Source organism: Streptomyces sp. NPDC002886, assembly GCF_042888445.1.
Classification (GTDB): Bacteria; Actinomycetota; Actinomycetes; order Streptomycetales; family Streptomycetaceae; genus Streptomyces.
In genome coordinates this window covers 1184944-1240881 of the sequence record NZ_JBIAPV010000001.1, presented here as the reverse complement: position 1 = coordinate 1240881, position 55938 = coordinate 1184944, and the positions used below count along the sequence as shown (strand labels likewise).

At 71.4% G+C, this 55938-nt stretch carries 55 protein-coding genes and 1 tRNA gene (2 of these 56 cut by a window edge); 40 read left to right on the top strand and 16 right to left on the bottom strand.

Features of this window, described 5'->3' with window-relative positions; all coding sequences use genetic code 11:
• Nucleotides 1-497: the 5' portion of a TIM barrel protein gene (locus ACFYYB_RS05625; protein WP_389433336.1), read on the bottom strand. The gene continues 337 nt to the left of window position 1, outside the view; only the first 497 of its 834 coding nucleotides appear in the window; it begins with the start codon at nt 495-497; its stop codon lies off the left edge, out of view.
• 126 nt (nt 498-623) lie between these two features.
• Here ACFYYB_RS05625 and ACFYYB_RS05620 point away from each other — a divergent pair, with 126 nt between their 5' ends.
• The 7 genes from ACFYYB_RS05620 (at nt 624) to ACFYYB_RS05590 (ending at nt 6691) form a co-directional block, all read left to right on the top strand.
• Nucleotides 624-881: a hypothetical protein gene (locus tag ACFYYB_RS05620; RefSeq protein WP_327303536.1), complete on the top strand. Its 258-nt coding sequence runs from the start codon at nt 624-626 to the stop codon at nt 879-881.
• Nucleotides 878-1297 carry a helix-turn-helix domain-containing protein gene (locus ACFYYB_RS05615; protein WP_389433335.1) on the top strand — a complete coding sequence of 140 codons (420 nt, stop codon included), beginning with the start codon at nt 878-880 and terminating at the stop codon, nt 1295-1297. Before ACFYYB_RS05620 ends, ACFYYB_RS05615 begins: the two co-directional genes overlap by 4 nt.
• Nucleotides 1298-1451: 154 nt before the next feature.
• A complete protein-coding gene (gene uraD / locus ACFYYB_RS05610; RefSeq protein ID WP_327303534.1) occupies nt 1452-1967 on the top strand; it encodes a 2-oxo-4-hydroxy-4-carboxy-5-ureidoimidazoline decarboxylase in 516 nt (171 codons plus the stop codon).
• A gap of 8 nt (nt 1968-1975) precedes the next feature.
• A complete protein-coding gene (gene uraH / locus ACFYYB_RS05605; protein ID WP_250740538.1) occupies nt 1976-2368 on the top strand; it encodes a hydroxyisourate hydrolase in 393 nt (130 codons plus the stop codon).
• 1 nt (nt 2369) lies between these two features.
• On the top strand, nt 2370-3293 hold the full coding sequence (gene pucL, locus ACFYYB_RS05600) for a factor-independent urate hydroxylase (protein WP_327303532.1): 924 nt from the start codon (nt 2370-2372) through the stop codon (nt 3291-3293).
• Nucleotides 3294-3511: 218 nt separating this feature from the next.
• Entirely contained in the window at nt 3512-4915 is a 1404-nt protein-coding gene (locus ACFYYB_RS05595) for an 8-oxoguanine deaminase (RefSeq protein ID WP_243339131.1), read from the top strand.
• 369 nt (nt 4916-5284) lie between these two features.
• A complete protein-coding gene (locus tag ACFYYB_RS05590) occupies nt 5285-6691 on the top strand; it encodes a nucleobase:cation symporter-2 family protein (RefSeq protein ID WP_389433474.1) in 1407 nt (468 codons plus the stop codon).
• Between the two features lie 222 nt (nt 6692-6913).
• On the opposite strand, the gene ACFYYB_RS05585 is transcribed toward ACFYYB_RS05590, so the two are convergent.
• Nucleotides 6914-7972 (bottom strand): Lrp/AsnC family transcriptional regulator, encoded by a 1059-nt coding sequence (locus ACFYYB_RS05585; RefSeq protein WP_389433334.1) that lies wholly within the window; start codon nt 7970-7972, stop codon nt 6914-6916.
• Nucleotides 7973-8075: 103 nt separating this feature from the next.
• Between ACFYYB_RS05585 and ACFYYB_RS05580 the strand changes: the two genes are divergently transcribed.
• A complete protein-coding gene (locus ACFYYB_RS05580; RefSeq protein ID WP_389433333.1) occupies nt 8076-10211 on the top strand; it encodes an ATP-binding protein in 2136 nt (711 codons plus the stop codon).
• Here ACFYYB_RS05580 and ACFYYB_RS05575 read toward each other — a convergent pair.
• Entirely contained in the window at nt 10154-10810 is a 657-nt protein-coding gene (locus tag ACFYYB_RS05575; RefSeq protein WP_389433332.1) for a 3'-5' exoribonuclease domain-containing protein, read from the bottom strand. The genes ACFYYB_RS05580 and ACFYYB_RS05575 overlap by 58 nt on opposite strands.
• Before the next feature lie 116 nt (nt 10811-10926).
• On the opposite strand from ACFYYB_RS05575, the gene ACFYYB_RS05570 reads away from it, so the two are divergent.
• A complete protein-coding gene (locus tag ACFYYB_RS05570) occupies nt 10927-11316 on the top strand; it encodes a VOC family protein (RefSeq protein ID WP_389433331.1) in 390 nt (129 codons plus the stop codon).
• Between the two features lie 92 nt (nt 11317-11408).
• On the opposite strand, the gene ACFYYB_RS05565 is transcribed toward ACFYYB_RS05570, so the two are convergent.
• From ACFYYB_RS05565 to ACFYYB_RS05550, 4 genes are all read right to left on the bottom strand, one after another.
• Complete coding sequence (locus ACFYYB_RS05565) at nt 11409-12596, bottom strand: hypothetical protein (RefSeq protein WP_389433330.1); 1188 nt, start codon at nt 12594-12596, stop codon at nt 11409-11411.
• A gap of 332 nt (nt 12597-12928) precedes the next feature.
• A complete protein-coding gene (gene aceB, locus ACFYYB_RS05560; RefSeq protein WP_389433329.1) occupies nt 12929-14548 on the bottom strand; it encodes a malate synthase A in 1620 nt (539 codons plus the stop codon).
• A 251-nt stretch (nt 14549-14799) separates the two neighbouring features.
• Nucleotides 14800-15381, bottom strand: a complete 582-nt coding sequence (locus ACFYYB_RS05555) for an NTP transferase domain-containing protein (protein ID WP_389433328.1) — start codon at nt 15379-15381, stop codon at nt 14800-14802.
• Nucleotides 15378-15629 carry a hypothetical protein gene (locus tag ACFYYB_RS05550; protein WP_389433327.1) on the bottom strand — a complete coding sequence of 84 codons (252 nt, stop codon included), beginning with the start codon at nt 15627-15629 and terminating at the stop codon, nt 15378-15380. Before ACFYYB_RS05550 ends, ACFYYB_RS05555 begins: the two co-directional genes overlap by 4 nt.
• Nucleotides 15630-15715: 86 nt before the next feature.
• Here ACFYYB_RS05550 and ACFYYB_RS05545 point away from each other — a divergent pair, with 86 nt between their 5' ends.
• Nucleotides 15716-17203 (top strand): PLP-dependent aminotransferase family protein, encoded by a 1488-nt coding sequence (locus tag ACFYYB_RS05545; RefSeq protein ID WP_389433326.1) that lies wholly within the window; start codon nt 15716-15718, stop codon nt 17201-17203.
• 247 nt (nt 17204-17450) lie between these two features.
• Here ACFYYB_RS05545 and ACFYYB_RS05540 read toward each other — a convergent pair whose 3' ends face one another.
• Nucleotides 17451-18086, bottom strand: coding sequence for a response regulator transcription factor (locus tag ACFYYB_RS05540; protein ID WP_327303522.1), 636 nt, complete (start codon nt 18084-18086; stop codon nt 17451-17453).
• Nucleotides 18083-19258, bottom strand: a complete 1176-nt coding sequence (locus ACFYYB_RS05535) for a sensor histidine kinase (RefSeq protein ID WP_389433473.1) — start codon at nt 19256-19258, stop codon at nt 18083-18085. Before ACFYYB_RS05535 ends, ACFYYB_RS05540 begins: the two co-directional genes overlap by 4 nt.
• A gap of 170 nt (nt 19259-19428) precedes the next feature.
• Here ACFYYB_RS05535 and ACFYYB_RS05530 point away from each other — a divergent pair, with 170 nt between their 5' ends.
• Nucleotides 19429-20529, top strand: a complete 1101-nt coding sequence (locus ACFYYB_RS05530) for an ABC transporter permease (protein ID WP_389433325.1) — start codon at nt 19429-19431, stop codon at nt 20527-20529.
• Entirely contained in the window at nt 20526-21209 is a 684-nt protein-coding gene (locus ACFYYB_RS05525; RefSeq protein WP_389433324.1) for an ABC transporter ATP-binding protein, read from the top strand. Before ACFYYB_RS05530 ends, ACFYYB_RS05525 begins: the two co-directional genes overlap by 4 nt.
• A gap of 67 nt (nt 21210-21276) precedes the next feature.
• Here ACFYYB_RS05525 and ACFYYB_RS05520 read toward each other — a convergent pair whose 3' ends face one another.
• Nucleotides 21277-22080, bottom strand: coding sequence for an IclR family transcriptional regulator (locus ACFYYB_RS05520; RefSeq protein WP_250740510.1), 804 nt, complete (start codon nt 22078-22080; stop codon nt 21277-21279).
• Nucleotides 22081-22417: 337 nt separating this feature from the next.
• Here ACFYYB_RS05520 and allB point away from each other — a divergent pair, with 337 nt between their 5' ends.
• The 3 genes from allB (at nt 22418) to ACFYYB_RS05505 (ending at nt 25565) form a co-directional block, all read left to right on the top strand.
• Nucleotides 22418-23752, top strand: a complete 1335-nt coding sequence (gene allB / locus ACFYYB_RS05515; RefSeq protein WP_389433472.1) for an allantoinase AllB — start codon at nt 22418-22420, stop codon at nt 23750-23752.
• A gap of 2 nt (nt 23753-23754) precedes the next feature.
• Complete coding sequence (gene alc, locus ACFYYB_RS05510; RefSeq protein ID WP_389433323.1) at nt 23755-24873, top strand: allantoicase; 1119 nt, start codon at nt 23755-23757, stop codon at nt 24871-24873.
• Nucleotides 24874-25097: 224 nt separating this feature from the next.
• Nucleotides 25098-25565 (top strand): pyridoxamine 5'-phosphate oxidase family protein, encoded by a 468-nt coding sequence (locus ACFYYB_RS05505; RefSeq protein WP_389433322.1) that lies wholly within the window; start codon nt 25098-25100, stop codon nt 25563-25565.
• Nucleotides 25566-25669: 104 nt separating this feature from the next.
• On the opposite strand, the gene ACFYYB_RS05500 is transcribed toward ACFYYB_RS05505, so the two are convergent.
• Nucleotides 25670-26422 (bottom strand): SDR family oxidoreductase, encoded by a 753-nt coding sequence (locus ACFYYB_RS05500; protein WP_389433321.1) that lies wholly within the window; start codon nt 26420-26422, stop codon nt 25670-25672.
• A gap of 170 nt (nt 26423-26592) precedes the next feature.
• On the opposite strand from ACFYYB_RS05500, the gene ACFYYB_RS05495 reads away from it, so the two are divergent.
• From ACFYYB_RS05495 to ACFYYB_RS05485, 3 genes are all read left to right on the top strand, one after another.
• Nucleotides 26593-27207, top strand: coding sequence for a dihydrofolate reductase family protein (locus ACFYYB_RS05495; protein ID WP_327303513.1), 615 nt, complete (start codon nt 26593-26595; stop codon nt 27205-27207).
• Nucleotides 27208-27386: 179 nt separating this feature from the next.
• Nucleotides 27387-28301: a DMT family transporter gene (locus tag ACFYYB_RS05490; RefSeq protein ID WP_327303512.1), complete on the top strand. Its 915-nt coding sequence runs from the start codon at nt 27387-27389 to the stop codon at nt 28299-28301.
• 54 nt (nt 28302-28355) lie between these two features.
• On the top strand, nt 28356-29540 hold the full coding sequence (locus ACFYYB_RS05485; protein WP_389433320.1) for a cytochrome P450: 1185 nt from the start codon (nt 28356-28358) through the stop codon (nt 29538-29540).
• A 20-nt stretch (nt 29541-29560) separates the two neighbouring features.
• Here the strand turns inward: ACFYYB_RS05485 and ACFYYB_RS05480 are convergent, their stop codons facing one another.
• Nucleotides 29561-30565: a Gfo/Idh/MocA family oxidoreductase gene (locus tag ACFYYB_RS05480; protein WP_389433319.1), complete on the bottom strand. Its 1005-nt coding sequence runs from the start codon at nt 30563-30565 to the stop codon at nt 29561-29563.
• A gap of 248 nt (nt 30566-30813) precedes the next feature.
• Between ACFYYB_RS05480 and ACFYYB_RS05475 the strand changes: the two genes are divergently transcribed.
• From ACFYYB_RS05475 to ACFYYB_RS05415, 13 genes are all read left to right on the top strand, one after another.
• Nucleotides 30814-31803 (top strand): sugar ABC transporter substrate-binding protein, encoded by a 990-nt coding sequence (locus ACFYYB_RS05475; protein WP_389433318.1) that lies wholly within the window; start codon nt 30814-30816, stop codon nt 31801-31803.
• Nucleotides 31800-32849: an ABC transporter permease gene (locus tag ACFYYB_RS05470; RefSeq protein WP_389433317.1), complete on the top strand. Its 1050-nt coding sequence runs from the start codon at nt 31800-31802 to the stop codon at nt 32847-32849. Before ACFYYB_RS05475 ends, ACFYYB_RS05470 begins: the two co-directional genes overlap by 4 nt.
• A gap of 2 nt (nt 32850-32851) precedes the next feature.
• Nucleotides 32852-33736 carry an ATP-binding cassette domain-containing protein gene (locus ACFYYB_RS05465; RefSeq protein WP_389433316.1) on the top strand — a complete coding sequence of 295 codons (885 nt, stop codon included), beginning with the start codon at nt 32852-32854 and terminating at the stop codon, nt 33734-33736.
• Nucleotides 33737-33752: 16 nt separating this feature from the next.
• A complete protein-coding gene (locus ACFYYB_RS05460) occupies nt 33753-34916 on the top strand; it encodes an ROK family glucokinase (protein ID WP_389433315.1) in 1164 nt (387 codons plus the stop codon).
• Nucleotides 34913-35503 (top strand): hypothetical protein, encoded by a 591-nt coding sequence (locus ACFYYB_RS05455; protein ID WP_389433314.1) that lies wholly within the window; start codon nt 34913-34915, stop codon nt 35501-35503. Before ACFYYB_RS05460 ends, ACFYYB_RS05455 begins: the two co-directional genes overlap by 4 nt.
• Nucleotides 35504-35565: 62 nt before the next feature.
• Nucleotides 35566-35640 (top strand) — tRNA-Trp (locus ACFYYB_RS05450).
• A 43-nt stretch (nt 35641-35683) separates the two neighbouring features.
• On the top strand, nt 35684-36316 hold the full coding sequence (locus ACFYYB_RS05445) for an MBL fold metallo-hydrolase (RefSeq protein ID WP_389433313.1): 633 nt from the start codon (nt 35684-35686) through the stop codon (nt 36314-36316).
• A gap of 30 nt (nt 36317-36346) precedes the next feature.
• Nucleotides 36347-37126 (top strand): exodeoxyribonuclease III, encoded by a 780-nt coding sequence (locus tag ACFYYB_RS05440; RefSeq protein WP_389433312.1) that lies wholly within the window; start codon nt 36347-36349, stop codon nt 37124-37126.
• 128 nt (nt 37127-37254) lie between these two features.
• Nucleotides 37255-37695: a DUF6278 family protein gene (locus tag ACFYYB_RS05435; protein WP_327303502.1), complete on the top strand. Its 441-nt coding sequence runs from the start codon at nt 37255-37257 to the stop codon at nt 37693-37695.
• 215 nt (nt 37696-37910) lie between these two features.
• Nucleotides 37911-38654, top strand: coding sequence for an amino acid ABC transporter ATP-binding protein (locus ACFYYB_RS05430; RefSeq protein ID WP_327303501.1), 744 nt, complete (start codon nt 37911-37913; stop codon nt 38652-38654).
• 26 nt (nt 38655-38680) lie between these two features.
• Nucleotides 38681-39610: a glutamate ABC transporter substrate-binding protein gene (locus ACFYYB_RS05425; RefSeq protein ID WP_389433311.1), complete on the top strand. Its 930-nt coding sequence runs from the start codon at nt 38681-38683 to the stop codon at nt 39608-39610.
• A gap of 17 nt (nt 39611-39627) precedes the next feature.
• Nucleotides 39628-40272 (top strand): amino acid ABC transporter permease, encoded by a 645-nt coding sequence (locus tag ACFYYB_RS05420; protein WP_389433310.1) that lies wholly within the window; start codon nt 39628-39630, stop codon nt 40270-40272.
• The gene (locus ACFYYB_RS05415) at nt 40269-41156 is read left to right on the top strand and encodes an amino acid ABC transporter permease (protein WP_389433309.1); all 888 of its coding nucleotides are present in this window, start codon (nt 40269-40271) and stop codon (nt 41154-41156) included. The genes ACFYYB_RS05420 and ACFYYB_RS05415 overlap by 4 nt, the downstream gene beginning before the upstream one ends.
• 50 nt (nt 41157-41206) lie before the next feature.
• Here ACFYYB_RS05415 and ACFYYB_RS05410 read toward each other — a convergent pair whose 3' ends face one another.
• Nucleotides 41207-42814 carry a CocE/NonD family hydrolase gene (locus ACFYYB_RS05410; protein WP_389433308.1) on the bottom strand — a complete coding sequence of 536 codons (1608 nt, stop codon included), beginning with the start codon at nt 42812-42814 and terminating at the stop codon, nt 41207-41209.
• Between the two features lie 123 nt (nt 42815-42937).
• The gene (locus ACFYYB_RS05405) at nt 42938-44152 is read right to left on the bottom strand and encodes an Ig-like domain-containing protein (protein WP_389433307.1); all 1215 of its coding nucleotides are present in this window, start codon (nt 44150-44152) and stop codon (nt 42938-42940) included.
• Between the two features lie 235 nt (nt 44153-44387).
• Between ACFYYB_RS05405 and ACFYYB_RS05400 the strand changes: the two genes are divergently transcribed.
• The 6 genes from ACFYYB_RS05400 (at nt 44388) to ACFYYB_RS05375 (ending at nt 51421) form a co-directional block, all read left to right on the top strand.
• The gene (locus tag ACFYYB_RS05400; RefSeq protein WP_389433306.1) at nt 44388-45563 is read left to right on the top strand and encodes a lipid II:glycine glycyltransferase FemX; all 1176 of its coding nucleotides are present in this window, start codon (nt 44388-44390) and stop codon (nt 45561-45563) included.
• Nucleotides 45560-47272, top strand: coding sequence for a murein biosynthesis integral membrane protein MurJ (murJ, locus tag ACFYYB_RS05395; RefSeq protein WP_389433305.1), 1713 nt, complete (start codon nt 45560-45562; stop codon nt 47270-47272). The genes ACFYYB_RS05400 and murJ overlap by 4 nt, the downstream gene beginning before the upstream one ends.
• 75 nt (nt 47273-47347) lie before the next feature.
• Nucleotides 47348-48031 (top strand): response regulator, encoded by a 684-nt coding sequence (locus tag ACFYYB_RS05390; protein ID WP_389433304.1) that lies wholly within the window; start codon nt 47348-47350, stop codon nt 48029-48031.
• A gap of 9 nt (nt 48032-48040) precedes the next feature.
• Nucleotides 48041-49489, top strand: coding sequence for an ATP-binding protein (locus tag ACFYYB_RS05385; protein WP_389433303.1), 1449 nt, complete (start codon nt 48041-48043; stop codon nt 49487-49489).
• Nucleotides 49486-50043: a hypothetical protein gene (locus ACFYYB_RS05380; RefSeq protein ID WP_389433302.1), complete on the top strand. Its 558-nt coding sequence runs from the start codon at nt 49486-49488 to the stop codon at nt 50041-50043. The genes ACFYYB_RS05385 and ACFYYB_RS05380 overlap by 4 nt, the downstream gene beginning before the upstream one ends.
• Before the next feature lie 121 nt (nt 50044-50164).
• On the top strand, nt 50165-51421 hold the full coding sequence (locus ACFYYB_RS05375; protein WP_389433301.1) for a cytochrome P450: 1257 nt from the start codon (nt 50165-50167) through the stop codon (nt 51419-51421).
• On the opposite strand, the gene ACFYYB_RS05370 is transcribed toward ACFYYB_RS05375, so the two are convergent.
• Nucleotides 51381-52106: a hypothetical protein gene (locus tag ACFYYB_RS05370; protein ID WP_389433300.1), complete on the bottom strand. Its 726-nt coding sequence runs from the start codon at nt 52104-52106 to the stop codon at nt 51381-51383. The two genes, ACFYYB_RS05375 and ACFYYB_RS05370, sit on opposite strands and share 41 nt — an antisense overlap.
• A 101-nt stretch (nt 52107-52207) precedes the next feature.
• Between ACFYYB_RS05370 and ggt the strand changes: the two genes are divergently transcribed.
• Complete coding sequence (ggt, locus tag ACFYYB_RS05365) at nt 52208-54007, top strand: gamma-glutamyltransferase (RefSeq protein WP_389433299.1); 1800 nt, start codon at nt 52208-52210, stop codon at nt 54005-54007.
• Nucleotides 54008-54044: 37 nt separating this feature from the next.
• On the opposite strand, the gene map is transcribed toward ggt, so the two are convergent.
• On the bottom strand, nt 54045-54812 hold the full coding sequence (gene map, locus ACFYYB_RS05360) for a type I methionyl aminopeptidase (protein WP_389433298.1): 768 nt from the start codon (nt 54810-54812) through the stop codon (nt 54045-54047).
• Nucleotides 54813-54876: 64 nt separating this feature from the next.
• Here map and ACFYYB_RS05355 point away from each other — a divergent pair, with 64 nt between their 5' ends.
• Both ACFYYB_RS05355 and ACFYYB_RS05350 read left to right on the top strand, forming a co-directional pair.
• Nucleotides 54877-55128, top strand: a complete 252-nt coding sequence (locus ACFYYB_RS05355; RefSeq protein ID WP_266885146.1) for a helix-turn-helix domain-containing protein — start codon at nt 54877-54879, stop codon at nt 55126-55128.
• 161 nt (nt 55129-55289) lie between these two features.
• Nucleotides 55290-55938, top strand: the 5' portion of a protein-coding gene (locus tag ACFYYB_RS05350; RefSeq protein ID WP_389433297.1) for an alginate lyase family protein. It continues 566 nt past the right edge of the window; only the first 649 of its 1215 coding nucleotides appear in the window; its start codon is at nt 55290-55292; its stop codon lies beyond the right edge, outside the window.

Below are 55938 nucleotides of genomic sequence, written 5' to 3'. Positions count from 1 at the left end.
GGGTAGAGCGGCGACTCGGGCTTGTTCAGGGTCTCGATCAGGAGGATCGCGCCGACGCGGTCCGCGGCCTGAGCCGCCACGACCAGGTTCTTCAGCGCGAGCTCGTCCTGAACGGCCGGGTCCACGCCTTCGACGCGGTTGCCGTAGAGGGCGTTCAGCGCCTTGCAGCCGACCGAGGCGGCGAAGTCCGCAGCCACGTTGATGTTGGCGTTGAAGCGCTCCGACTCCTCACCGGGGACCGAAACCGCACCGCGGTCGGGACCCGGCAGCTGGCCGGCGTAGAAGTTCAGGCCCACCAGCTGGGTGCCGGCGTCCTCAAGAGCGGTCTTGAGGGCGTCGAGCTCCTCCTGAGCGGGGGTGGGGGTCTCGATCCAGGGCCACCACAGCTCGACCGCCGTGAAGCCCGCTGCGGCGGCAGCCGCGGGACGCTCCAGGAGCGGGAGTTCCGTGAAGAGGATCGAAAGATTTACATCGAAGCGCTGGTCCGTGTATCCCATGAGGGGTGTGCGCTCCTTCCGTATTGCGGAAGTTAGTTTCTGCCTGATGGAAGACTGCAAGCAGGGCGGCCCGGTTGTCAAGTGCCGCCTCCCGAAAAGTCCGGACTGCCAGGTAGCTTGAGCGGCGTGCGATTGAGAGTGGAGTTCACGACCGAGCCCTTCGATCTAGAAGAGGCCCCTGCCCATGCCGTAGCCGCTCGCGAGGTCATCCAGACGGCCCAGCTGGACGCGGTGGATGTCGGCCCGTTCGGCAACACGGCCGAGGGGGAGTCGGAAGCGGTGCTGACCGCGGTCGCCGCTCTCCTGCGGCACTCCCTGGAGGCCGGAGCCACGCGTGTCTCGCTCCAGGTCAATGTGATCGGGACCGGGGAGGACACGCCATGACCGAGCCCAGGGACCATCCGTTCGTCGCGGCGATCAAGCCGCTGGTGGACGCGATGGGCGGCGAGCTGATGGATCCGTCACTGGCCCAGCCCGACGACGTCGTGCTCGCCTGGGAGGGTGAGGACCTGCTGGCCGTACGGCTTCCGCAGCTCTCCGACTCGCTGGACCACATCCTGGCGGCGCTGGAGCGCCGGCACGGCGTACCGTTGTCCCAGCTCGACCGGAAGTCCAAGCAGGACGTCGTACGGATACTGGAGGCGCGCGGCGCCTTCTCGGTCCGGCACGGCGTGGAAACGGTCGCTGGGGCCCTGGGCGTAAGCCGCTTCACGGTCTACAACTACCTGAACAGGGACTCAAGCACTCCGAAGGGCTCCGGTGAGGCCCCCAAAGGGGCCGCCGGAACCAACCAAGAGTGAATCCTGATTGACCCACCGTGACGAGCCGCCGCCCAATTCACCCGGGCGGCGGCTTTTGTGTACGGGAAGTTTCAACAAAGTGTTGACGCCGTGTTGTCGAGGGCGTTAGCTATGCGCAGCCCGTCAAAGCAACAACAGGCCACGGAGGCCTACCGTGACTTCGAGTCCGACCCCGGGTCTTACCCGGTTCAACGCCTTGGACGACAGCGAGGCCACGGCCGAGCTGCACGAGGTGTGCGCCAGCTCGGCATGGGGCAGCAAGCTGCTCGCCCAGCGCCCCTTCACCACCGTCGACACCCTGTTCTCCGCGAACGAGGCCGCCATGGCCGAGCTCACCGCGGAGGACCTGGGCGAGGCGATGGGCGGCCACGCGCCGATCGGCCGGCCGAAGCCGGGAGACCCGACCTCCGCCCGCGAGCAGCGCGGCATGGCCGGTGCCTCGGAGGAGCTCAAGACCGAGCTCCTCGAACTGAACCTGGCGTACCAGGAGAAGTTCGGCCACGTCTTCCTCATCTGCGCCACCGGTGCGACCGGTGAGTTCATGCGGGACGCGGTCAAGGTCCGGATCGAGAACTCGCCGGAACAGGAGCGGGAAATCGCTCGTGGCGAGCTCGTCAAGATCAACCGGATTCGCCTGACCCGTCTCGTGGAAACCGTAGAAGGAGCGTAAGACCGAGCATGAGCACTGAGACCACCGCGTCGGTGTCCACGCACATCCTGGACACCAGCATCGGAAAGCCCGCCGAAGGCGTCGCGATCTCCCTGTCGGCCCGTACGGGTCTCGACGGCGAGTGGGCGGCCCTGGGCGGATCCGCCACCGATGCCGACGGGCGCTGCAAGGACCTGCCGGCGCTGCCGGAGGGCACCACCCACGTGCGCCTCGACTTCGAGACCGAGACGTACTTCTCCAAGAAGCAAGCCGCCGAGGCACAGCAGGACGCCCCCCGCGTAAGGGACAGCGGTGCGTTCTTCCCCGAGGTCACCATCACCTTCGCGGTGAACCCGGGCGAGCACTATCACGTACCGCTGCTGCTCAACCCGTTCGGCTACTCCGTTTACCGAGGGAGCTAGCATGGCCACCATTCTGGGCCAGAACCAGTACGGCAAAGCAGAGAACCGCGTAGTCAAGATCACGCGGGACGGCGACACCCACCACATCAAGGACCTGAACGTCTCGGTCGCCCTTTCCGGCGACATGGACGACGTCCACTACTCCGGCTCGAACGCCAACGTCCTGCCGACGGACACCACCAAGAACACGGTGTACGCGTTCGCCAAGGAGTACGGCATCGAGTCCGCCGAGCAGTTCGGCATCCACCTGGCGCGTTGGTTCGTCAACAGCCAGGAGCCGATCCAGAAGGCCCGCATCCGGATCGAGGAGTACTCCTGGTCCCGGATCGCGACCTCGGACGCGAACTCCAAGTTCATCGGCTCCGACGAGGTGAACCACTCCTTCGTCCGCGAGGGCATGGAGACCCGCGTCACCCAGATCACGTACGACGGCAAGAACTGGGAGGTCATCTCCGGCCTCAAGGACCTGGTCGTCATGAACTCCACGAACTCCGAGTTCTGGGGTTACGTGAAGGACAAGTACACGACGCTGAAGGAGGCCTACGACCGCATCCTGGCTACCCAGGTTTCGGCTCGCTGGCGCTTCAACTGGTCGGATGACGAGCAGCGGATGCCCAACTGGGAGAAGTCCTACGCCGAGACCCGGAAGCACATGCTCCAGGCCTTCGCGGAGACCTACTCCCTGTCGCTGCAGCAGACCCTGTACCAGATGGGTTCGCGCATCATCAACCACCGTTCGGAGATCGACGAGGTTCGCTTCTCGCTCCCGAACAAGCACCACTTCCTCGTCGACCTCGAGCCCTTCGGTCTCAAGAACGACAACGAGGTGTACTTCGCCGCGGACCGTCCCTACGGTCTGATCGAGGCGACGGTCCTCCGCGACGGCGTCGACGCCCAGATCCCCGTGGACATGACCAACCTCTGATGCGGCACGCGCGTCCCGGGGCTCCGCAGTGGCCCCGGGGCGGCGCGACACCTGTCAGCACTTTCACCACTCTCAACACTTTTGAACTTCCTGAATCGGCACCCGGACGCACCACACGGGGCGGCAGTACTGTCAGCTGTCAAGGCCCCCGGCTCCGGCACTCAAATCCCCTGGGTTTTGCCGTGCCCGCACCGCCACTGAAAGCACGAGGAAGTCCCATGGCAGCATCGGCAGCCAATGACAGCGCCGTAGAGCGCATCGTCATCGAAAACTGTGCGATTGCGACCGTCGACGCCAACGACACCGAGTACGCCTCGGGTCACGTGGTGCTCGCCGGTAACAAGATCGAGTTCGTCGGTGCGGGCAAGGCCCCCGAGAACCTCGAGAACGTCGTCCGCCGCATCGACGGCACCGGGCACCTCGTGACCCCCGGTCTGGTCAACACGCACCACCACTTCTACCAGTGGATCACGCGTGGTCTGGCCACCGACCACAACCTCTTCAACTGGCTGGTCGCGCTGTACCCGACGTGGGCGCGCATCGACGAGCAGATGACGTACACGGCCGCGCAGGGCTCCCTCGCCGCGATGGCCAAGGGTGGCGTCACCACCGCGATGGACCACCACTACGTCTTCCCCAAGGGCTCGGGCGACCTCTCCGGGTCGATCATCCGCGCCGCGTCCGAGATGGGCGTCCGCTTCACCCTCGCCCGTGGCTCCATGGACCGCAGCGAGAAGGACGGCGGCCTGCCGCCGGACCACGCGGTCGAGACCCTCGAAGGTGCCCTCGCGGACACCGAGGCGACCGTGAAGAAGTACCACGACGCCTCCTTCGACGCGATGACCCAGGTCGCCGTCGCCCCCTGCTCCCCCTTCTCGGTCTCCACCGAGCTGCTGAAGCAGGGCGCCGAGATGGCCCGCCGCCTGGGTGTGCGCATGCACACGCACGGCTCGGAGACCGTCGAGGAAGAGCAGTTCTGCAAGGAACTGTTCGGCATGGGCCCGACCGACTACTTCGAGTCGACCGGCTGGCTCGGCGAGGACGTGTGGATGGCGCACAGCGTCCACATGAACGACTCCGACATCGCCGCGTTCGCCCGTACCAAGACCGGTGTCGCGCACTGCCCGTCCTCCAACGCCCGTCTGGCCGCCGGCATCGCCCGCGTCCCGGACATGCTCGCCGCCGGTGTCCCGGTCGGCCTCGGCGTGGACGGCACCGCCTCCAACGAGTCCGGTGAGCTGCACACCGAGCTGCGCAACGCGCTGCTGATCAACCGCCTGAACCCGGTCCACCGCGAGCGTGCGCTCAACGCCCGCCAGGCTCTGCGCCTCGGTACCTTCGGTGGCGCCCAGGTCCTCGGCCGCGCCTCGAACATCGGTTCGCTGGAGGTCGGCAAGTGCGCCGACCTGGTGCTCTGGAACCTGAACACCCTCCTGCACTCCTCGATCGCCGACCCGGTCACGGCGCTGGTCTTCGGTGCGGCGGCCCCGGTCACCGCGTCGTTCGTCAACGGCAAGCAGATCGTCGAGAACAACCGTCTGCTCTTCGCCGACGAGGACGCCATCGCGGTGTCCACGCGCGAAGAGGCCCAGCGCCTGGCGCGGATCTCCGCGCAGGCCTGATCCCACGGAGTCCGGCCGGGGGGGACGGCCCCCGGCCGGCGGCCGCGGACCCGAGCGGGGTCCGTGGCAGCTGTTCCCGGGTAGCGCCCGAGGTTTTTCCGAGGGCGCCCCGGGAGCGGTGACTCGTGCCACTGGCCCCGCAGCTCGTGTACCGCGCCACTGCTACGGCACCTCCAGACCTCTTTGACTTCCTTACCGGCGGCCCTCTGCCGCCCGTGCGTGGAACGACTCGGGCGAATCGTTTCCGCACCCCTTGGGACAAGCATTCGCAGCACCACAACTCCATACAGGCTCGACTCGCACAGCTTTCGCACCACCTCCCAGACACATCACGTCCCTGCCGGCGTGTTTAACAGTTCGGAGGAAGCCGTGGCCCAGGCGCCCAGGTTTCGCAAAGACGCAGTCGCAGTACCGCAGGTCTCGCAGGACCCGGGGGAAAAGCACCCGGTCGACGAGACCTTGCCACCGCTGAAAATGTTCACCAGCGGTCTCCAGCACGTGGCCGCCATGTACGCGGGTGTAGTGGCCCCGCCCATGATCGTCGGCCCGGCCGTAGGCCTCTCCGCCACCGAGACCGCCTTCCTGATGGGGGCCTCCCTCTTCACCGCGGGCCTCGCCACCCTCCTCCAGACCCTCGGGTTCTGGAAGATCGGCGCCAAACTCCCCTTCGTCAACGGCGTTTCCTTCGCCGGTGTGACCCCGATGATCGCCATCGGCAAGGGCGAGGGCGACAACGCCATCCCGATCATCTTCGGCGCGATCATCGTCGCCGGAGTCCTCGGCTTCTTCGCCGCCCCGTACTTCGGAAAACTGGTGCGGTTCTTCCCGCCGGTCGTCACCGGTACGGTCATCACCCTCATCGGCGTCTCGCTGCTCCCCGTGGCCTTCAACTGGTCGCAGGGCGGGAACAGTCACGCCACCGACTACGGCTCGATGAAGAACATCGCCATGGCCGCCGTCACCCTCGCGATCGTCCTGCTGATGCGCAAGTTCCTGCGCGGCTTCCTCCAGCAGATCTCCATCCTGCTCGGCCTGGTCGTCGGCACGCTCATAGCGCTGCCGATGGGCATGACGAACTTCGACGCCGTCAGGAACGCCGATTTCGTGGGCTTCCCGACGCCGTTCCACTTCGGGGCGCCGCAGTTCCAGGTCGCCGCGATCATCTCCATGTGCATCGTGATGCTGGTGTGCATGACCGAGTCCACCGCCGACATCCTCGCGCTGGGCAAGATCGTCGGCCGCCCGGCGGACGCGAAGACCATCGAGGGCGGCCTGCGCGCCGACACCCTGGGCAGTGCGCTCAGCCCGCTGTTCAACGGGTTCATGTGCAGCGCCTTCGCGCAGAACATCGGCCTGGTCGCCATGACCAAGGTCCGCAGCCGGTTCGTCGTCGCGGCCGGCGGCGGCATCCTGATCCTGCTGGGCCTGTGTCCCATCGCCGCCTCCGTCATCGGAGTCGTACCGCTGCCGGTCCTCGGCGGCGCGGGCATCGTCCTCTTCGGCTCGGTGGCCGCCAGCGGCATCCAGACCCTGGCCGGCGCGGCCATGGAGACGGGCGAGAACGCCCTGATCGTCGCCGCCTCGCTCGGCATCGGCCTGATCCCGATCGCGGCCCCCGGCTTCTACCACGCCTTCCCGGAGGACCTGTTGGTCGTCCTGGACTCCGGCATCAGCACCGGCTGCGTCGTGGCCATCGTGCTGAACCTTGCCTTCAACCACCTCGGTGCCAAGAAGGGCGCGGCCTCGGCCGCCCCGGATCCGGTACTGGTGCACTGACCGGGCTGGTCCCGGCCCCGGTCGGCGTGCGGTGAGCGGGCTCTGCCCGGCCCGTGCGCGGGATACGGCGGTGTGTACGTCACCCACTGCGGGGTTGGCGTCCGCACCGCCGTACGCGCGTTGTGGGGGCGGGGACTTGACCCCGATTGCGGTCGGGCCCCCGCCGATTCCCGTTGGACCTCCGGCCGATTCCCGTCGGCCCCCTGAGCCCCGTCGAGCGGCTTAGGCGGTGTCGGTGGAAAGCGGGGTCGACCAGATGTCCGGGGTGACCGTGCGCACGCGGTGGCCGCGGCGGTCCAGTTCCTGGGCCTCCGTCTTGCGGACCTGGAGGGCCACCGCCGAGTCGGTGATGCGCAGGCCCGGCAGCCGTCGGGTGAGCTCCGCCGTGTAGCGGGACAGGTCCTCCACCGTGCGCAGCCGGGCGCTGATCATGAAGTTCCAGGGGCCGCTGACGGACATGCAGATACGGGTCTCGCGCAGCCCCGCGGCCACCGCCGCGCAGTCGGCGAGCTCGAATTCGGAGGCCTCCGCCCACAGCGTCGCCGAGACCGGCCATCCCGACAGCCCGGAGGCCAGCGCGCAGCTGTAGCGCAGGCTCTGCCCGCCCTCCAGCCGCGCGAGGCGGCGCCGTACGGTCGACTCGCTCATCGTGAACTCCCGGGCCAGCGAGGCCACGGTGCGCCGCGCGTCCGAGGCCAGGGCCAGGACCAGCGGCCGGTCCTCCACCTGGAGCGGCGCCACCGCCGGCCGGTCCTGGGCGGCGGAGGCCGGCCGCCGGGTCCGCCGGGTCAGCAGGCCTATCTGGCCCGGGGTCAGCTGGTCCAGGCGCCAGCGGTCCGGGGCATAGTGCACCGCCGTCACCATCGAGGTGCGGGTGCCGACCACGCCCGGGATCCGCTGCACCCGGGAGGACAGGTAGGAGTACAGCGTCGGCAGGTCGGGTACGGCCACGAAGACGAGCAGGTCCCGGCCCCCGGTGGTGTGTTCGACCCCCAGGGCGTACGGATCCGCGACGAGCGCGTCCCCCACCGAGCGCGAGGTGCCCGCGGTGCACGTGACCTCCACCCACGCCATGCAGGGCTTCGTGACGCCGGTGCGCAGGCCGAGTCCGCTCAGCCACGCCTCGCCGGACCCGGTGAGCCGCTCCCAGCGGCGCGCCAGAGTGTCCGGGCGCGCGCCGAGCACCGGACCCAGCAGCTCCCAGCTCGCGCGGGGTGCGAGCTGGAGCGCGTGGACGAGTGCCCGGTCCGTGTCGTCGATGGCGGAAATGGCCGAGTTCATACCCTCCCCTTGGTGGTTCTCCCGGTCGGTGGCGGCACAACGGGATGATGAGCCGATCATCTCTCTTTGTGCGTTCAACTGTTGACCACATGACGGTGCGCACGTGTCGGACATCGCAGGAGGACGTGTGGGGGAGGCCGGCTCGGGCGTGCGGCAGGCGGTGCCCGCCGAATTGTCGAGCTTCATCGGGCGGGAGCGGGAGCTCACGACCCTCGCCTCCCTGCTCGCCACGGAACGCCTGGTCATGCTCACCGGACCGGCCGGCATCGGCAAGACCCGGCTCGCGGTGCGCACGGTCCGCACCCTGGGCGACGGCGAGGGCCTGGACGTCGTCTGGGCGGACCTCGCGGCCCTGCCCGAACGGTGCTGGGACGCTCTCGCGGCGGAGCTCGCCGAACGGCTCGCCGGGCGTGCGGCGCTGCTCGTGCTCGACGGCTGCGAACAGCTGGGGGAGGCCGGAGCGGGGCTCGTGGCCGAGCTGCTGCGGCTGCCGGGGCTACGGATTCTGGCCACCTCGCAGCGGCGGCTGCGGATCGCCGGGGAGGCGGTGCTCGCCGTACCTCCCTTGTCGGTGCCGACCGCGCCCTCCGTGCAGCCGCTGGCCCCGGCGCCGTCGGTTCCGCCGGGACACGGTCAGCCCGAGCCCGCGCGGCGGTTCCCGGTCGCGGACGTCGCCGGCTACGCGGCCGTACGGCTCTTCGAGGAGCGGGCGCGCGGCGCGGACCCCTTCTTCGAGCTGACCGACCGCAACGCGGCCGCCGTGGCCGCGCTGTGCCGGGCGCTCGACGGGATCCCCGGCGCACTGGAGCTCGCGGCGGGGCGCTCACACCAGTACGCGCCCGCGCAGGCGCTCCGCAGACTCGGCTCCGACCCGCTGGGCTTCCTCGCGGGCGGCGCCGGCCGCAGCACCCGGGTCGACGCGGAGCGCTCGCTGCGGCTGGCCTCGCCCGCCGAACGCCTGCTCTGGGAGCGGCTCTCCGTCTTCGCCGGATCCTTCGACAGGGCGGCCGTCGCCGAGGTCTGCGGCTTCGGGGCACTGACCCCGGACACCGCCGTCGAGGCACTGCTCCGGCTGGCCCCGGGCCTGCTCGCGGACGCCGGTCAGGGCCGCTACCGGCTGCCGCTGTCCGTACGGGCGTACGCGGCCCGGCGGCTCGCGCACGGACCCGCCGGGGACGGCGCGACGACGGCCCGGCGCCACCGCGAACGCTCCCGGGTGGTGGCGGAGCGGGCCGCGCGGCTGTGGCGCGCCGGAGCACAGCGGGAGGCGCGCGCCCTCGCCCTGCGGGAACTTCCCGAGCTGCGCGCGGCGATGAACCCGCTCTCCGCGGGAGGGCCGGGGGCAGCCCTGGAGATCGCGGTGTCCCTGTGGTTCCTGTGGACCGCCTGCGGGATGGCCGCGGAGGGGCGCCGGCACGTGGAACGGGCCCTGGCCGTGCACCCCGCGCCCCGGCCGGCCCGCGCGCTGTGGCTCGCGGCGTGGCTGGTCGCCGCGTTCGGGGAGTCGGACGGGGCGGATCCGCTGCTGGTGGAGGCGTGGACCGCGGCCGTGTACGAGGGGGAGGACACCTGCCTGGCGTACCTCGCGCACCTGCGCGGGACGATCGCGCTGTGGGAGGGCCGGTACGAGGCCGCCGCGGAGGAATACCGCGAGGGCCTGGAACTCCTCCCGGCCGATCCAGGGTTCGGCCCGGGCCGGCACGCCCTGCGGGCCGCGCACACCCTGGCGGTCGCCCGTACGGACCCGGCCGCGGTCCCGGTCGAGGAGGACCCGCGGGACGGCCGGCCGGACGGCTCGCAGGGCGGCTCACCGGAAGACCCGCAGGGCGGCTCACCGGAAGACTCACAGCGCGGCTCGCAGGACTCCCCGGCCCCGGCCGACCTGTGGGCCCGCTCCTGGCTGAGCTACGCCCACGCCTTGGTGCAGCGCCACGCCGGCCGCCCGGCGCGGGCCCGGGACGAGCTGTTGAGCGCGCTGCGGACCCAGTTCGCCCTGGACGACACGCTCGGACAGGCCTTCTCGGTGGAACTCCTCGCCGAACTGGAGGCGGACCAGGGCCGCTACGCCGAAGCCGCCCGCCTCCTCGGCGCGGTCTCCCGCACCCGCCCGCGCGCGGCCCCGGCCCCCCGCGTCCAGCACACGGTCCGCACCCGCCTCACCCCGCAGGCCTTCCGCGCCGCCTACACCTCCGGCGCCCGCACCCCGCTGCGCGAACTCCTGCCGGAACTGGCGGGCTGAGCGGGCTGAGCGGGCGGCACCCACGCCATCAGGTTGCTCATCAGCTCGGCCTGCTCGACCGCGTCGTCGAGCGCGTGATGGGTGTGCGGCCGCCGGGACAGCAGCTCGCTCGGCATGCGTCCCTTGACGGCGGCGCGGAGCGGGACCCGGGCCTTGGCCGCGTAGAGGGTCTTCATGTCCAGGCAGCCCGAGTGACCGAAGGGGCTGTCGCCGCCGAAGTTCATCAAGTACCAGTACAGGAAGGTCCAGTCGAAGGAGGCCGGGTACGCGCACATCACCGGCTGGGCCCCCGCCGAGACCTCCCGCACCCACGCGCGGAACTCCGCCATGGCGGCGTCCGGTTCGGCGCCCTCGCGCAGCAGCCGGTCCCGGTCCAGGCCGCTGACCGCGAGCGCCTCCGGTACGAACGCCTCACTGATCGGACGCAACTCCCGGTAGAAGGTGTCCCGTTCCGGATCGACGGCGGTATACGAAGCCCCGTCCTGCCGCCCTGCCACGGCGGCCCCGAAGCTGATCATCGAGTACGGCCCGGGGATGGGTCCGTCGGCCTCGATGTCGACGGAGATGTAGAGACTGGGACGTGCGCCGCGGACTGTCATGGTCGCGAGCATGCCACTTCACGGCCGGGACGATCACCCGATTTCCCGGTCGACGACCGCCGGACCGAGGAGGAACATGGGAGCGGGGGCGCGCGCGACGGATCGAGGGAGTGATCATGTTTGCGGAGAGCGAGGCCTACAGCGGCTTCTCGGTCGACGACCTCGGGAAGGCGAAGGAGTTCTACGGCGGCACGCTCGGGCTTCGGGTCACCGAGGTGGAGGAGATGCCGATCCTGCGGCTGCACCTCGCGGGCGGCACGAAGGTACTGGTCTATCCGAAGGACGACCACGAGCCCGCGACCTTCACGATTCTCAATTTCACCGTCGACGACATCGACAAGGCGGTCGACGAACTCGCCGCGCGAGGCGTCGCCCTCGAGCGCTACGAAGGCTTCGACGCCGACGACAGGGGCATCGTCCGCCCCACGGAACGCGGCATGCCGTCCATCGCCTGGTTCAAGGACCCGGCAGGCAACATCCTGTCCGTCCTCAACGAGTCCACGTAGTACCGCACCCCGCCGCGGCGAGGCGCAAGGGCCAGGCCGCGACGGATCAGCGCTACGGACCTACGGATCTACGGATCTACGGATCTACGGACCTACGGCGCCGGGGTCAGGTACATCCCGCTCTGGTCGGCCCCCGCGGTGTTCTTGCAGCCGAACCCGCTGGTCGCCGGCTGCGCCACGGCCAGCGCCAGGCAGCGCCCGGCCGCGAGCTGCCCGAAGTAGTTCGGGTGCATCGACTCCTGGACCAGCCCCTGCGTCTCGCTGCTGTCGATCCAGCGCGCCCACTCGCTCGTCTTCGCCGAGGCCGGCGCCGCGGTGGTCACCTGCTTGCTCGCCTTCGCGCAGACCTCGCGCCCCTGCATCATGTCCTTCAGGTCCAGGAACTGGACGCCCTTCGCCGCGGCGACCGCCTTCAGCCGACCGGCGATCTGCGGCACGAGCGAGTCCCGCGCCCAGTCGGAGTCCCTGTTCCAGAAGGGACACCCGCCGGTGTTGAGCCGGCTCCAGTCGCTCTGGGTGTACCGGTTCTCCGCGCCGCGCGGGATCGGCGACGGGTAGGACTGCAGCACGATCCGGTACGAGGAGTCGGCGTAGCCGGCGCCGCGCATGACCGCCCGCACCTCGTCCAGGGACTTGGCGACATCGGCCATCACCCCGTCGATCTTCGCGTTCACCCCTTCCTGCTGGTCGTCGTAGCAGTAGGAGCCCCACAGCACGAAGTCGTACGCGCACTCCTTGATGATGTCGGCGAAGCCGAGGTCGTTGCCGCCGATGGACAGCGCGATGACCTTGACGTTGTTGCTCGCGGCCACGGCGGCGAGCTGATCGGCCTGCGGGGCCTCGCCCTTGAAGGCGACGCCGCCGCTGGAGGCGCGGAACACGTTCTGCGAGACCGCCCCGGAGCAGGCCAGGTTGATCGCGACATCGGCGATCGCCCCGGCGCTCTTCACCTCGGCGGAGTCCGACCGGTGGCAGCCGCCCGCGGTGGCCCCGTAGACCTTGGCGGGGTCGTAGCTGCTGCCGCTGACCCAGGCCCGGTCGGTGCCGGTCCGGTTCCCGCTGTTGGTCAGGCTGTTGCCCTTCCAGCGGCCCGCCTCACCGGAGATGTAGCTGTCGCCGAGGGACACCACGGCCGTGGGTCCGCTCCCCGGCCCGGCCACGGCCGTCCCGGCCCCTCCGGCGACCAGTGCCCCGGCGCCGAGCGCCGCCGCCATCCCGATCCCGGCCAGTCGTCGCACCCGACGGGCCCGGTCCATGCTGTCGTTGCGGAATCCGATCACTGCGGAACTCCTGCGGTCGGCCATGCGGAATTCCGGAACAACTCCGGCGCATGGCGGGGTAAGTGGGGGTTACCTCCGGCCGGTGGCAATCGGAAAGGTGTCACCCCGTGCGTTGTTACCGCTAGGTACAGGTAAGTTACGAACAAGTAACAACCGATCGGTCGTTCGGTGAGGGCCGACCGCCGACCGCCGACCGCCGACCGCCGACCTCCGGATGTCGACCGCCGACCGCCCGGACGCACGACAGCGCCCCCGGAGCCGGAAGGGCTTCGGGGGCGCTGTCGTACCGCTGGGGTTTTCGGCTGCTGTGCGATTCAGCCGAAGACGGGGTGTCAGCCGATGAGCTGGTCGTACGCGGGGAGGGTGAGGAAGTCCGCGTAGTCGGCGTCGAGGGAGACCTGGAGCAGGAGGTCGTGGGCCTGCTGCCACTTGCCGGAGGTGAAGGCCTCCTCGCCGACCTCGGCGCGGATCGCGGCGAGTTCGGCGGCCGCGACCTCGCGGGCGAGGTCGGCGGTGGCGAGCTTGCCGTTCTCGAAGACCACGCCGGCGTTGATCCACTGCCAGATCTGCGAGCGCGAGATCTCGGCGGTGGCGGCGTCCTCCATCAGGCCGAAGATGCCGACGGCGCCGAGGCCGCGCAGCCAAGCCTCGATGTAGCGGATGCCGACCTGGACGGCGTTGCGCAGACCGTCGTACGTGGGCTTCGCGTCCAGGGAGTCGATCGCGATGAGCTCGCCGGCGGCGACGTGGACGTCCTCGCGGAGGCGGTCCTTCTGGTTGGGCTTCTCGCCCAGGACGGCGTCGAAGGAGGCCATCGCGATCGGGACCAGGTCGGGGTGGGCGACCCAGGAGCCGTCGAAGCCGTCGCCGGCCTCGCGGTCCTTGTCGGCCTTGACCTTCTCGAAGGCGACCTTGTTGATCTCGGCGTCCTTGCGGGACGGGATGAAGGCCGCCATGCCGCCGATGGCGTGCGCGCCGCGCTTGTGGCAGGTCTTGACGAGGAGTTCGGTGTACGCCCGCATGAAGGGGGCGGTCATCGTCACCGCGTTGCGGTCCGGCAGGACGAACTTCTCGCCGCCGTCACGGAAGTTCTTGACGATGGAGAAGAGGTAGTCCCAGCGGCCGGCGTTCAGGCCCGCCGCGTGGTCGCGCAGCTCGAAGAGGATCTCGTCCATCTCGTACGCGGCCGTGATCGTCTCGATCAGGACGGTCGCGCGGACGGTGCCCTGGGGGATGCCGACGTAGTCCTGGGCGAAGACGAAGATCTCGTTCCAGAGGCGCGCCTCCAGGTGGGACTCGGTCTTCGGCAGGTAGAAGTACGGGCCCTTGCCGAGCTCGATCAGGCGCTTGGCGTTGTGGAAGAAGTACAGGCCGAAGTCGACCAGGGAGCCGGAGGCCGGGCCGCCCTCGAACTGCAGGTGGCGCTCCTCGAGGTGCCAGCCGCGGGGGCGCATCACGACGGTGGCGAGCTCCTCGGCGGGCTTGAGGGCGTAGGCCTTGCCGGTGCGGGCGTCGGTGAAGTCGATGCGGCGCTCGTAGGCGTCGATCAGGTTGAGCTGGCCGAGGACCACGTTCTCCCAGGTGGGAGCCGAGGCGTCCTCGAAGTCTGCGAGCCAGACCTTGGCGCCCGAGTTCAGGGCGTTGATGGTCATCTTGCGGTCCGTCGGACCGGTGATCTCCACACGGCGGTCGTTCAGCGCGGCCGGGGCCGGCGCCACCTTCCAGTCGCCCTCGCGGACCTGTGCGGTGTCCGGGAGGAAGTCGAGCGTGGAAGTGCGGGCGATCTCGGCGCGGCGCACGGCGCGGCGGGCGAGGAGCTCGGCGCGGCGGGGGGCGAACCGCCGGTGGAGCTCCGCGACGAAGGCGAGAGCCGCGTCGGTGAGGACCTCGTCCTGCCGGGGCAGGGGCTCGGCGTCGACGATGGCCAGCGATGACGGCGCTGGTGCGGACATATCTGTCACTCCTTCAGCGGCGGTGCCTGGCGGCCGCGGGGAATGCTCGCGCTGGACGGCACGCAGTGCCGTCGGGTGTGGAGAGTTCCGGGATACGGTCGCGGGCGCCGTCTGGGGGTTCAGGGCGCTTCTGACCAGTGGATAGTAATTTCCTCATGGTGGAAGTTCAATGGTTTGTTGATATCGAGATTCTCAGAGTCGACAGATTCCGCTTCACCGTGGCCCTCAGTGCCATCGTGGTCACAGCCCGCTCAGGCGAGTCGTGCCAGGTCGGGAGGGGTGTCGATGTCGAAGGCCTCCGCGACGTCCCCGCACTCGACCAGGGTGAGCTCCGCCGCGTACTTCGTCAGGTGCACCCGCGCGCCCTTGTCGCCCGTGGCCGTCGCCGCGATGTCCGGCCAGCGGTCCGCCCCGAACAGCACCGGGTGCCCGCGCTCGCCGTCGTAGGCCGCCGCGACCAGGCTCGCCGGGGAGCGGTAGGCGGCCCGGACCCGGGCCACCGCCTCCGGGCCGATGCCCGGCTGGTCCACCAGGGACACCAGGGCCGCGCGGGCGCCCGTACCGGCCAGCGAGGCGAGGCCGACCCGCAGGGAGGAGCCCATGCCCTCGGCCCAGTCCGGGTTGTCGGTCACCACGCAGCCGCTCAGGTCGGCCCGCTCGCGCACCTCGGCCGCGGAGGCGCCGAGCACCACGTGCAGCGGGCCGCAGCCGGCCTCGCGCAGGACCCGTACGGCGTTCTCCACCAGCGGGCGGCCCCGGTAGGTCAGCAGGGCCTTCGGGCGGCCGCCGAGGCGCCGGCCGCCGCCGGCCGCGAGGAGGAGACCGGCGATCACCGGGGGAGCGGAGCCGCCGGCTGCCGCCGCTTGGTGCTGGTGCTCGTGCCCGTGCTGGTGCCCGTGCCCGTGTCGGTGCTGATCCGGTGTGCTGCTGCTGTGGGGTGACATGTCACCGATTCTCGCTCGCGCCGCAGGAGGCGCCGTACGGCGGCCAGCGCGGGCCCCAGGCGCAGGGGCTCGGCGATCCGGTTCTCGGCGGCGGCGAGCAGGGCCCGTTCGTCACGGTCGGTGAGCCTCGTCAACATTGCGTACTCCTTGCCAATCGGCGGCCAATACAGCGAGTCTGGACCTGGATTGGCCTGGCAGGCAGAGCCAATCAGGGGAGGTTGGCATGGCAAACGGGCGAGTGGTCCAGACGGCGGACAGAACGATCGGCAGCCGCCAGCTCGCGGCCCTGCTCCCGGCGGAGGTACGGGCCCGCCCCGGGTACCGGGCCCTGGCCGACGCCGTCCGCACCCTGATCCTCGACGGCCGGATCGCCCTGCACGTGCGGCTGCCCGCCGAACGCGAATTCGCCGAGGCGGTCGGCGCCAGCCGGGCCACCGTCACCGGCGCCTACGACCTCCTGCGCGAGAGCGGCTACGTCCGCAGCCGCCGCGGTTCCGGCACCTGGACCGAGCTCCCCGAAGGCCACCGCCCGGTCGGCGCGCACGCCATCGTCGGCGCCGGCGGCTACCACGCCGACGGCGACCCCGGCATCGACCTCGCCATCGCCGCCATGGGCGCCGCCGAGGACACCCTCACCGACGCCGTGGCCTGGGCCGCGCCCAGGCTCCCGGCCTTCGCCCGCAGCCCCGGCTACCACCCCTTCGGGCTGCCCGACCTGCGGACCGCCATCGCGGAGCGGTTCACCCGCCGGGGACTGGCGACCCGCCCGGAGCAGATCCTCGTCACCGCGGGCGCGCAGCAGGCGTTCGCGCTGGTGGTGAGCCTGCTGTGCCGGCCCGGCGACCGGGTGATGACCGAGAACCCGACCTACGCCAACGCCCTGGACGCCCTGCGCCACGCGCGGCTGCGCACCGGGTCGATCGCGGTCTCCGACGCGGGCTGGGACCTGGAGATCGCCGAGTCCGCGCTGCGCCAGACCGTGCCGAGGCTGGCGTACGTGATCCCCGACTTCCACAACCCGACGGGCGCGCTGATGCCGGAGGAGCAGCGGCTGCGGCTGCTGGAGGCGACCCGGCGGACCGGGACCTGGCTGGTGGTCGACGAGACCATCGCCGACATCGCGCTCGACGTGCCCCCGCCCGCGCCGACGGCCTCGCTCGCGCCGCGCGGCGGGGCCGATCACGTGGTGACCATAGGCTCCCTGAGCAAGACGCACTGGGGCGGGCTGCGGGTCGGGTGGATCCGGGCCACCGCCAAGATGATCACGGAGCTGACGGCGGTACGGGTGGCCGTCGACATGACCGGCTCGGTCCTGGACCAGCTGGTGGCGCTCCCGCTGCTGGAGGGCCTGGAGCGGACCCTGCCCGCGCGGCTGGAGCAGGTGCGCGGGCAGCGGGCGGCGCTGATCGCCTCGCTGGAGCGGCACACCCCGGAATGGTCCTGGCAGGTACCGCCGGGCGGACTCTCGCTCTGGGTCGACCTGGGCGAGCCCGTCAGCTCCGCACTGGCGGACCGGGCCGCGGCGGCCGGCGTCAACATCGGCCGGGGCGCGCGCTTCGGAGTGGACCCCGGAACCTTCGAGCACCGGCTGCGCATCCCGTACACGCTGGGCGCGGAGCGGCTGGACGAGGGCGTACGCAGGCTCGCGGAGGCCTTCCACGGGGGCGTACCGCTGCCTTCGGCGGTGGAGCGGCCGTACTGGGTGGCGTAGCGGGGGATGCCCCGGGCCGCCCGGCCCCCGTGCGGGTGGGTGGGCCCTGCGGGGCGGAGTCCCCTACCCGCCCTTCCACCGTTCCCCGGGCCCTGCCCGGACCCCCCCCTGGGGCTCCGCCCCAGACCCCGGTCCTCAAGCGCCGGACGGCTGAGACGGGGCTGCGCCCGGACCCCCTGGGGCTCCGCCCCAGACCCCGGTCCTCAAGCGCCGGACGGCTGAAAGGACCAAACTCCGGCGGCAGCCCTCACGGTGTCCTGATCAGGCGGCGGGTCGCGGCCGCGGCTACTGCCGAGGTGCGGGAGTCGACGCCCAGTTTCGCGTAGATGTGGACCAGGTGGGATTTCACCGTGGCCTGGCTCAGGAAGAGCTGTTTGGAGATCTGCTGGTTCGACAGGCCGTCCGCGACCAGTTGGAGGACCTCCAGCTCGCGCTTGGTCAGGGCCTCGGCCGGGGTCCGCATGCGGTCCATCAGGCGCAGTGCCACCGCCGGGGCCAGCGCCGACTGGCCGGCCGCCGCGGTGCGGACCGCCGCCGCCAGTTCCTCCGGCGGGGCGTCCTTGAGGAGGTAGCCCGAAGCACCCGCCTCCACCGCCGCCAGGATGTCCGCGTCGGTGTCGTACGTGGTCAGGACCAGGACCCGGGGCGACGGGGACCCGGCCGTGATCAGGGCCGTGGCCGCCGAGCCGTGCATGCCGCCGCCGGGGCCGAACTGGAGGTCCATCAGGACCACGTCGACCCCGGCGGAGGCGGCCAGCTCTACCGCGCGTTCCGCCGTCGCCGCCTCCGCCACCACCTCGAAGTCCGGCTCGGTGTCCAGCACCGCGCGCAGCCCGGCCCGGACCACCGGGTGGTCGTCGGCGAGGAGCAGCCGGATGGTCATGACAGGGCCTCCGCGGGCAGGGGAAGGGTGACGGCCACGGCGGTGCCCTGGCCGGGGGCGGATTCGACCGTGAACAGGCCGCTGAGCGTCTCGGCGCGCGAGCGCATCGCGGGCAGTCCGAAGCCGCCCTCGCCGGAGGGCGCGGACGTGGGGTCGAAGCCCTTGCCGTCGTCGACGATGTCCAGGGTCACCGAGGAGTCCATGAAGGTCAGGGTGATCTCGGCGCGCCCGGCCCCCGCGTGCCGCACCACATTGGCCAGCGCGGACTGCGCGATCCGCAGCAGCGCGACCTCGTAGGGCGTGGGGAGGGGGCGCGGGGTGCCGCTCAGGGAGAAGCGGACCCGGGGGCCCGGCGCCCCCGAGCACAGTCGTTCCAGCGCGGCCGGCAGGGACCCGTGCTCCAGGTCCGGAGGCGTGAGGGCCCGTACGAAGCGACGCGCCTCGGCGAGGTTCTCCTGCGCGGCCTCCCGGGCCCGGCCGATGTGCGGAAGGGCCGCCGAGTCCTCGGGCAGACTGCGCTCCGCGGCCCGCAGGAGCAGCTGGATGGAGGACAGGCCCTGGGCGAGGGTGTCGTGGATCTCCCGGGCCAGGCGCTCCCGCTCCGCCAGGATCCCGGCGTCCCGTTCGGCCGCGGCCAGCTCGGCCCGGGTCGTGATGAGCTCCTCGATCAGCTCGCGGCGCCGCTCGCTCTCCCGGTACAGCGCCTGGTAGCCCAGTACGGTCGCCACCGCCACGGCGCCGCCCAGCAGCGGCCCGAGGAAGGCCCCCGGGGTCACGGCGCTGCTGTGCGCCAGGAAGCCCCCGATCGCCGCGGCCGCCGTCGCCGCGACGGCCGCCACGCCCCAGCGCAGCCGGAGCAGGTGCAGCTCCAGGAAGTACAGCGGGAAGGCGATCCACAGCCCGTCGGGGGAGACCACCAGCAGCGCGACCCAGGCGGCGCACAGTCCGGCCAGCCACACCGCCCCGGCGCGCGCCGAGCTGTGCACCACGGGGGTCCGTACGCCCGCGAGGTACACGGCGGCCAGGAGCGCGCAGGCCGCGACCACCCAGCCCGCGCGCGGCGCGGAGTCGGCGACGGCCCGCCCGGCGGCGAGGGCGAGCAGGCCGAACAGCAGGGCGTGCAGGCACAGCCGCAGGACGCGGGAGACCGGGGTGAGGGTGCGGGCGCCCACGGGTGCGGGCGCGGCGGGCGGGAGGGGAGCAGTCATGGCCTGACCAGCGTAAGTCCGGGTCCGGGCGCCCCGGTCAACCAAAGGATTGATGTCTGGGTGCGCCCTTCGATACGAGGATCTCTACTGTGGCGCGATGCCTTGTGTCCACGCGGAAGACCAAGGTGGGGAACATGTTCGTCGCATGGAGAGATCTACGGTTCGCGAAGGGCCGCTTCGCCCTGATGGGCTCGGTTGTCCTGCTGATCACGCTGCTGGTCGGCCTGTTGTCCGGGCTCACCGCGGGACTGGCCCGGGAGAACATCTCGGCCATCACCGGCCTGCCCGCCACCACGCGCCTCGCGTTCGCCGCGCCCACCGGGGACCAGAAGGTCTCCTTCACCAACTCCCAGGTGCCCGAGAAGGCCTGGCTGGCCTGGCGGGAGCAGCCCGGGGTGACCTCGGCGCAGCCGCTGGGCATCCGCACCACCAACGTGGTCTCGGGTGAGCGCACGGCGGGCGTGTCCGTCTTCGGCGTGGACCCGGCGGGCTCCCTCGCACCGCGGGGGAGCGGGCTCACCCAGGGGCAGGTGGTCCTCACCGAGAAGGCCGCCAAGGAGCTCGGCGGCCTGACCGCCGGATCCAAGCTCAGGATCGGCCAGGTCGAGATGACCGTGGCCGCCGTCTCCGGCACCGCCGCCTACAGCCACACCCCGGTCGTCTGGATGGACCTCAACGACTGGCAGCGCGTCGGGAACCCCGGCACCTCCATCGACACCCTGGCCACCGTGGTGGCCCTGGACGGCAAGTACGGCAAGGGAGGGGTCGACTGGGCGGCCGGCGGCAAGGCCACCGCCACCAAGGCGCAGACCGTCGACGAGGCCCTGAGCGCGATCGGCTCCTACACCTCCGAGAACGGCTCGCTCCAGCTGATGCGCGGGTTCCTCTTCGCCATCTCGGCCCTCGTCATAGGAGCCTTCTTCACGGTGTGGACCATCCAGCGCAGCGGGGACATCGCCGTACTGAAGGCGCTGGGCGCCTCCACCCCGTACCTGCTCAAGGACGCCCTCGGGCAGGCCGTGGTGATGCTGGCGCTCGGCACCGGTGCGGGCACCGCGCTCGCGGCCGGCTTCGGAGCCCTGATCAGCGGCGGTGACGTGCCCTTCGTGCTCGACGCCGCCACCGTGCTGGTCCCGGCCGCCGTCATGATCGCGCTCGGCGCGCTGGGCGCCGCCCTGTCCATCCGGCGGATCACCGCCGTAGACCCCCTGACCGCTCTCGGGAGCGCCCGATGACCCTGCTCGTGCACGACGTGACCCTCACCTACCCGGACGGCGACGGCCGCCTCACGGCGCTGGACGCGGTCGGTCTGGAGGTGCCCGCCGGCACCCTGACGGCGGTGGTCGGCCCGTCCGGTTCCGGGAAGTCCAGCCTGCTGGCGGTCGCCGCCACCCTGGTCACGCCCGACAGTGGCCGGGTGGTCGTGGCGGGGCAGGACATCTCGGAGCTCGGCCCGGGGGAGAAGGCGACGCTGCGCCGGGAGAAGATCGGCATCGTCTTCCAGCAGCCGAACCTGCTGGCCTCGCTCACCGCCGCCGAACAGCTCCAGGTCATGGCCCACCTCTCGGGCCGTCCCGCGCGGGCCGTACGGGGGAGGGCCCTGGAGCTGCTGGACGCGGTGGGGCTGGCCGACAAGGCCGACAAGCGGCCGCACGAGCTCTCCGGGGGGCAGCGCCAGCGGATCAACATCGCCCGCGCCCTGATGAACGAGCCGGCCGTGCTCCTGGTCGACGAGCCCACCAGCGCTCTCGACCACGAGCGCGGCGCCGCGATCCTGGACCTGCTGGTCACCCTCACCCGGGAGCGCTCCACCGCCACCGTGCTGGTCACCCACGACCACGCCCACCTGGAGCGCATGGACCGCACCACGACGATGACCGACGGCCGCCTCACCGAGGTGGTCCCGGCCGCGTAGGGCGTACGGGAAAGGCCCCGGACCCCCCTCGAAGGGGGCCGGGGCCTTTCCCGTACGGGCGGCTCGTCTACGCCGGGTTCTGGCTCTGCAGGGCCACCGACAGCTCGGCCGCGACACCCTGGAGGATCGGCACGAAGGACTCGGCCACCGCCTCGGTCACCCGGCCGGCCGGGCCGGAGATGGAGATCGCGGCGGCGGTCGGCGAGTTCGGCACGGAGACCGCCAGGCAGCGAACTCCTATCTCCTGCTCGTTGTCGTCGACCGCGTAGCCCACCCGCCGGACGACCTCCAGGGCGTCCAGGAAGCCCTCGGGGGTGGTGATGGTCTTCTCGGTCGCGGCCGGCATCCCGGTGCGCGAGAGCAGGGCCCGTACCTCGTCCGCGGGGGTGTAGGCGAGCAGCGCCTTGCCCACGCCGGTGGAGTGCGGCAGCACCCGGCGGCCGACCTCGGTGAACATGCGCATCGAGTGCTTGGACGGCACCTGGGCGACGTAGACGATCTCGTCCCCGTCGAGCAGGGCCATGTTCGCGGTCTCGCCGGTCTCCTCCACGAGGCGCGCCAGGTAGGGGCGGGCCCAGGTGCCCAGCAGTCGCGACGCGGACTCGCCGAGGCGGATCAGCCGGGGTCCGAGGGAGTACCGTCGGTTGGGCTGCTGCCGGACGTAGCCGCACGCCACGAGGGTGCGCATGAGGCGATGGATGGTGGGCAGCGGCAGACCGCTGGCGGCGGAGAGCTCACTGAGGCCGACCTCGCCGCCGGCATCGGCCATGCGTTCGAGAAGATCGAAGGCGCGCTCGAGGGACTGGACGCCACCGCTGGCGGCGGTGGGCTTGGTGGAGGCGTCGGTGGTGCTGGCGCTGGACGTCGGCACGGGCGCGGTCCTTTCGGTGCTGGCAGGCAAGCAAGCAGCCTACCGGTCGGTCTGCGTCGGCCCTAGAGCCGGGGCAATGCCGTCCTCGCCGGTCAGAGGTGGTTTGTCCTGGTGGCGGAGGTCCCCGGGAAGTTACCGGTCCGGTTCCTGGTGGTGGTAGCTACATTCTGCATAGCGAAATCTTAATTCCATCCTGTGGAAACCTCCAATTGCGGTACGCCGACGTCAGTGGTCCGTCCGGGCGCTCTTGACTGGTTCCGCATCGACGTGAAGACTCCTTCAACAGAACGTTGAATTTCGCTCTGTGGAAGTAGATGGGGAGGTTCCGGTGTCCGATCTGGCTGTGGAACTGGTACTGCGCTCGACGCGCGTCATCACCCCCGAGGGGACGCGTGCCGCTTCGGTGGCCGTCGCCGGCGGGAAGATCGCGGCCGTGCTGCCGTACGAGGCCGACGTACCGGCCGGTGCCCGGCTGGAGGACCTCGGCGACGACGTGCTCCTCCCCGGCCTGGTCGACACCCACGTCCACGTGAACGACCCCGGTCGTACCGAGTGGGAAGGCTTCTGGACGGCCACCCGCGCCGCCGCGGCCGGTGGCATCACCACCATCCTCGACATGCCGCTCAACTCGCTGCCGCCGACCACGACGACCGCCAACCTGGTGGTCAAGCAGGACGTGGCCCGGGCCAAGGCGCACGTGGACGTCGGCTTCTGGGGCGGTGCGCTGCCGGACAACGTCAAGGACCTGCGCCCGCTGCACGACGCCGGAGTCTTCGGCTTCAAGTGCTTCCTGTCGCCCTCCGGCGTCGACGAGTTCCCGCTCCTCGACCAAGAGCAGCTGGCCGCCTCGCTCGCCGAGATCACCGGCTTCGGCGGTCTGCTGATCGTGCACGCCGAGGACCCGCACCACCTGGAGTCCGCGCCGCAGAACGCGGGCCCCAAGTACGCCGACTTCCTGGCCTCCCGCCCCCAGGACGCCGAGAACACCGCGATCCAGAACCTGATCGACCAGGCGAAGCGACTGAACGCGCGCGTCCACGTCCTGCACCTGTCCTCCGCCTCCGCGCTGCCGCTGATCGCCGCGGCCAAGGCCGAGGGCGTGCGGATCACCGTCGAGTCCTGCCCGCACTTCCTCACCCTGACGGCCGAGGAAGTCCCGGACGGCGCCACCGAGTTCAAGTGCTGCCCGCCCATCCGCGAGTCCGCGAACCAGGACGTCCTGTGGGACGCGCTCGCCGACGGCACGATCGACTGCATCGTCTCCGACCACTCGCCCTCCACCGCGGACCTCAAGACCGCCGACTTCGCCACCGCGTGGGGCGGCATCTCCTCCCTCCAGCTGGGCCTTCCGGCCATCTGGACCGAGGCGAAGAAGCGCGGCCGCACCCTCGAGGACGTCGTCCGCTGGATGTCCGCCGCCCCGGCCGCACTCGCCGGTCTGGCGAGCAAGGGCGCGATCGAGGCCGGCCGCGACGCCGACTTCGCCGTCCTGGCCCCCGAAGAGACCTTCACCGTGGACCCGGCCCACCTGCACCACCGCAACCAGGTCACGGCGTACGCGGGCAAGACCCTGCACGGCGTCGTGAAGTCCACCTGGCTGCGCGGAGCGCAGATCGCCGACCACGGCACCCCGTCCGAGCCCACCGGCCGACTCCTTGAAAGGCAGAACTGACAGTGGCGATTGAATCCTTCACCGGCAACGCGAACCCGTACGGAGGCGGCGACCCGTACGCGGACTACCGCAGCGCGGACTTCCCGTTCACCCAGTACGCGAACCTCGCCGCCCGTGAGCTCGGCGCCGGTGTCATCGAGGCCAACGACGAGTTCTTCGCCCAGCGCGAGAACCTGCTGATCTCCGAGGCCGCGCACTTCGACCCCGAGGACTTCGGCCACAAGGGCAAGGTCATGGACGGCTGGGAGACCCGCCGCCGCCGCGGCATCTCCGCCACCCAGCCCTGGCCGACCCCCGAGGACCACGACTGGGCGCTCGTCCGCCTGGGCGCCCCCGGCGTCATCCGCGGCATCGTCGTGGACACCGCCCACTTCCGCGGCAACATGCCGCAGGCCGTCTCCGTAGAGGCCACCAACTGGGAGGGCGCCCTCGCGCCGACCCCGGCGGAGCTCCAGGGCGACGACATCAAGTGGACGACCATCGTCGCCCGCACCCCGGTCGGCGGCCACGCGGCCAACGGCTTCGAGATCGACGTGGAGCAGCGCTTCACGCACCTGCGCGTCAACCAGCACCCCGACGGCGGCATCGCCCGCCTGCGCGTCTACGGCGAGGTCGTCCCCGACCCCAAGTGGCTCGCGGCGCTCGGCTCCTTCGACGTGGTGGCCCTGGAGAACGGCGGCTCCGTCCAGGACGCCTCCAACCGCTTCTACTCCCCGCCGACCAACACCATCAACCCGGGCCGCTCCCGCAAGATGGACGACGGCTGGGAGACCGCCCGTCGCCGTGACAACGGCAACGACTGGATCCGCTACCAGCTCGTCGCCGAGTCCGAGATCCGCGCCGTCGAGATCGACACCGCGTACCTCAAGGGCAACTCGGCCGGCTGGGCCTCGCTGTCGATCAAGACGGGCGAGGAGGGCGAGTGGGCCGAGTTCCTGCCGCGCACCCGCCTGCAGCCCGACACCAACCACCGCTTCGTGCTCGACGCCCCGGCGGTCGGCACGCACGTGCGCATCGACATCTTCCCGGACGGCGGCTTCTCCCGCCTGCGCCTCTTCGGCGCGCTGACGGAGGCCGGCACCGCCGCGCACACCGCCCGTCACCAGGAGCTGGGCGGCTGACGCCACCCTCGTGACCGCCCCGGGGGCCGACACCCCCGGGGCATGCGCGAACACCCCGCAGGGGCGCGCCGTTTCGACGGCGCGCCCCTGCGGCGTTCGTGTGCGCGCGGAGTTCGCGCCCCCAAGAACCTTGTGCACACGCGCTGTTGCCCCCGCGGGGCGTACGGACCGCCGGGCCCGCTAGCCTGCCGCTACAGCCGACGGCGGACACCCGGGGGGCCACGATGACGCAGAGCACGCCGCAGAGCACGCCACGTACGACGGAGCAGCGGCGCAAGGACGCGCTGGCCCGGTTCGAGAGCGACATCGACGTCTGGGTCGCCACCGCCGACGCCGCGGGCGTCGCCTGCCTCGTGCCCCTCTCCTTCCGGTGGGACGGCGAGAGCTTCCTGATGTCGACCGGGCGCACCCTGCCCACCGGACGCAACCTCGCGGCGAGCGGCCGCGTACGGCTGGCCTTCGGCGCGACCCGCGACGTGGTCCTCGTGGAGGGCGCCGTGACCCGGCTGGAGGCGGCGGAGCTGGCGCCCGGCGAGATCGAGGCCTTCGCGGCGCACTCCGGCTTCGACCCGAGCAGCCTGAAGACGCCCTACCCGTACTTCCGGGTCACGCCCGTGTGGATCCAGGCCTGGCGCGAGGTGGACGAGATCGCCGGACGCGACCTGATGAAGGACGGCCGCTGGCTGCCCTGACGGCCCTGGCTGCCTTGGCGGCCCTGTCCGGTTTACGACCGGCCGGCGGGGACGGCTTGCAACCGGCCGGCGGCGACGGCCCACGACCGGCCGGCGGCGACGGCCTACGCCGCGTGGCCGCCGTCCACCGAGAACTCGGCGCCTGTGACGTACGCGGAGTCCGGGCCCGCCAGGAAGGACACCATGGCGGCCACCTCCTCCGGCGTGGCGAAGCGGCCCAGGGCCGTCATGGCCGACTGTGAGGCGGCGTAGGGGCCGTCCGCCGGGTTCATGTCGGTGTCCACCGGGCCCGGGTGGACCAGGTTGGCGGTGATCCCGCGCTCGCCGAGCTCCCGCGAGAGGGCCTTGGTGAGCCCGGTCAGCGCCGCCTTGCTCATCGCGTACAGGGTGCCGCCGGGCCCCGGCACGCGCTGGGTCATGCAGCTGCCGATGGTGATGATCCGCCCGCCGCGGTCCAGGCGCCCGGCCGCCGCCTGGGAGGCCAGGAAGGCACCCCGTACGTTGACCGAGAGGACCCGGTCCACGTCCGCGAGGGTGAGCCCCTCCAGCGGTCCGAGCACGCCCGCGCCGGCGTTGTTCACCAGGACGTCGAGCCGGCCCAGGCCCCGTACCGTCTCCTCGACCACTCCGGCGGCCCGCTCCGCGTCCCCCGAGTCGGCGCGCAGCGCCAGGCCGCGCCGCCCGAGCGCCTCGATCTTGCCGACCACCTCGGCCGCCGCGACCCTGTCGTTGACGTAGGTGATCGCGACGTCGGCCCCGTCCCGCGCCAGCCGCAGCGCGGTCGCCGCGCCGATTCCCCTGCTGCCACCGGTCACCAGGGCCACTGCGTTGCCGTTGTCGCCGCCATTGCCGTTCATGGGGTTCCTCCCGTGTCGATTGGTTGCGAGTTCAATGAAATCGCCCGGGGATCAAAGGCGCTGGCGGGAAACGGACATCGCGTTCGCGCGCGCCGGAGCGGTGAGTTCCGGGCGGCCCGGGAGTCTGAACCCGTGACAGTGGACGTACCGGAGCCAAGGAGCGCAGTGCCATGGGAAAGCTGACCCTCACCACCTTCCTGACCCTCGACGGCGTGATGCAGGCCCCGGGGGGCCCGGAGGAGGACCCCAGCGGCGGGTTCGCGTACGGCGGGTGGCTCGTGCCCTTCGCCGACGAGGGCATGGGGGAGTTCATCACCGAGGTCTTCGACCGGGCCGGGGCCTTCCTCCTCGGGCGCCGGACCTACGAGATCTTCGCCGCGTACTGGCCGCAGCACGACGACCCCGCCGACCCGGTCGCGAGCAGGCTGAACGGGCTGCCCAAGTACGTGGCTTCGACCACGCTCAAGGAGCCCGCCTGGGGCCCCGCCACCGCGATCGACGGGGAGCAGCTGCAGAGCGAGGTCGTACGGATCAAGGACGCGACCGAGGGGGAGGTGCAGGTGCACGGCAGCGGCGCGCTCGCGCGGTGGCTGCTGGCGCGGGACCTGGTGGACGAGCTGAACCTGCTGGTCTTCCCCGTCTTCCTGGGCGGCGGACGCCGGCTGTTCCCGACGGGCGGGCTGCCGACGGCCTTCGAGCTGACGGGCTCCCGCACCACCTCGGCCGGCACGGCCATCCACAGCTACCGGCCGAAGGGGCGCGCCGCGTTCGGCACCTTCGAGTGACGCCGGGGCTCAGGCCGGGGTTCCGGCCGGGGTTCAAGCCGAGGTTCAGGCCGGTGTTGAAGTCAGGGGCCAAACCGGGGATCAAAGGGCTCGACCGGCCGATCATGCTCGGGTAGCTTGGGCGCTTCCCCCGTGCGAGCCGCCGTAGTCTCCACCTGCCTTCTGCCGTTGGAGAACCGGTGTCCACTCTCGCCGCCCCCGCTCCCGTCGCCGCCCCCCGCCGGGCCTGGCTCGCCGATCTGCCGGTCCTGCTGGTCGCCGTCGTCTGGGGCGGCAGCTACCTCGCCGCCAAGGGCGTCACCACCACGCACACCGTGATCGCGGTGCTCGTCCTGCGCTTCGCGCTGGTCCTGCCCGTCCTCGCCCTCGCCGGCCGGCGCAAGCTGCGCGCGCTGACCCCCGCCCAGCTGCGCGGCGCCGGCGTACTGGGACTCGTACTCGGCGGGATCTTCCTGCTGGAGACCTACGGGGTCGTCCACACCTCGGCCACCAACGCCGGGCTCATCATCAGCCTGACCATGATCTTCACCCCGCTCGCCGAGTCGGCCGTCCGGCGCGAAGCCCCCTCGCCCGCCTTCCTCGGCGCCGCGGCCGTCTCCGTCTGCGGAGTCGTGCTCCTCACCCAGGGGGCGGGCTTCACCACCCCGAGCACGGGCGACCTCCTCATCCTCGGCGCCGCGCTCGCGCGCACGGCGCACGTCCTGCTCATGGCCCGGATCAAGGCCGTGCAGGAAGCCGACTCGCTCTCCCTGACCACCGTCCAGCTCGGGACGGCGGTCGCCGTGTTCGCCGTACTGGCCCTGCTGCCCGGAACCGGCGCGAGCCCCTGGGCGGCCGCCGCCGACTTCGGCCCGGCCGAGTGGGCCGGACTCGCCTTCCTCTCCGTCTTCTGCACCCTGTTCGCCTTCTTCGTGCAGATGTGGGCCGTCCGCCGCACCTCCCCCTCCCGCGTCAGCCTGCTCCTCGGCACGGAACCCCTGTGGGCCGCCGCGGCGGGCATCGCGCTGGGCGGCGAACGGCTCGGCGCGGCCGGGTTCGCCGGGGTCGCGCTCGTACTCGCGGGTACCGCCTGGGGGCGGCGCGCGGCTGGCTGAACGAATGGCCGAAAGCCGCTCCGGATATGTCAACTCCCGTTCTAGGGTGGCGACATGCCGGTTCTGGACCTCAGTTCGATTGCCGAAGACTTCAACGAGAACCCCTACCCCCACTACGCGCGCCTGCGCGCGGAAGGGCCGCTCCACCGAGTGAAGGCGGCGGACGGTCAGGAGGTCTGGCTGATCGTCGGGCACCAGGAGGCCCGCCAGGCCCTCACGCACCCGGCGGTGTCCAAGAACTGGCTGACCTCCGGGATCTACACCGACCGGGAGCGGACCGAGGCCAGCGCCAACATGATGCGCGCCGACCCGCCCGACCACACCCGGCTGCGCCGACTGGTCTCCCGCTCCTTCGCCCCGGGCCGGATCGAGGGGCTGCGCCCGCGCATCCAGGAGATCGTCGACGGACTGCTCGACGCGATGGAGGCCCTCCCCGAGCGCCGGGCCGACCTGATCGAGGCCTTCGCGCAGCCGCTCCCCATGACCGTGATCTGCGAGCTCCTCGGGGTTCCCGAGGCGGACCGCGGCGCCTTCCACGGCTGGATCACCGAGATGGTCTCGCCCACCGGGGTGGAGTCGGAGAACGCGGCCGTGCGCGCCATGACCGCCTACACGGCCGAGCTCGTCGACGCCAGGATCGCCGATCCGGGCGAGGACCTGCTCAGCGACTGGGTGACCAGCCGGGGCGACGGGGGCGACCGGCTCTCGCGGCGGGAGCTGGTCGCCATGGCCGTCCTGATGATGGTCGGCGGGCACGAGACCACCGTGCACCTGGTCTCCAACGGGATGCGGGCGCTGCTGACCCACCCCGACGAGCTCGCCGCCCTGCGCGCCGACCCCGCCGGCCTGATCGACGGCGCCGTCGAGGAGATCCTGCGCTACGACGGCCCGGTCGAGACGGCCACGTTCCGCTTCGCCGGCACGGACCTGGAGATTGGCGACACCTTCATCGAGGCGGGCTCCGCCATCCTGGTCTGCCTCGCCGCGGCGGACCGGGACCCCGCCCGCTTCGACCGTCCCGACACCTTCGACATCCGCCGGCCCGGCCGTGGCGGGCACATCGCCTTCGGCCACGGCATCCACCACTGCGTCGCCGCCCCGCTCGGCCGGCTGGAGGGCCGGATCGCGATCCGGTCCCTGGTGGAGCGCTTCCCGGACCTCCGGGAGGAGCCGGCCGTCCTCGAATGGGCGCCCGGGACCCTGGTCCGGGGGACCACACGCCACCCGGTGCGCTGGTAGCGGCCGTGCGGGGGCCGGCCTCAGAGATCAGCGAGCTCCTCCAGCGCCACCGCGCGCCGCTCCCGCCGCGAGAGCTCGCACGCCTCCGCCACCCGGAAGGCGGCGAGCGCCTCGACCCCGTCGCAGGGATTGGGCCCATCGCCCCGCACCAGCCGGACGAAGGCCGCCAGCTCGGCCTCGTAGGCGGGAGCGAAGCGTTCCAGGAACCCCGGCCACGGCTTGGTGGCCGGGGGCGGGCCCTGGGGTTCGGTCGAAGCGATCGGCGTACGGTCGTCCAGCCCCGTGGAGACCTGGTCCAGCTCCCCGGCCAGCTCCATCCGTACGTCGTACCCGGCGCCGTTGCACCGCGTACCGGTGCTGGAGACCAGCGTCCCGTCGTCCAGGGTGAGGACGGCGGCGACGGTGTCGACGTCCCCGGCCTCCCGGAACCGCGCCGGCCCCGCGTCCGACCCGGTCGCGTACACCTCGCGCACCTCGTGCCCGGTCACCCAGCGGACCATGTCGAAGTCGTGCACCAGGCAGTCCCGGTACAGCCCGCCCGAGGTCCGCAGGTACGCGGCGTCCGGCGGCGAGGGATCCGCCGTCGTGGTCCGTACGGTGTGCAGCCGGCCCAGGGCCCCGGAGCGGACCAAGTCGCGCGCCGTCGTGTAGCCCGCGTCGAAGCGGCGCATGAAGCCGAGCTGGAGCACCCCGCCGACCGCCGCCACCTCGCGCAGCACCGCCAGGGTGCGGTTCAGGTCCGGGGCGAGCGGCTTCTCGCAGAACACCGGCAGCCCGCCGCGGACGGCCCGTACGACCAGGTCCGCGTGCCCCTCCGTGGCGCAGGCGATCACCACCGCGTCCACGCCCCAGGTGAAGATCTGCTCGACGGTGGGCGCGGCGGTGGCTCCCAGCCGGTCGGCGAGGCGGACCGCCCGCGCGGGGTCGGCGTCGGCGAGCAGCAGCGAGCTCGCGTCCGCCTGCCGGGCCAGTGCCGCCGCGTGGAAGGAACCGATCCGGCCCGTTCCGATGAGCCCGATGCGCATGCACTCAACCTGACCCCGTCCGGGGGAGCTGTCAATCTGTCCCGCTGTGTCCGGCACGGTCCGCAATGGCCCCGATGACCTTGCATGGTGCACTGTGACGGATACTGGGCGGCTGCGGCTTGAAACATATGACCGTTTTGACGACCGGGTACCGCGGCGGGACAGCGCTCGCGGAGCGGCCCGGCAAACGACCCGACAAGCGAAAGGCACGGGCAGACGTGGCTAGGGTTCGGACAGGGGTACGCCTCGTGGGCGCGGTGCTCGCGGCGGTACTGGGTGCCTCCCTCGTGGGCTGCAGCAGTACGGGCGGCAAGCGCGCCGAGGACCGCGCGAAGGCCGAGGCGGCGGGCCGGCCCGCCGTCTCCACCCCGCGCTGGACCTTCGCGATGGTCACCCACGCGGGCGACGGCGACACCTTCTGGGACATCGTGCAGAAGGGGGCCAAGGAGGCCGCGGCGAAGGACAACATCAACTTCGTCTACGCCCACGACGACCAGGCACAGCAGCAGGCCCAGTTCGTCCAGAACGCCATCGACCAGAAGGTCGACGGGCTGATCGTCTCCCTGGCCAAGCCGGAGGCCCTCAAGGACGTCCTCGCCAAGGCCGTCAAGGCCGGCATCCCGGTGATCACGGTCAACTCCGGATCCGCCCAGTCCGCCGAGTACGGGGCGCTCACCCACATCGGCCAGGACGAGGTGATCGCCGGCGAGGCGGTCGGCACCGAGCTGGGCAAGCGCGGCCGCAAGAAGGCCGTCTGCGTCCTGCACGAGCAGGGCAACGTGGGCCACGAGCAGCGCTGCGCCGGAGCGAAGAAGACCTTCGCCGAGTCCGGCGGGACCCTGGAGAACCTGTACGTCGAGGGCACCAACATGCCGTCCGTCCAGGCGGCCCTGCAGGCCAAGCTCCAGGCCGACCCCTCCGTCGACGCGATCGTCACCCTCGGCGCGCCCTTCGCCCCCACGGCCGTGAAGGCCAAGGAGGCGGCGGGCAGCAAGGCGGAGGTGGACACCTTCGACCTGAACGCCTCGGTGGCCCGCGACCTGAAGTCCGGCGCCCTCGGATTCGCCGTCGACCAGCAGCCCTACCTCCAGGGCTACGAGGCCGTCGACCTGCTCTGGCTCTACCGCTACAACGCCGACGTGCTCGGCGGCGGCCTGCCGGTGCTCACCGGGCCGCAGATCGTCACGGGGGCCGAGGCCGCCACGCTGGAGAAGTTCATCAACCGGGGCAGCCGATGAGCACCGCCACCAAGGCCCCGGCCCCTGCCCCGCGCGACGAGCGGCTCGCGCCCACCTCGCTGCTGCGCCGCCTGCTGGGCCGGCCCGAGCTCGGCGCGGTGGTCGGCGCGGTGGCCGTCTTCGTGTTCTTCTCCTTCGCGGCCGACAGCTTCCTGCGGGCCTCCAGCCTGAGCACGATCCTGTACTCGGCCTCCACCATCGGCATCATGGCCGTCCCGGTGGCCCTGCTCATGATCGGCGGAGAGTTCGACCTGTCCGCCGGGGTCATGGTCACCTCCTCGGCGCTGCTCAGCTCGATGTTCAGCTACCAGATGACCGCCAACGTCTGGGTGGGCGTCCTCGTGTCGCTGCTGGTCACCCTGGGGATCGGGTTCTTCAACGGGTTCATGCTGACCCGCACGAAACTGCCCAGCTTCATCATCACGCTGGGCACCTTCCTGATGCTGACCGGCCTGAACCTCGGCTTCACCAAGCTGATCAGCGGCTCCGTCTCCACCAAGACCATCGCCGACATGGAGGGCTTCTCCTCCGCCCGCGCGCTCTTCGCCTCGCAGTGGACCTTCGGCTCGGTCACCCTCAAGGTCACCATCCTGTGGTGGCTGGTGCTGGTCGCGGTGGCCACCTGGATCCTGCTGCGCACCCGCGCCGGGAACTGGATCTTCGCCGTCGGCGGCGGCGCGGACGCGGCCCGCGCGACCGGGGTACCCGTCGTGAAGACCCGTATCGGGCTGTACATGGGCGTCGCCCTGTGCGCCTGGATCTCCGGGCAGCACATCCTCTTCTCGTTCGACGTGGTCCAGTCGGGCGAGGGAGTAGGCAACGAGTTCCTCTACATCATCGCGGCCGTCATCGGCGGCTGTCTGATGACCGGCGGCTACGGCTCGGCCATCGGCTCCGCCGTGGGCGCCTTCATCTTCGGCATGACCAGCAACGGCATCGTGTACGCGCAGTGGAACCCGGACTGGTTCAAGTTCTTCCTGGGCGCGATGCTGCTGCTGGCCACACTGCTCAACGCATGGGTCCGCAAGCGGGCGGAGGCGAAGTGACGATGACCGACACCGGAACCCGGACGGCCCCGGACCCGTCCGCCCCCGCCCTGGTGAAGCTGACCGACGTCAGCAAGTACTACGGCAACATCCGCGCCCTCCAGGGCGTCTCCCTGGAGGTCTCCGCCGGCGAGATCACCTGCGTGCTCGGCGACAACGGCGCCGGCAAGTCCACCCTCATCAAGATCATCGCGGGGCTGCACCGGCACGACGCCGGCACCTTCGAGATCGAGGGCGAGGAGACCGTGCTCGCCAACCCGCGCGCCGCCCTCGACCACGGCATCGCCACCGTCTACCAGGACCTCGCCGTGGTCCCGCTCATGCCCGTCTGGCGCAACTTCTTCCTCGGCTCCGAGCCCACCAAGGGCCGCGGCCCCTTCCGGCGGCTCGACGTGGAGCTCATGCGCGAGACCACCCGCGCCGAGCTGCTGCGCATGGGCATCGACCTGCGGGACGTGGACCAGCCCATCGGCACCCTGTCGGGCGGCGAGCGGCAGTGCGTGGCCATCGCCCGCGCGGTCCACTTCGGCGCCAAGGTCCTCGTACTCGACGAGCCCACCGCGGCCCTCGGCGTCAAGCAGTCCGGGGTGGTCCTCAAGTACGTGGCCGCGGCCCGTGACGCGGGTCTCGGCGTGGTCCTGATCACCCACAATCCGCACCACGCCTACCTGGTCGGGAACCGCTTCGTGCTGCTCAAGCGCGGCACCATGGCGGGCAGCCACACCCGCGAGTCGATCACCCTGGACGAGCTCACCCGGCAGATGGCGGGCGGCTCCGAGCTCGACGAACTGAGCCACGAACTGGAGCGGGTGGCAGAATCAGGTCCTGACGACACGCCCCGACCCGAAAACACCTCCGGCCCCACCCCGGGCACCACCGCACCCTGAGGGACGACACGACTCGATGAGCACGTACCGGGACTTCACGCTCGCCCACCGGGGGGCGGCGCGGGGCACCGTCCTGCGGACCATCGGGACCCGTGAGCGCAGGTCGCACCTGACCGCACCGCGCGTTCCGACCGTCGGCATCGACATCGGCGGCACCAAGGTGATGGCCGGGGTCGTCGACGCCGACGGGGTCATCCTGGAGAAGATCCGGACCGAGACCCCGGACAAGTCCAAGAGCCCCAAGGTCGTCGAGGACACCATCGTCGAGCTGGTCCTCGACCTCTCCGACCGGCACGACGTCCACGCCGTGGGCATCGGCGCCGCCGGCTGGGTCGACGCCGACCGCTCCCGCGTCCTGTTCGCCCCGCACCTGGCCTGGCGCGACGAACCGCTGCGCGACGCGCTCCAGTCCCGGCTCGCGGTCCCGGTCATGGTGGACAACGATGCCAACACCGCCGCCTGGGCCGAATGGCGCTTCGGCGCCGGCCGGGGCGAGGACCACCTGGTCATGATCACCCTGGGCACCGGGATCGGCGGGGCCATCCTCGAAGGCGGCCAGGTCAAGCGCGGCCGCTACGGGGTCGCGGGCGAGTTCGGCCACATGCAGGTGGTCCCCGGGGGGCACCGGTGCCCCTGCGGCAACCGCGGCTGCTGGGAGCAGTACAGCTCCGGGAACGCCCTGGTCCGCGAGGCCCGCGAGCTGGCCGCCGCCGACTCCCCGGTCGCCCACAACCTCATCGCCCGGGTCGGCGGCAACGTCCAGGAGATCACCGGGCCGCTCATCACCGAGCTGGCCCGCGAGGGCGACGCCATGTGCGTCGAGCTGCTCCAGGACATCGGCCAGTGGCTCGGCGTCGGCATCGCCAACCTCGCGGCCGCCCTCGACCCCTCCTGCTTCGTCATCGGCGGCGGCGTCAGCGCCGCCGACGACCTGCTGATCGGCCCCGCCCGCGACGCCTTCCGCCGCCACCTCACCGGCCGCGGATACCGCCCCGAGGCACGCATCGCCAAGGCCCAGCTCGGCCCCGAGGCCGGCATGGTCGGCGCCGCCGACCTCTCCCGGCTCGTCGCCCGCCGCTTCCGCCGGGCCACGCGCCGGCGCGTCGAGCGGTACGAGCGCTACGCGCAGTTCGGCCGGCGCGACACCTCCACCGGCCCCGAGGACCAGGAAAAGCAGTGACACCGCCCTCCCTGCCCCGCCAGGCCCCGTCCCCCGACGAGCGGTCCGGCGGGCCGATCCCCGCCGAGGACCGCAAGCACGTGGTGCGGCGCCGCTGGATCACGGCGATCATCATCCTGCTGCTGGTCGGCGTCCCGGCCGGCTACCTCGCCGTCTCCGCCCAGCAGAGCCGCCAGAGCGGCCGCGACAAGGCCTCCAAGGTCGGCGCCGCGCAGGTCCGCCCCGGCTGGCCCTCCAAGGTCCAGCGCAGCATCTACGAGGTCCCGATCCCGGCGACGGCCTCGCGGGTCGGCTACCTGGAGACCAACAACTGGCACACCAGCCGGCTGTACGTCCAGTTCGGGGTCACTCCGGAGGAGCTCGACACCTTCTTGGCCGACGTCGGCACGAGCCGGGAGGCGCTGACCAGCGGGGTGTCGGTCTCCCCGAGCGACACCAGGATTGCGGGCTGGAACTGGGACACGGAGGGCAGCTGGTCCGGGATCACCCTGGAGGGCCCGGACCGCCGGCCCACCCGCGACATCACCGTCGACCTGAGCCACCCCGGGTACCCCAAGGTCTACGTGGTCTCCAAGGCGGTGCCCTAGGCCGCCTCTTTCGGATCTTGCCCGGCCCGCGCCGCCCCGCGAGTACAGTGCGTCCCGGGGGCGGGGCCGTAGCGCAGAGGTCGTCGCGCGCGGTCTCCAAAATCGCGAGGACGCCGGTTCGAATCCGGTCGGCTCCGCCTTCCCGGGGTGTACCGGACCCCGCGCGGCTAGCCTTGGATCATGAAGATCACCAAACGGCTGCACTCCTGCGTCCAGCTGGAGAAGGACGGGCTCGTGCTCGTCATCGACCCGGGCGCCTTCAGCGAACCGGACGCCGGCCTCGGCGCCGACGCCCTGCTCGTCACCCACGAGCACCCCGACCACTTCGAGGAGGGCCGGCTGCGCGCCGCCCTCGACGCGAACCCGGCGGCGCGGCTGTGGACCCTGCGCAGCGTCGCGGAGAAGCTCGCCCCCGCCTATCCGGGCCGCGTCCACACGGTGGGCCACGGGGACACCTTCACCGCGGCCGGGTTCGAGGTCCAGGTGCACGGCGAGCTGCACGCCGTGATCCACCCGGACATCCCGCGGATCACCAACGTCGGCTACCTGGTGGACGCTTCCGTCTTCCATCCCGGGGACGCGCTGACCGTGCCCGCGACCCCCGTCGAGACCCTCATGCTCCCGGTGCACGCGCCCTGGAACAAGATCGCCGAGGTGATCGACTACGTCCGCGAGGTCAAGCCGCGCCAGACCCTCGCCATCCACGACGCCGGTCTGACGGACCTCGTGCTGCCGATCTACGCCACCCAGATCGGCAACCTCGGCGGCGCCGAGTACGGCCGGCTCACCCCGGGGCACGCGGCCGAACTGTGACTGTCGGTGCCGGGCGGTAGGTTGGACGTCATGCGTATCGCCACGTTCAACGTCAACTCGATCACCGCCCGGCTGCCGCGCCTGCTGGCCTGGCTGGAGAGCTCCGGTACGGATGTCGTGTGCATCCAGGAGACCAAGTGCTCCGCCGAGCAGTTCCCGTACGAGGAGCTGCGCGCGCTGGGCTACGAGTCGGCCGTCAACGCCACCGGCCGGTGGAACGGCGTGGCCCTGCTCTCCAAGGTCGGCCTGGAGGACGTGGTCGTGGGGCTGCCCGACGGCCCCGACTACGAGGGCGTCCAGGAGCCCCGCGCCATCTCCGCGACCTGCGGCGGCGTGCGCGTCTGGTCGGTGTACGTGCCCAACGGGCGCGAGGTCGAGCACGACCACTACGGCTACAAGCTGGACTGGTTCCGTGCCCTGTCCGCCGCCGTCGCCGAGGACGCGGCGGGGGAGCGTCCCTTCGCGGTGCTCGGCGACTTCAACGTGGCACCGACCGACGAGGACGTCTACGATCCGGCGGTCTTCGAGGGCCTGACCCACGTCACCCCCGCCGAGCGGGCCGCGCTGGAGGCGCTGCGCGCCGCCGGACTCTCCGACGTGTTCCCGCGCGCGCTCAAGTACGACCGGCCGTACACCTTCTGGGACTACCGGATGCTGGCCTTCCCCAAGAACAGGGGCATGCGCATCGACCTGGTCTACGGCAACGCGGCCTTCACCAAGGCCGTCACCGACTCCTACGTGGACCGCGAGGAGCGCAAGGGCAAGGGCGCCTCGGACCACGCCCCGGTCGTCGTCGACCTGGAGCTCTAAGCCGCCCCGCTCCGCCCGGCGGGAGACCCGGACCGGGCGGGGCGGTGCGATCACCGGCCGACGGCCCGGCCCGTGATCCTCAGGCGCGCCCTATGGCCGGTGGCGGATCCTGGTGTCAGGCTGAGCCCATGAACATCCCTTTTCTGGCCAACTGGATCAACCGACATGAAACGGACCGGGGCGCGGGACTCGCCGCGGCCCTCGCGGACGATCCCGAGGGCATCAACGAGTTGTTCGCGGAATGCGAGATGCTGCGCGCCCACGCACGTCAGGCCGGGCTCGAACTCGACGAGACCCCGGGCTCGTTGGAGGAGATCGACCAGCTGATGCCGCGTTGGCGCCGGGACCCGGAGATCACCCCGTGGCTCGGCAACGACGCGGGCTTCTACCTCGGGACCGTCATCATCCGCTCCGTCGCGGGCGCCGCCTGGCAGGTGTGGCCCAACGGGCAGCCGATGATCCGGCTGGCATCGGGCCGCGAGCTGAACGTGGTCGAGTCGGGGGTGTCCTGGGCGATGACCGGATCCCCCGAGCTCAGCCAGGCGTACGCCGAGGCCTCGGAGGGCTGAGCCGCTTCCGGGGCCGGGCCGCTTCGGGGCCGGGCCGCTTCCGGAGCGAGCCGCCTGCGGAAGCCCGCGCCGCCTCCTCCGGAAGGCCGATCTCCACGGAAGGCTGACCTCGCGGGCCTTTATGCGGCTTTTAGGCGTGTCGCGGTGAAGTGCCCTTCCGCGGCTGGATAGTTTGCGCTGACCTCGACACACCGACAAAGTGGGCAGGGCAGCGTATGGCCGTCGATCCGTTGATCGAGCTGCGGGACGTCAACAAGCACTTCGGACAACTGCACGTCCTCCAGGACATCAACCTCACCGTCGGCCGCGGGGAGGTGGTGGTGGTCATCGGCCCCTCCGGCTCCGGGAAATCGACCCTGTGCCGGGCGATCAACCGACTGGAGACCATCGAGTCGGGCACGATCACGCTCGACGGGAAGCCGCTGCCGGCCGAGGGCAAGGAGCTCGCGTCCCTCCGGGCGGATGTGGGGATGGTCTTCCAGTCCTTCAACCTCTTCGCGCACAAGACGGTGCTCGCCAACGTCTCCCTCGCCCAGATCAAGGTCAGGAAGCGCAAGAAGGAGGAGGCGGACAAGCGCTCCCGCGAGCTCCTGGAGCGGGTCGGTCTCGCGAACCAGGCCGAGAAGTTCCCGGCCCAGCTCTCCGGAGGCCAGCAGCAGCGCGTGGCCATCGCCCGCGCGCTCGCCATGAACCCCCAGGCCCTCCTCTTCGACGAGCCCACCTCCGCGCTCGACCCGGAGATGATCAACGAGGTGCTGGAGGTCATGCAGCAGCTCGCCGCGGAGGGCATGACCATGGTGGTCGTCACCCACGAGATGGGCTTCGCCCGCTCCGCCGCCAACCGCGTCGTGTTCATGGCCGACGGAAGGATCGTCGAGGACCGGACCCCGGAGGCCTTCTTCACCGCCCCCGAGAGCGAGCGGGCCAAGGACTTCCTCTCCAAGATCCTCAAGCACTGAGGGGCGGCCCGATGAGACACCATCCGATGAGACACCCGACGCGACGCGTCCGCGCCCGCGCCGCCGCCCTGGCCCTGGCCCTCGTCCTCGTGGGCGCCCTCGCCGGCTGCGGGAAGTCCGGCAGTCCGCCGGTCAAGGGCCCGCAGCCCGAGGACCTGCCCGTCTACCAAGTGGCGACCGGCTTCCAGCTGCCGGACTCCCCGACCTGGACCAAGGCCAAGAAGCGCGGCCACCTCGTGGTCGGCGCAAAGGAGGACCAGCCGTACATGGGGGAGAAGGACCCCGCGAGCGGCCGCTACTCCGGCTTCGACATCGAGATCGCCAAGATGATGTCGGCCTCGCTCGGCTTCGACCCCAAGACGATCGAGTTCAAGACCATCGCCTCCGCGAACCGCGAGACGGCCCTGCAGAACGGCCAGATCGACTACTACGTGGGCACGTACACGATCAACGCGAACCGCAAGAAGCAGGTCGGTTTCGCCGGCCCCTACTTCCTCGCCGGGCAGTCCCTGCTCGTACGGAAGGGGGAGACGGAGATCAAGGGGCCCGAGGACCTCGACGGCAAGAAGGTCTGCTCGGCCGCCGGCTCCACCCCCTACCAGCGGCTCCAGAAGGAGTTCCCGCGGGCCGTCCTCGTCGCCTACGACACGTACTCGGTCTGCGTGGACAACCTGCTGACCTACCAGGTCGACGCCGTCTCCACCGACGACTCCATCCTCCTGGGCTACGCGGCCAAGGTCCCCGAGGAGCTCAAGGTGGTCGGCAAGCCCTTCTCCGAGGAGCCCTACGGCATCGGCGTCCCGCGCTCCGACAACGCGCTGCGGTTCGCCCTCGACGACGCCCTCGCCGCGAACGAGAAGAACGGCAACTGGAAGAAGGCCTACGAGGCCACGCTCGGCCTCTCCGGCCAGCCCGCGCCGACACCGCCCGCCATCGACCGCTACCCGGCGAGCTGAGGGGAGAGCGCACCGCCATGGACGTACTCACCGAAAACTTCTCGCTCTACGGCAAGGGATTCCTCGGCACCGTGGAACTCACGGTCTACGCCTCCCTCGTGGCCCTGGTCCTCGGTTTCCTGATGGCCTCCTTCCGCGTCGCCCCCGTCGGCTCCTTCCGGGTCTTCGGCACCGTCTGGGTGACCATCCTGCGCAACACCCCGCTCACCCTGCTCTTCTTCGCCGTCCTGCTGGGCCTGCCCCGCTTCGGCCTGGTCCTGCCCTTCCAGCTCTTCGCCGTGCTGGCCCTGGGCTGCTACACCTCGGCCTTCATCTGCGAGGCCCTGCGCTCGGGCATCAACACCGTGCCCAAGGGCCAGGGCGAGGCGGCCCGCAGCCTCGGGATGTCCTTCGGCCAGACCCTGGGCACCGTCGTCCTGCCCCAGGCCTTCCGGTCCGTCATCCCGCCCATCGGCTCCACACTGATCGCGCTCGCCAAGAACTCCGCGATCGCGGGGGCGTTCAGCGTCACCGAGCTGCTGGGCACGTACAAGACCCTCAACGAGCTGGGCTACAGCATCATCTGGACCTTCGTCTGGATCGCGGTGGGCTACCTGATCATCACCCTGTCCATCAGCGCGCTGTTCAACGTGCTCGAAAAGCGCTACGGAGTCGCCCGATGACCGCGCACGCGCTCCACGGTGACCTGGAGTCCACCGCCCTCTACGACCTGCCGGGCCCGCGTGCCCAGCGCCGCCACTTCTTCTACGGGATCGCCTCGACGCTCGTCATCCTCGGGCTGCTCGGCTGGCTGCTGTACCTGCTCTTCGACACGAACCAGTTCACCGCCGCCAAGTGGAGCCCCTTCACCTACAAGGGCATTCAGGAACTGCTGCTCAAGGGGCTCTGGAACACCCTCAAGGCCTTCGCCTACGCCTCGGTGCTCTCGCTCGTGCTCGGCGCGGTGCTCGCCACGGGCCGGCTCTCGGTCCACCGGCCGGTGCGCTGGGTGTCCACGCTGTGCGTGGAGTTCTTCCGGGCCATGCCGGTGCTGGTGATGATCTTCTTCATCTTCGTCGCGCTCAAGGTCCAGCCACTGCCCGCGCTGGTCGCCGGACTGACCCTGTACAACGGCTCGGTGCTGGCCGAGGTCTTCCGTACGGGCGTCAACTCGGTGGAGAAGGGCCAGCGCGAGGCCGCGTACGCCCTGGGCATGCGCAAGACCCAGGTGATGACCTACGTCCTGGCCCCGCAGGGGGTCCGGGCGATGCTGCCCACCATCATCAGCCAGCTCGTGGTCGCCCTGAAGGACACCTCGCTCGGCTACCTGATCACCTACGAGGAGTTCCTGCACGCGGGCAAGCTGATCGCCTCCAACCTCGACTACGACCTGCCCTTCATCCCCGTCGTCATGATCATCTCGCCGATCTACATCGGGATGTGCATGCTCCTGTCCTGGTTCGCCACCTGGGTGGCCCGGCGCGAGCGCCGCAACCCCAAGACGAAGGCGGTCGACGTCGACATCGACACGGCCGACCCCTCGGCGGCGCTGCCGGGCCGGATCTGACCCGGAGGGCGAACCCCCAGAGCCACACCCGGCCCGGCTGCAGCCGTGGATCACTGCTCGCGCAGCGGCACCGAGACGTACGAGGGATCGGTGCGCGGCGAGGAGAAGGTCAGTTGCGCGCCGGTCGGGTTGTGCTCGATGTACAGCGGGTCGACGGTGTCGACGACCACCGCGAGGCGGTGCCCGGCCGGGACGTCGTAGGCCGTGGAGAAGAGCTCCAGGTCCACCCCGAAGGACTGGCCGGCCGGCTTGCCGTGGAAGGTGTACGGGGCGTTGCTGATCAGCTTCCCGATGCCGAGCGGGCCCACGTCGTAGAGGTACGCGACGAAGGTGCCGTCCGACTTCGAGGGCGTGACGGTGGTGTGCAGTTTGACCGTGCCCCGGACGCGGCGCTCCTCCTCGTAGCGCGGGGACTGCCAGACGGCGGCGAAGGCGCGGGGGAGCAGCGGGATGGAGGTGGTGGGGGGCGCCTGGGCGATCTGGTCGAGCAGGCTGGAGAGCATGACGATCCCGCCGTTGGCGCCGGAGTCGATGCCGGTGAAGAGGTGCTCGCCGTCGGAGAGCATGAGCTTCTCGGCGCCGCCGGAGCCGACCGACTTCCAGTCGGCGTATCCCTCGTACCCGCCGTCGCCGCGGGGCTTGATCTGCACCGGGGCCTCGGCGTCGACGCCGTTGGCCGCGCCCTTGAGGTAGCGGTCGAACCAGCGGTGCGCGTTGGTCCAGGTGTCGTTGGGCAGTCCGAGGAGCCCGGTCAGCTCGGCGGTGGCGTGGTCGCCGGGACGGAACTCCAGACGCTTGGGTCCGGTCAGCTTCTCGAAGAACTTCGCGTACTGGTTGGGCGGGAAGATGGTGTCGCCCCAGGCGTTGCCGAGCATGATCGCGGCGCCGTTGGCGTTGATGGCGTCCACCTTCTCGGCGGCGGAGCGCTTCTTGCCCCACTCGATCATCTGCGGTTCCCTGTCCAGCTTCGAGCCGAGGAAGTCGTCGAGGATCTGCTGGAGTTCGGGGCCGGGGCGCCCGGTGAGGAAGCCGGCGCCGCCGAGCAGGGCTGCGGCCTGGAGGTGCTGGGTGCGGCCGGAGTAGATGGACTCGATGAGATCGGCCCAGCCGCTGAGCGCGACCACGGCCTTGATGCGCGGATCGCTCGCGGAGGCCAGCAGGCTGATGCCGGCGCCGTACGAGACTCCGCCCGTGCCGATGTGGGCGGCGTCGGCCGGGGTGTTCGCGAGCGCCCAGTCGATGACGGCCGAGACGTCGGCGACGTCCTTCGGGCCGGCGGTCTCGATCTCGCCGCCGGAGAGCCAGAAGCCGCGGGAGGTGTAACTGACCACCACGTAGCCGGAGTCGGCGAGCTGTTTGGCCTGGGCGATGTATTCGATCTGCGGCAGGCCCCAGCTGGTCGGCAGCACGATCAGCGGATACTTCGAGCCGGCGGCGCCGGCTGCCGCTCCGGCCGGGGTGAAGACGTTGCCCTTGACGGTGATGCCGCCGGAGCCCGGGATGTCGTGGAAGGTGACTGCCGGTGCGGCTTGCGATGCGGCGGCGATCGTGCGTGCGGGAGCCGCCTGGGCCTGATGGGGGGCCAGGCCCAGGGCGGCTGCCGCGAGTACGGCTGCCATGGCGGCCGCGGTGCTGGTGGTGCGGACGGTGCGGACCATCGATCGCTCCTCGCGTGTGCCGGGTGTCAAAGTGACCCGACGGTAACGGGAGGGGCTTACCGGTAGTAACCCGTGAGTAAGTTACGTGCCGGTAACGATTGAACTATGGTCAGTCGGCAGGGGTCAGCCGGTCTGCGGGGTGCCGGTCGCGGCGCTCTTGGCCTGCCACTGCTCCCAGCTCATGTTCCACTCGCCGTAGCCGTTGCCGGGGTCCGGGTTGCCCTTGGAGCCCTGACCCACGACCTCGAAGGGGTCGCCGACCTGCGCCGCCGCGAAGAAGGCCTTGGCGTTGGCGTCGCTCATCCCCACGCAGCCGGAACTGGTGTTGGCGCGGCCGAAGTTGGCGGTGTTCCACGGCGCGGCGTGCACGTACATGCCCGACCAGGTCAGCCGGATCGAGTAGTCGACGTCCTTGTCGTAGGCGTCGCCGAGACCCACGGTCTCGGAGTTCATCCGGATCGTGCCCTCCTTCGCCATCAGGACCATCTTCCCGTCCCAGGAGGCCTTCTTGCCGCCCGGAGTGCCGGCCGAGATCGGGATGGTGTCGACGGTCTGGCCGCCTTCGGTGACCGACATCTGCTTGGAGTTGAGGTCCACCTTCATCCGGCGGTCCTTGCCGATCTTGAACTCGGTGTTGTAGTCCTTCACGAACATCCCGCCGCCCGGGCCGGAGTCGACACCGTTCAGGTTCATCTGGACCTTCACGTCGGTGCCGGACTTCCAGTACTCCTGGGGGCGCCAGTCCACCCGGTCCCGGCCCGAGTAGTCCTTGATCCAGCCCCAGGAACCCACGGTGTTGTCCGAGGTGGTGACCTTGAGCCGCTTCTCGACCTCGGCCTTGTTCTTCACCGGGTTGTCGAAGACGATCGAGACCGGCATGGCCACGCCCACGGTGCTGCCCTTGGAGATGTTGATCGAGACCTTGTTCACCTTGTCGGGAGCCGAGGTCTTGAACGTGGTGGTCGCGCTCTGGCTGTCCGTGTTCTGGGCCTCGACCTTGTACTCCGCCGAGGGCAGGGCGTTGCCCTGAGAGGTCCAGGTCTTGCCGTCGTCGGATATCTGCCCGGGCAGCTCCCCGCCCTTGGCGTCCGTCACCTTCACCGAGGCGAGCTTCCCGTCCGCGATGGTCACCGTCACCGGCGCCCCCGCCTTTACCTGGTCCCCGGTGAGGTTCACCGAGACCGCCATGGCCGGCTTCTCCTTCATCTCCGCCTTGGCTCCGCCACCCGCCGTGGCTCCACCGCCACCGCAGGCCGCCAGCGAGGCGGCCAGCAGGGCGGTGCCGGCCGCCAGAGCGGTGCGGCTGCGTACAGAGAAGACCCGGCGTGTGCGGCTCAACGAAAACCCCTCCGAAGTAATGATCGTCCGCAAAAGAAGATGCGAACGGGGCAACTCTAGGTTGCGGGAGATCAGGAAAACTTCAGGATTTCCTATGTGACATGGACCGCAGCGATACGGTCATCGTCCGGTCACAATCGCCGAACACCGCGGTCACGGGCGCCTGTGAGAGTCCTGTACATCCACCGACGTGGATGCACAGGACGTACAGGACGTACAGGAAGGCCGGTCAGCCGTGTGTGCACTGCTCGTGACCCCCACCCCGCAGCACCAGACCCGAAGCCGGGACAGGGAGCTCACCGTGCGCTCGCTGTCCGTTCCGGAATATCAGTCATTCCTTTCCCGGCACGGCCGGGCCAGCTTTCTCCAATACCCGTCCTGGGGCAGCGTAAAGGACCTTTGGCGATCGGAAAGGGTCGGATGGCACTACCCCGGCGGTGAAATAGAGGGGGCCGGACTCGTTCTCTACCGTCAATTCCCCGGCACCCGCAAATACTTCGCCTACCTCCCCGAAGGGCCCGTCGCGGACTGGGCCGACCCCGACATCGACCGCTGGCTGACCCCTCTCAAGAGCCACCTCAAGGCCTCCGGCGCCTTCGCCGTCCGCATCGGCCCGACCCCCGCCTACCGCCGCTGGGACGCGGCCGCCGCCAAGGCGGGCACCGGCCCGGGCCGGCAGATCTCCGACGTGCTCGCCACCGAGGTCGACCCGGTCGGCGCCGCGCTCGCCGACCGGCTGCGCACCCGCGGCTGGAAGCGCTGCGGCGGCGAGGACGACGGCGACGCCCAGCCCCGCCACGTCTTCCGCGTCCCGCTCGCCGGGCGCACCCTCGACGACCTGTGGTCGGGCCTGAACCAGGAGTGGCGGCGCAATGTGCGCAAGGCCACGAAGGCGGGCGTCGAGACGGTCATCGGCAGCGCCGCCGAGCTGCCCGAGTTCTACCGGCTGTTGCGCGTCACCGAGGAGCGCGACGGCTTCCGCCTCGGCCGCTCGCTCGCGTACTACCAGCAGCAGTACGAGGTCCTCAACGCCGAGGAGCCCGGCCGCATGCGCCTCTACCTGGGCGTTCACCAGGGGGAGATCCTCGCAGCGCACACCATGATCGTGGCCGGCAGCCGGGTCTGGTACCAGACCGGCGCCTCCGCGGACCACCGCCGCGAGGTCCGCCCCAGCAACGCCCTGCAGTGGCGCATGATGTGTGACGCACATGCCCTCGGAGCGGACGAATACGACATGCGCGGGGTACCCTCCACCCTCGACCCCGACGAACGTTCCTTCGGGCTGCTGCGCTGGAAGCTCGGCACCGGCGGGCAGGTCGTCGAAACCCTCGGCGAGTGGGAGACCTCCATGGACGGATGCGCCAACACGGCCCTCTACAAGGCGTTCCAGGCGTACATGGCCCGCCGGTGACCCTCGCAGACCCCAGAGCGGCCGCCGCACCTGCAGAAACCGGGACCGGGACCGCGACCGACAGCGCGGCGCCGAAGAAGACCTCGGTGCTGCGCAGCGGCGCGCTCATGGCCGCCGGCTCGATCGTCTCGCGGGCCACCGGCTTCGTCCGCTCCGCCGTGATCGGCGCCGCGCTGGGCACCACGCTGCTCGGCGACGGCTACGCGGTCGCCAACACCGTCCCGAACATCCTGTACATCCTGCTCATCGGCGGCGCCCTCAACGCCGTCTTCGTGCCCGAGCTGGTCCGCGCCGCCAAGGAGCACGCCGACGGCGGCGCCGCCTACACCGACCGGCTGCTCACCGCCTGCACGGCCGCGCTGGTGGTCCTCACCGCCGCCGCCGTCCTGGCCGCCCCGCTGATCGTCTCGGCGTACACCGGCTACAGCGGCGGCCAGGAGTCCACCACCGTGGCCCTGGCCCGGTACTGCCTGCCGCAGATCCTGTTCTACGGGCTGTTCACGCTGCTCGGGCAGGTGCTCAACGCCCGCGGCCGGTTCGGCGCCATGATGTGGACCCCGGTCCTCAACAACCTCGTCGTCATCGCCGTCTTCGCGCTCTTCCTCACCGTCTCGCACGGCTCGGGAGGGACGCTGAGCGCCTCCGACACCCGGCTCCTGGGCATCGGCACCACCGCGGGTATCGTCGTCCAGGCCCTCGGCCTGTTCCCCTCGTTGCGCGCCGCCCGCTTCCGCTGGCGCCCCCGCTTCGACTGGCGCGGCAGCGGACTGGCCCGCCCGCTGCGCAACGCGGGCTGGCTCGTCATGCTCGTGCTGACCAACCAGATCGCGTACTGGGTCGTGACCCGGCTCTCCACCACCACCGGCCGGCACGCCGTCGCCGAGGGCGTCGCGGGCGGCGCCGGCTACCTCGCCTACAGCAACGCCTACCTGCTGTGGATGGTCCCGCAGGGCATCGTCACCGTCTCCCTGGTCACCGCCCTCATGCCCCGGATGAGCGCCGCCGCCACCGACGGCGACCTCGCGGCCGTGCGCAAGGACGTCTCCTACGCGCTGCGCTCCACCGGGGCCCTGATCGTCCCCGCCGCCGCGCTCTACGCCGCCCTCGCCCCCTGGGTGATGGGCGCCGTCTTCGAGCACGGCCGCACCGGCGCCTCCGACGTGGCCGTCATGGCCGGCATGCTCGCCGCCTTCGCACCGGGCCTCGTCGCCTACTCCGCGCAGTACGTGCTCTCCCGCGGCTTCTACGCCCTCTCCGACACCCGGACCCCCTTCTTCCTCAACCTGACCATCGCCGCACTCAACGCCGGGCTCTCGGCCGCCGCGTACCTGCTGCTGCCGCCGCGCTGGGCGGTCACCGGCATGGCCGCGGCCTGCTCGATCGCCTACGTGGCGGGCGCGGCCGTCACCGCGTACGTCCTGTCCCGGCGGCTCGGCCCGCGCGCGGGGACCCGTACGGAACGCCGGAGCACCGCCGCACGGACCCACCTGCGGCTCGGCGCCGCCTGCGCCCCGGCGGCCGTCGCCGGGTACGCGGCCGCGCGCTCGGCCGACCGGTTCGCGGACCTCCCCGGAATGCTCGGGAACATCACCGGGGCCGCGGCGGGAACCGTGGTGATCGTCCTCGTCGTCGTACTCCTTGCCCGCCCCCTGCGGATCACGGAGATCACCGACCTGCTGGCCTCCGTGCGGCGCAGAACCGGTCGCTGACCGGCCCGGTTTTCGGTCGCCCATATCGGCCGAAAGCGGGAGGGGACCGATCTACGACCCTGGAATACTGACCCGATGCCACGCGTACTGCTGATCGAGGACGACCCTTCCATCAGGGAGGGCGTGGGTCTCGGCCTGCGCCGCAGGGGCCACGACGTGAGCGCCGCGGAGACCGGCGAGGCCGGACTCGACCTCATGGCGAGCTTCCACCCCGAGCTCGTCCTGCTCGACCTCATGCTGCCCGGCATCAACGGCGTCCAGGTCTGCCGCCGGATCCGCGAGACCAGTCAGGTCCCGATCATCATGCTCACCGCGCGCGGGGACGACTTCGACATAGTCGTCGGCCTGGAGGCCGGCGCCGACGACTACATCGTCAAACCCGCCCGCACCGAGGTCATCGAGGCCCGCATCAAGGCCGTGCTGCGCCGCCTCAGCGAGCCCGCGGGCGGCCGCCCCGACGTGGAGTTCCACGGGGAGCTGGCCGTCGACCGCGCCGGGCTCACCGTCGCCAGGAACGGCGAACGCCTCCCCCTGGCCCCCAGCGAGATCAAACTCCTGCTGCACCTGTCGGCCTCGCCCGAGCAGGTCTTCTCCCGCCAGCAGCTCCTCGAATACGTGTGGGAGCACAGCTACCACGCCGACGCCCGGCTGGTGGACGCCTGCGTACGCCGCCTGCGCCACAAGATCGAGAACCCCGACGGCGCCCCCCGCTACATACAGACCGTGCGCGGCTTCGGCTACCGCTTCGGCCCGCTGTAAGCGGCGCGCATGAGACGTTTCGCACCGCTGGGCCTGCGCACCCGGCTGATCGCCGCCTTCCTGCTGGTCGCCGCCATCTGCGCGGTGAGCACGGCCGCGCTCACCTACCAGCAGGCCCGCAACGCGATCCTCAAGCAGAGCCAGGACACCGCCGTCAGCACCCTGCGCGACCTGGTCGACTCCCAGACCACCCAACTGCCCGTGGGGCAGGCGGAACTCCAGCGCCTCGTCGGGGAACTGGGCAAACGCGGCCAGCCGCACCCCTGGATCGTCTACGGGGAGTACGGAAAGCTCCGCGCGACCTCCAACCAGGGCGGCGCGACCACCTCGCCCACCGTGACGGATCAGCTCCGCGGCCAGGTGACCGCCCATCCGCACGGGGCCTTCCAGCGCACGCAGGACCGCAACGGCAACCTCTCCCTCGTCATCGGCATGCCCGCCGTCTTCAAGTACGGCGAGGACTACGAGAGCACCGGCGCCGTCTTCTACGCCGTCGTGCCCCTGGACAGCGAGCAGACCACCGTCGAAGCCCTGGTCGCCGCCGCCCGCATGGGCGCGGTACCGGGTCTGGCGATCGCCCTGATCCCCGCGCTGCTCGCCGCCCGCAGCGTCCTGAGGCCCGTACGGGACATGCGCAAGGCCGCGCAGCGGCTGGGACGCGGCCGGCTCGACACCCGGATCGAGGTGCGCGGAGCCGACGAACTCGCCGGACTCGCCCGCACCTTCAACGAGACGGCCCGCGCCCTCGAACACTCGGTCAGTGAACTCCGGGAGGCCGAGGCCCGCGCCCGCCGCTTCGCCGCCGACGTCTCCCACGAACTGCGCACCCCGCTCGCCGGGATGCTCGCCGTCACCGAGGTGCTCGACGAAGGCGCCGAGGACCTCGACGCCGACACCGCCAAGGCGCTGCGCCTGATCAGCGCCGAGACCGGGAAACTGGCCGTGCTCGTCGAGGACCTCATGGAGATCTCCCGCTTCGACGCCCGCGCCGCCGAGCTCAACCTCGACGACGTCGACGTCGCCGAGGCCGTCACCAAGACCCTGGAACGCCGCCACTGGACCGACGGGCGGGTCACCACCGACCTGCCCCCGGACGTCCGCGCCCGGCTCGACCCGCGCCGCTTCGACGTGGTCCTCGCCAACCTCGTGGGCAACGCCCTCAAGCACGGCGGGACCCCGGTCCGCGTCGTGGTCCGCACCGCGACCGGGCCGGAGGGAGAACGGCTGGTCGTCGAGGTCGCCGACAGCGGGCCCGGCATCGCCCCCGAGGTGCTGCCGCACATCTTCGACCGGTTCTTCAAGGCCGACGCCGCCCGCACCCGCTCCACGGGCAGCGGCCTGGGCCTGGCCATCACCCTGGAGAACGTCCGCCTGCACGGCGGCACCCTGCGCGCGGCCAACGGCCCCGACGGCGGTGCGCTCTTCACCCTCGACATGCCGTTGGAGGCCCGCGTATGAGCCGGGTGCGCAGGGCCGCGGTCGCGGCCGCGCTGACCGTCCCGCTGCTGCTCGCCGGCGGCTGCGGCATCGCCACCACCGGCGTCGTCGAGAGCGGCCGCGCCGGGACCGTGAAACTGGCCACCGCGACGGACCCGGGCCTGCTGTACTTCATCGCGCCCGACGGCGCGCTCGTCCCGGTCCCGGTCTCCGACCGGATGCGGTGGCCGGACCTCGGCTTCACGATCGGGCTCCTCCTGGAGGGGCCGCCCGAGGCCGCGCGGGAGGCCGGTCTGACCACCGAGATCCCGGTGCCGCCGGGCAAGTCCGCGGACGGCATGGGCTACGTCAGGGCGGCCGTCAAGTCCGACGGCGACGGGAAGACCCTGCGCGTCGTGGTGCCCATCGCGGTCGAGCCGCTGTCCGGCGCGGCGATGCGCCAGCTGGCGTGCACGGCCCTCGCGGCGGCGCACACCACCCCGGCCCCCGAGATCCTCTTCATCGGCACCGAGTCGAAGGAACGGCGCGCCGTGTGCGAAACCCGGCCGGGGATCGCCGCGGACCAGAGCGGCTGAGGTCCGGCCCGGCCGCGCGCCGTCGCGGTCCGCGAACCCTTCCGCCCGCCCGTCGCGCACGGCGGACACGGGTGGCGGAGCCCCCTTGCGGGCCGGGCCGCTCCCCGTCACCGTGTGGCGCATGGACCAAGGACCGGCCCCCGACGTCTTCGACCCGCGCCTCTACGCCGAAGGCGTCCCGTACGAGCGCTACCGCCTGCTGCGGGACCACCACCCGGTGGCCCGGCAGGAGGAGCCGGAGGTGCTCGGCTGGCCCGCCGGCCCCGGCTTCTGGGCCGTCACCCGGCACGCCGACGTGGTCCGGGTGCTGCGCGACCACCGCACGTACTCCTCGCACCTGGGCGCCACCCAGATCCGCGACCCCGACCCGGCCGACCTGCCGTTCCTGCGGCGCACCATGCTCAACCAGGATCCCCCCGAGCACGGGACCCTGCGCCGGACCGTGGCCCGCGCCTTCACCCCGGCCCGCGTCGACGCCTTCGCCGCCCGGGTCCGGGGCCGCGCCCGTACGCTGCTGCGCGCCGCCCGCGACGGCGCCGAGGACGGGGTCGCCGACCTGGTGCGCACCGTCACCGACGAGTACGCCCTGCTGAACCTCACCGACCTGCTGGGCGTCCCGGCCGCCGACCGGGGGCTGCTGCTGGAGTGGACCGTACGGATCATCGGGTACCAGGACCCCGAGGACGCGCCGGCGCCGGTGCTCGGCCCGGACGGGAAGCCGCTGAACCCGCGCTCGCCGGCGCTGCTGGGGGAGATGTTCGGGTACGCCCGCGAACTGGCCGCGTACAAAAGGGCCCACCCCGGCGACGACGTGATGACCGCCCTCGCGCTCGCCGGGCTTCAGGACGCGGAGCTGGAGATGTTCTTCTTCCTGCTCACCGTCGCGGGCAACGACACCGTGCGCAGCGCCGCGCCCGGCGGCCTGCTCGCCCTGGCCCGCGACCCGGACGCCTACGCCGCACTCGCCGACGGACGGGTCCCGCCGGACCGGGCCGTCGAGGAACTCCTGCGCGTGCACCCGCCGGTGCTGAGCTTCCGCCGCACCGCGGCCGCCGACACCGAGCTCGCCGGACGGCGGATCCGGGCCGGGGACAAGGTGGTGGTCTTCCACGCCTCCGCCAACCACGACGAGCGCGTCTTCACCGACCCCGGCCGCCTCGACCTCGGTCGCGCACCGAACCCGCACGTCTCCTTCGGGGACGGCCCGCACGTGTGCCTGGGCGCCCATTTCGCGCGGCTCCAGCTGCGCGTGCTCTACGAGGAGTGGGCCGCCGGCATGCCGGTACCGGAACTGGCGGGGGCGCCACGCCGGTTGGTGTCGAACTTCATCAACGGGATCACACGGCTGCCGCTGCGGGTGTCCGGGCCGGGCCGGTGACGTCGGCGACCAGTTCCGTCACATCGGGGCCGTAGGCATCGGAGTTGATCACCTTGAGGAGGAGGCAGAAGGAGTCGTCGCCGTAGGATTCGGTCAACTTCCGCTGGTTCCGCGCCAGGTAGCGGGCCGCGGCCTGGTTGCTGATGGCGGTCTGCCCGCACAGCAGGAACACCGGCCGGGACCCCCGCCCGGTCGTCAGCCGCGCCAGCAGCACGTACTCGGTGAGGCCCTTGACCCAGCGGTAGGTCTCCCCGCCGACGGTGATGGCCCCGCGGTCCGGAACCGGCTCGCTGGAGACGATGATCCGCACCCCGGGGAGCATGGAGGCCAGATGGGCCGTGGTCCGGGCGTTGGACGAGGGCCCGCCCACGCAGAACTCGGCCCGCTCGCCGAAGCCCTGACGTGCTCCGTCGTGGCTGACGATCTGCACGTTCGCCCCGCAGTCCTTGATTAGGGCGGATATCTCCAGCAGGGCGAAGGCGTCGTTACGGTGCAGGGAGGAATCGGTGCCGCCCATCTGCCGGTTGACCACGAACAGGCAGTCCGAGCCGGTCGGCAGCCCGAAGAAGGCCTGCTTGCGGCGCAGCGCGCGGCGCCACAGATAGGTTCGGGTGAACCATCCGAACCCTCCGCTGAAGGCGGTCGCGATCACCCCGAGCACGATGTTGCGGACGTCCTCATTCATGCGGCGGATCGTAGCCGTCACGCCGCCGTCATGACGCTTTGGGTGCGGGGAAGTTACGCTGCCGCTCCAAGGTCTGGCAGGCAGTCGACTGGAGGAACCGAATGCGTGGTCCCGCCGCACGTCACTTAGCGCTTCTCGCGCTCGCCGGGGCGCTCGTCTCGACCGGGGCGGGTGCCCCTCCGTCGCGGAGCGCCACCCCGCAGAAGGTCCCGGTGGCCGCCGGCTACGGCGGGGCCGTCGCCAGCGTCGACGCCGATGCCAGCGCGGTCGGCATCGCCGTCCTGCGCAACGGCGGCAACGCCGTGGACGCCGCCGTCGCGACGGCCGCCGCGCTCGGGGTCACCGAGCCGTACTCCGCCGGCATCGGCGGGGGCGGGTACTTCGTGTACTACGACGCCCGGTCCCGCCGGGTCAGCACCATCGACGGCCGCGAGACCGCCCCGGCGACGGCCACCGCCGGGCTGTTCCAGGAGAACGGCAAGCCGATCCCCTTCGCCGAGGGCCAGACCAGCGGCCGCGGCGTCGGAGTCCCCGGTACCCCGGCGACCTGGCAGAGCGCGCTGGAGACCTGGGGCACCCTTCCCCTGGGCCAACTGCTCAAGCCCGCCGAGAGACTGGCCCGCCGGGGCTTCACCGTGGACAGCACCTTCCGGTCCCAGACCGAGCTGAACGAGGCCCGGTTCAGGGACTTCCCCGACACGCGCCAGCTCTTCCTGCCCGGCGGCGCCCTGCCGGTGGTCGGCTCCACCTTCAAGAACCCCGACCTGGCCGACACGTACGCCGAGCTCGGCCGCAAGGGCGCGGGCGCGCTCTACCGGGGCCGGCTGGCCGAGGACATCGTCCGGGCCGTGCGCACGCCCCCGGTGGACCCGGACGCCACCCGGGTGGTCCGCTCCGGCGATCTGACCACCGGGGACCTGCGGGCGTACGCGACCAAGCGGCAGGACCCGACCCGCGTCGGGTACCGGGGCCTGGACGTGTACAGCATGGCCCCGTCCTCCTCCGGCGGGACCACCGTCGGCGAGGCGCTGAACATCCTGGAACGCACCGACCTCGGTGAGCTCACCGAAGCCCAGTACCTGCACCGCTTCATCGAGGCCTCCCGGATCTCCTTCGCCGACCGGGGCCGCTGGGTCGGCGACCCGGCCGCCGAGGAGGTGCCCACGAAGGAGCTGCTCTCGCAGGCCTACGCGGACACGCGCGGCTGCCTCATCGACCCGGCCAAGGCGCTGACCAGTCCGCTGGCTCCGGGCGACCCCCGAAACCCGGTCGCCTGCGGCGGCTCCGGGCAGGCCGCCCCGACCACGTACGAGGGGGAGAACACCACGCACCTGACGGTCGCCGACCGCTGGGGCAACGTGGTCTCCTACACGCTGACCATCGAGTCGACCGGCGGCAGCGCCATCACCGTCCCGGGGCGCGGCTTCCTGCTCAACAACGAGCTGACCGACTTCTCCTTCGCCCCGGCGGCGCCCGGCGTCCCCGACCCCAACCTGCCGGGCCCGGGCAAGCGGCCGCGCTCGTCGATGTCCCCGACCATCGTGCTGGAGAACGGGCGCCCGGTGCTGGCGCTGGGTTCCCCGGGCGGGGCGACCATCATCACCACGGTGCTCCAGACCCTGACCGAGCACCTGGACCGCGGGCTGCCGCTGGTCGAGGCCATCGCGGCGCCGCGGGCCAGCCAGCGCAACCAGACCACCACCGAGCTGGAGCCGGAGCTGTGGAACAGTCCGGTCCGGGCGGAGCTGGCGGCCCTCGGCCAGGGCTTCCGGCAGAACCCGGAGATCGGTGCGGCCACCGGGGTCCAGCGGCTGCCCGACGGGCGGTGGCTGGCCGCGGCCGAGACGAGCCGGCGGGGCGGAGGCTCGGCGATGGTGGTGTATCCGTACGGGAGGCCGTAGGCCCTGAGAAGCGGTAGGCCCCGGGCGGCGGTAGGCCTTACGGGGCGGTGAGGATCCTCGGACCGGCGGCGGTGATCGCGACCGTGTGCTCGGCGTGCGCGGCGCGGCTGCCGTCCACGGTCCGCAGGGTCCAGCCGTCCGGGTCGCAGGCGTAGTCGTCCGTACCGCCCGCGACAAGCATGGGCTCGATCGCGATGACCATGCCGGCGCGCAGCTTCGTACCCTGTCCTGCCGGGCCCTCGTTGGGCACGCCCGGCTCCTCGTGCATGGAGCGTCCGACGCCGTGGCCGCCGAAGCCGTCGGGGATGCCGTACCCGGCCTTGCGGCAGACGGTGCCGATGGCGTGGGCGATGTCGCCGACGCGGTTGCCGGGCCGGGCGGCGGCGATGCCCGCCGCGAGGGCGGCCTCGGCGGTCGAGATGAGCCGCAGGTCGGCGGGGCGGGCCCGGCCCACCGTGAAGCTGACGGCGGCGTCGCCGACCCAGCCGTCCAGTTTCGCGCCGCAGTCGATGCTGACCAGGTCGCCGTCGCGGAGCCGGTAGTCGTCGGGGATGCCGTGCACGATCGCGTCGTTGACGGAGGCGCAGATCACGGCGGGGAAGGGCACCGGGGCGAACCGCGGCCGGTAGCCCAGGAAGGGCGAGCTCGCGCCGGCCTCGCGGAGCACCTCGCGCGCCGCCAGGTCGAGCTCCAGCAGGGAGACCCCCACGGCGGCCCGGTCCCGGACGGCGGCGAGGGCGTGGGCGACGACGCGGCCCGCGGCGCGCATCTGGTCGATCGATCGGTCTGTCTTCAGTTCCACCATGCCAATAACTATACCGGTATAACTGTAACGGGATACTTATTGGGTTCCGGGGTAGGATGAGGGCATGGTCCGTACCCCCCTCACCCCCGAAGAGCGCGAGCGCGGCGAGCGGCTCGGCGCCCTGTTGCGCACGGCCCGCGGCGGCCGCAGCATGGTCGAGATCGCGGCCAGTGCCGGGCTCTCCGCCGAAACCCTCCGCAAGATCGAGACCGGCCGGGCCCCGACCCCGGCCTTCTTCACCGTCGCCGCCCTGGCGGGGGCCCTGGGGCTCTCGCTGGACGAAGTGATGCGGCGCTGCGCCCTCGTGCCCGTGTAGGGGTCCGGGAGACCGGTCGGGTGCAGCGGGCGGGCGGGTGGCGGCCGTTCGGCCGCCGGACCCTCCCTCCGGCGTGCCGTTAGAGCGGGCCCGGCGGGCCGAACGGCTCAATCGGCGGTGGGAGGACCGGGGCGCGGGGCAAGCGTGAAGGCGTGTCAGACATGAACGCATCCACATCCAAGCGACTCGGCCTCGGACTCGTGGGCGCCCTCCTCGCGGGCGGCCTGCTGCTCGCGGCATGCGCCGTTCCCGAGGGCCGGGCCCACGCCGGGGACCCGGGCGACGTGGTCTTCCGCCACCCGGGCGTCGTCGTCAGCCACACCCGGCTCCAGCACGCGAAGCAGATGGTCGCGGCCGGCAAGGAGCCCTGGAATTCGGCGTACCGGGCGCTCCTGAAGAGCCGCTACGCCTCCCTCGACTACCAGCCCCACCCGGCCGACGTGGTGCCCTGCCCCTTCAACTCGGGGCCGCAGTCCTGCCTCGACGAACGGCAGGACGCGATCGCCGCGTACACCCACGCCCTGTTGTGGTCCGTGAACGGCAAAGCCTCCCACGCCCGCAAGGCCGTGCAGATCATGGACGGCTGGTCCGCCGTGATGAAACGTCACGCCGAGGACAACGCCGGCCTCCAGGCCGCCTGGTCCGGCTCCACCTGGGCGCGCGCCGCCGAGATCGTCCACGCCGACTATCCGAGCTGGGGGGAGGGGCGGGTCGCCCGCTTCAAGGAGATGCTGCGCACGGCCTACCTCCCGGCCGTCCGCGCGCAGGTGCCGGCGTACAACGGCAACTGGGAGCTGGCGATGACGGACG

Coding starts and splice junctions, on each gene's coding strand:
- ACFYYB_RS05355 (WP_266885146.1), top strand. CDS start 54,877: ATGGTCCGTACCCCCCTCACCCCCGAAGAGCGCGAGCGCGGCGAGCGG.
- ACFYYB_RS05485 (WP_389433320.1), top strand. CDS start 28,356: ATGCCGGTTCTGGACCTCAGTTCGATTGCCGAAGACTTCAACGAGAAC.
- ACFYYB_RS05385 (WP_389433303.1), top strand. CDS start 48,041: ATGAGACGTTTCGCACCGCTGGGCCTGCGCACCCGGCTGATCGCCGCC.
- ACFYYB_RS05425 (WP_389433311.1), top strand. CDS start 38,681: ATGAGACACCCGACGCGACGCGTCCGCGCCCGCGCCGCCGCCCTGGCC.
- ACFYYB_RS05540 (WP_327303522.1), bottom strand. CDS start 18,086: ATGACCATCCGGCTGCTCCTCGCCGACGACCACCCGGTGGTCCGGGCC.
- uraH (WP_250740538.1), top strand. CDS start 1,976: ATGAGCACTGAGACCACCGCGTCGGTGTCCACGCACATCCTGGACACC.
- ACFYYB_RS05550 (WP_389433327.1), bottom strand. CDS start 15,629: ATGTTGACGAGGCTCACCGACCGTGACGAACGGGCCCTGCTCGCCGCC.
- ACFYYB_RS05380 (WP_389433302.1), top strand. CDS start 49,486: ATGAGCCGGGTGCGCAGGGCCGCGGTCGCGGCCGCGCTGACCGTCCCG.
- ACFYYB_RS05435 (WP_327303502.1), top strand. CDS start 37,255: ATGAACATCCCTTTTCTGGCCAACTGGATCAACCGACATGAAACGGAC.
- ACFYYB_RS05445 (WP_389433313.1), top strand. CDS start 35,684: ATGAAGATCACCAAACGGCTGCACTCCTGCGTCCAGCTGGAGAAGGAC.
- ACFYYB_RS05410 (WP_389433308.1), bottom strand. CDS start 42,814: ATGGTCCGCACCGTCCGCACCACCAGCACCGCGGCCGCCATGGCAGCC.
- ACFYYB_RS05500 (WP_389433321.1), bottom strand. CDS start 26,422: ATGAACGGCAATGGCGGCGACAACGGCAACGCAGTGGCCCTGGTGACC.
- ACFYYB_RS05430 (WP_327303501.1), top strand. CDS start 37,911: ATGGCCGTCGATCCGTTGATCGAGCTGCGGGACGTCAACAAGCACTTC.
- map (WP_389433298.1), bottom strand. CDS start 54,812: ATGGTGGAACTGAAGACAGACCGATCGATCGACCAGATGCGCGCCGCG.
- ACFYYB_RS05575 (WP_389433332.1), bottom strand. CDS start 10,810: ATGACAGTCCGCGGCGCACGTCCCAGTCTCTACATCTCCGTCGACATC.
- aceB (WP_389433329.1), bottom strand. CDS start 14,548: ATGTCCGCACCAGCGCCGTCATCGCTGGCCATCGTCGACGCCGAGCCC.
- ACFYYB_RS05585 (WP_389433334.1), bottom strand. CDS start 7,972: ATGAACTCGGCCATTTCCGCCATCGACGACACGGACCGGGCACTCGTC.
- ACFYYB_RS05375 (WP_389433301.1), top strand. CDS start 50,165: ATGGACCAAGGACCGGCCCCCGACGTCTTCGACCCGCGCCTCTACGCC.
- ACFYYB_RS05595 (WP_243339131.1), top strand. CDS start 3,512: ATGGCAGCATCGGCAGCCAATGACAGCGCCGTAGAGCGCATCGTCATC.
- ACFYYB_RS05505 (WP_389433322.1), top strand. CDS start 25,098: ATGACGCAGAGCACGCCGCAGAGCACGCCACGTACGACGGAGCAGCGG.
- ACFYYB_RS05615 (WP_389433335.1), top strand. CDS start 878: ATGACCGAGCCCAGGGACCATCCGTTCGTCGCGGCGATCAAGCCGCTG.
- ACFYYB_RS05370 (WP_389433300.1), bottom strand. CDS start 52,106: ATGAATGAGGACGTCCGCAACATCGTGCTCGGGGTGATCGCGACCGCC.
- ACFYYB_RS05390 (WP_389433304.1), top strand. CDS start 47,348: ATGCCACGCGTACTGCTGATCGAGGACGACCCTTCCATCAGGGAGGGC.
- ggt (WP_389433299.1), top strand. CDS start 52,208: ATGCGTGGTCCCGCCGCACGTCACTTAGCGCTTCTCGCGCTCGCCGGG.
- ACFYYB_RS05480 (WP_389433319.1), bottom strand. CDS start 30,565: ATGCGCATCGGGCTCATCGGAACGGGCCGGATCGGTTCCTTCCACGCG.
- ACFYYB_RS05460 (WP_389433315.1), top strand. CDS start 33,753: ATGAGCACGTACCGGGACTTCACGCTCGCCCACCGGGGGGCGGCGCGG.
- ACFYYB_RS05525 (WP_389433324.1), top strand. CDS start 20,526: ATGACCCTGCTCGTGCACGACGTGACCCTCACCTACCCGGACGGCGAC.
- ACFYYB_RS05495 (WP_327303513.1), top strand. CDS start 26,593: ATGGGAAAGCTGACCCTCACCACCTTCCTGACCCTCGACGGCGTGATG.
- pucL (WP_327303532.1), top strand. CDS start 2,370: ATGGCCACCATTCTGGGCCAGAACCAGTACGGCAAAGCAGAGAACCGC.
- ACFYYB_RS05420 (WP_389433310.1), top strand. CDS start 39,628: ATGGACGTACTCACCGAAAACTTCTCGCTCTACGGCAAGGGATTCCTC.
- ACFYYB_RS05470 (WP_389433317.1), top strand. CDS start 31,800: ATGAGCACCGCCACCAAGGCCCCGGCCCCTGCCCCGCGCGACGAGCGG.
- ACFYYB_RS05570 (WP_389433331.1), top strand. CDS start 10,927: ATGTTTGCGGAGAGCGAGGCCTACAGCGGCTTCTCGGTCGACGACCTC.
- ACFYYB_RS05530 (WP_389433325.1), top strand. CDS start 19,429: ATGTTCGTCGCATGGAGAGATCTACGGTTCGCGAAGGGCCGCTTCGCC.
- ACFYYB_RS05415 (WP_389433309.1), top strand. CDS start 40,269: ATGACCGCGCACGCGCTCCACGGTGACCTGGAGTCCACCGCCCTCTAC.
- ACFYYB_RS05440 (WP_389433312.1), top strand. CDS start 36,347: ATGCGTATCGCCACGTTCAACGTCAACTCGATCACCGCCCGGCTGCCG.
- ACFYYB_RS05545 (WP_389433326.1), top strand. CDS start 15,716: ATGGCAAACGGGCGAGTGGTCCAGACGGCGGACAGAACGATCGGCAGC.
- ACFYYB_RS05465 (WP_389433316.1), top strand. CDS start 32,852: ATGACCGACACCGGAACCCGGACGGCCCCGGACCCGTCCGCCCCCGCC.